Annotated in this window: 44 protein-coding genes and 1 tRNA gene; 24 read left to right on the forward strand and 21 right to left on the reverse strand. The window is 66.2% G+C overall.

The genetic code is table 11. From position 1 onward, the window contains the following. The first annotated feature begins 72 nt into the window (after positions 1-72). Positions 73-1,434 (forward strand): LLM class flavin-dependent oxidoreductase, encoded by a 1,362-nt coding sequence (locus tag VHB27_RS21875; RefSeq protein WP_325604568.1) that lies wholly within the window; start codon positions 73-75, stop codon positions 1,432-1,434. A gap of 10 nt (positions 1,435-1,444) precedes the next feature. On the opposite strand, the gene queE is transcribed toward VHB27_RS21875, so the two are convergent. From queE to VHB27_RS21910, 7 genes are all read right to left on the reverse strand, one after another. Next, positions 1,445-2,089 carry a 7-carboxy-7-deazaguanine synthase gene (queE, locus tag VHB27_RS21880; protein ID WP_325604570.1) on the reverse strand — a complete coding sequence of 215 codons (645 nt, stop codon included), beginning with the start codon at positions 2,087-2,089 and terminating at the stop codon, positions 1,445-1,447. A gap of 4 nt (positions 2,090-2,093) precedes the next feature. Continuing rightward, positions 2,094-5,183 (reverse strand): efflux RND transporter permease subunit, encoded by a 3,090-nt coding sequence (locus VHB27_RS21885; protein ID WP_325604572.1) that lies wholly within the window; start codon positions 5,181-5,183, stop codon positions 2,094-2,096. Positions 5,184-5,200: 17 nt separating this feature from the next. Continuing rightward, positions 5,201-6,310 carry an efflux RND transporter periplasmic adaptor subunit gene (locus tag VHB27_RS21890; RefSeq protein ID WP_325604574.1) on the reverse strand — a complete coding sequence of 370 codons (1,110 nt, stop codon included), beginning with the start codon at positions 6,308-6,310 and terminating at the stop codon, positions 5,201-5,203. A gap of 33 nt (positions 6,311-6,343) precedes the next feature. Further along, complete coding sequence (locus VHB27_RS21895) at positions 6,344-7,870, reverse strand: efflux transporter outer membrane subunit (protein WP_325604576.1); 1,527 nt, start codon at positions 7,868-7,870, stop codon at positions 6,344-6,346. Further along, the gene (locus tag VHB27_RS21900; RefSeq protein ID WP_325604578.1) at positions 7,867-8,559 is read right to left on the reverse strand and encodes a CerR family C-terminal domain-containing protein; all 693 of its coding nucleotides are present in this window, start codon (positions 8,557-8,559) and stop codon (positions 7,867-7,869) included. The genes VHB27_RS21895 and VHB27_RS21900 overlap by 4 nt, the downstream gene beginning before the upstream one ends. A gap of 209 nt (positions 8,560-8,768) precedes the next feature. Then, positions 8,769-8,844 (reverse strand) — tRNA-Glu (locus VHB27_RS21905). Between the two features lie 56 nt (positions 8,845-8,900). Then, positions 8,901-9,194 carry a DUF6476 family protein gene (locus VHB27_RS21910; RefSeq protein ID WP_325604580.1) on the reverse strand — a complete coding sequence of 98 codons (294 nt, stop codon included), beginning with the start codon at positions 9,192-9,194 and terminating at the stop codon, positions 8,901-8,903. Between the two features lie 58 nt (positions 9,195-9,252). Between VHB27_RS21910 and VHB27_RS21915 the strand changes: the two genes are divergently transcribed. The 3 genes from VHB27_RS21915 to VHB27_RS21925 all read left to right on the forward strand — a co-directional run bounded on the left by VHB27_RS21915 (position 9,253) and on the right by VHB27_RS21925 (position 13,016). Continuing rightward, positions 9,253-10,269, forward strand: coding sequence for an RluA family pseudouridine synthase (locus VHB27_RS21915; RefSeq protein WP_325604582.1), 1,017 nt, complete (start codon positions 9,253-9,255; stop codon positions 10,267-10,269). A gap of 268 nt (positions 10,270-10,537) precedes the next feature. Next, a complete protein-coding gene (gene rpoH / locus VHB27_RS21920; protein ID WP_408904034.1) occupies positions 10,538-11,428 on the forward strand; it encodes an RNA polymerase sigma factor RpoH in 891 nt (296 codons plus the stop codon). A 223-nt stretch (positions 11,429-11,651) separates the two neighbouring features. Continuing rightward, positions 11,652-13,016, forward strand: a complete 1,365-nt coding sequence (locus VHB27_RS21925; RefSeq protein WP_325604586.1) for a PleD family two-component system response regulator — start codon at positions 11,652-11,654, stop codon at positions 13,014-13,016. Positions 13,017-13,131: 115 nt separating this feature from the next. Here VHB27_RS21925 and VHB27_RS21930 read toward each other — a convergent pair whose 3' ends face one another. The 4 genes from VHB27_RS21930 to VHB27_RS21945 all read right to left on the reverse strand — a co-directional run bounded on the left by VHB27_RS21930 (position 13,132) and on the right by VHB27_RS21945 (position 15,873). Then, complete coding sequence (locus VHB27_RS21930; RefSeq protein WP_325604588.1) at positions 13,132-13,791, reverse strand: CoA transferase subunit B; 660 nt, start codon at positions 13,789-13,791, stop codon at positions 13,132-13,134. Between the two features lie 28 nt (positions 13,792-13,819). After that, entirely contained in the window at positions 13,820-14,530 is a 711-nt protein-coding gene (locus VHB27_RS21935; protein WP_325604591.1) for a CoA transferase subunit A, read from the reverse strand. A gap of 78 nt (positions 14,531-14,608) precedes the next feature. Further along, complete coding sequence (locus VHB27_RS21940; protein WP_325604593.1) at positions 14,609-15,511, reverse strand: SAM-dependent methyltransferase; 903 nt, start codon at positions 15,509-15,511, stop codon at positions 14,609-14,611. Then, positions 15,508-15,873 (reverse strand): DUF423 domain-containing protein, encoded by a 366-nt coding sequence (locus tag VHB27_RS21945; protein ID WP_325604595.1) that lies wholly within the window; start codon positions 15,871-15,873, stop codon positions 15,508-15,510. The genes VHB27_RS21940 and VHB27_RS21945 overlap by 4 nt, the downstream gene beginning before the upstream one ends. Positions 15,874-15,916: 43 nt before the next feature. On the opposite strand from VHB27_RS21945, the gene pip reads away from it, so the two are divergent. The 3 genes from pip (at position 15,917) to ltnD (ending at position 19,070) form a co-directional block, all read left to right on the forward strand. After that, the gene (gene pip, locus VHB27_RS21950) at positions 15,917-16,867 is read left to right on the forward strand and encodes a prolyl aminopeptidase (RefSeq protein ID WP_325604597.1); all 951 of its coding nucleotides are present in this window, start codon (positions 15,917-15,919) and stop codon (positions 16,865-16,867) included. 90 nt (positions 16,868-16,957) lie between these two features. After that, positions 16,958-18,160 carry an acyl-CoA dehydrogenase family protein gene (locus VHB27_RS21955; protein ID WP_325604599.1) on the forward strand — a complete coding sequence of 401 codons (1,203 nt, stop codon included), beginning with the start codon at positions 16,958-16,960 and terminating at the stop codon, positions 18,158-18,160. Between the two features lie 16 nt (positions 18,161-18,176). Then, positions 18,177-19,070 carry an L-threonate dehydrogenase gene (ltnD, locus tag VHB27_RS21960; RefSeq protein ID WP_325604601.1) on the forward strand — a complete coding sequence of 298 codons (894 nt, stop codon included), beginning with the start codon at positions 18,177-18,179 and terminating at the stop codon, positions 19,068-19,070. On the opposite strand, the gene VHB27_RS21965 is transcribed toward ltnD, so the two are convergent. Next, positions 19,071-19,493, reverse strand: a complete 423-nt coding sequence (locus VHB27_RS21965; protein ID WP_325604603.1) for a cupin domain-containing protein — start codon at positions 19,491-19,493, stop codon at positions 19,071-19,073. Positions 19,494-19,676: 183 nt separating this feature from the next. Between VHB27_RS21965 and VHB27_RS21970 the strand changes: the two genes are divergently transcribed. From VHB27_RS21970 to VHB27_RS21985, 4 genes are all read left to right on the forward strand, one after another. Then, positions 19,677-20,129 carry a GtrA family protein gene (locus VHB27_RS21970; RefSeq protein WP_325604605.1) on the forward strand — a complete coding sequence of 151 codons (453 nt, stop codon included), beginning with the start codon at positions 19,677-19,679 and terminating at the stop codon, positions 20,127-20,129. Between the two features lie 154 nt (positions 20,130-20,283). Then, positions 20,284-20,982 (forward strand): sugar transferase, encoded by a 699-nt coding sequence (locus VHB27_RS21975; protein ID WP_325604607.1) that lies wholly within the window; start codon positions 20,284-20,286, stop codon positions 20,980-20,982. Between the two features lie 86 nt (positions 20,983-21,068). Beyond that, positions 21,069-22,025: a glycosyltransferase family 2 protein gene (locus VHB27_RS21980; RefSeq protein WP_325604653.1), complete on the forward strand. Its 957-nt coding sequence runs from the start codon at positions 21,069-21,071 to the stop codon at positions 22,023-22,025. Further along, positions 22,022-23,047: a glycosyltransferase family 2 protein gene (locus VHB27_RS21985; protein ID WP_325604609.1), complete on the forward strand. Its 1,026-nt coding sequence runs from the start codon at positions 22,022-22,024 to the stop codon at positions 23,045-23,047. The genes VHB27_RS21980 and VHB27_RS21985 overlap by 4 nt, the downstream gene beginning before the upstream one ends. Here VHB27_RS21985 and VHB27_RS21990 read toward each other — a convergent pair. The 4 genes from VHB27_RS21990 to VHB27_RS22005 form a co-directional block, all read right to left on the reverse strand. Beyond that, positions 22,983-23,753, reverse strand: coding sequence for a WecB/TagA/CpsF family glycosyltransferase (locus tag VHB27_RS21990; protein ID WP_325604611.1), 771 nt, complete (start codon positions 23,751-23,753; stop codon positions 22,983-22,985). The genes VHB27_RS21985 and VHB27_RS21990 overlap by 65 nt on opposite strands. Continuing rightward, a complete protein-coding gene (locus VHB27_RS21995; RefSeq protein ID WP_325604613.1) occupies positions 23,753-25,042 on the reverse strand; it encodes an outer membrane beta-barrel protein in 1,290 nt (429 codons plus the stop codon). Before VHB27_RS21995 ends, VHB27_RS21990 begins: the two co-directional genes overlap by 1 nt. A gap of 110 nt (positions 25,043-25,152) precedes the next feature. Next, the gene (dctP, locus tag VHB27_RS22000) at positions 25,153-26,175 is read right to left on the reverse strand and encodes a TRAP transporter substrate-binding protein DctP (RefSeq protein WP_325604615.1); all 1,023 of its coding nucleotides are present in this window, start codon (positions 26,173-26,175) and stop codon (positions 25,153-25,155) included. Further along, on the reverse strand, positions 26,172-27,524 hold the full coding sequence (locus tag VHB27_RS22005; protein ID WP_325604617.1) for an MmgE/PrpD family protein: 1,353 nt from the start codon (positions 27,522-27,524) through the stop codon (positions 26,172-26,174). Before VHB27_RS22005 ends, dctP begins: the two co-directional genes overlap by 4 nt. A gap of 281 nt (positions 27,525-27,805) precedes the next feature. Here VHB27_RS22005 and VHB27_RS22010 point away from each other — a divergent pair, with 281 nt between their 5' ends. The 9 genes from VHB27_RS22010 (at position 27,806) to VHB27_RS22050 (ending at position 37,820) form a co-directional block, all read left to right on the forward strand. After that, on the forward strand, positions 27,806-28,762 hold the full coding sequence (locus VHB27_RS22010; RefSeq protein ID WP_325604619.1) for a branched-chain amino acid ABC transporter permease: 957 nt from the start codon (positions 27,806-27,808) through the stop codon (positions 28,760-28,762). Further along, positions 28,762-30,522: a branched-chain amino acid ABC transporter ATP-binding protein/permease gene (locus VHB27_RS22015; RefSeq protein ID WP_325604622.1), complete on the forward strand. Its 1,761-nt coding sequence runs from the start codon at positions 28,762-28,764 to the stop codon at positions 30,520-30,522. Before VHB27_RS22010 ends, VHB27_RS22015 begins: the two co-directional genes overlap by 1 nt. Beyond that, complete coding sequence (locus VHB27_RS22020; RefSeq protein ID WP_325604624.1) at positions 30,515-31,240, forward strand: ABC transporter ATP-binding protein; 726 nt, start codon at positions 30,515-30,517, stop codon at positions 31,238-31,240. The genes VHB27_RS22015 and VHB27_RS22020 overlap by 8 nt, the downstream gene beginning before the upstream one ends. A 48-nt stretch (positions 31,241-31,288) precedes the next feature. Next, entirely contained in the window at positions 31,289-32,533 is a 1,245-nt protein-coding gene (locus VHB27_RS22025; RefSeq protein ID WP_325604626.1) for an ABC transporter substrate-binding protein, read from the forward strand. Between the two features lie 131 nt (positions 32,534-32,664). Next, positions 32,665-33,357 carry an HAD-IA family hydrolase gene (locus VHB27_RS22030; RefSeq protein ID WP_325604628.1) on the forward strand — a complete coding sequence of 231 codons (693 nt, stop codon included), beginning with the start codon at positions 32,665-32,667 and terminating at the stop codon, positions 33,355-33,357. After that, positions 33,354-33,803: a protoporphyrinogen oxidase HemJ gene (gene hemJ / locus VHB27_RS22035; protein ID WP_325604630.1), complete on the forward strand. Its 450-nt coding sequence runs from the start codon at positions 33,354-33,356 to the stop codon at positions 33,801-33,803. The genes VHB27_RS22030 and hemJ overlap by 4 nt, the downstream gene beginning before the upstream one ends. Before the next feature lie 15 nt (positions 33,804-33,818). Beyond that, positions 33,819-34,988, forward strand: coding sequence for a mandelate racemase/muconate lactonizing enzyme family protein (locus VHB27_RS22040; protein WP_325604632.1), 1,170 nt, complete (start codon positions 33,819-33,821; stop codon positions 34,986-34,988). 151 nt (positions 34,989-35,139) lie between these two features. Further along, positions 35,140-36,672, forward strand: coding sequence for an ABC transporter substrate-binding protein (locus tag VHB27_RS22045; RefSeq protein ID WP_325604634.1), 1,533 nt, complete (start codon positions 35,140-35,142; stop codon positions 36,670-36,672). Continuing rightward, positions 36,669-37,820 carry a serine hydrolase domain-containing protein gene (locus VHB27_RS22050; protein WP_325604636.1) on the forward strand — a complete coding sequence of 384 codons (1,152 nt, stop codon included), beginning with the start codon at positions 36,669-36,671 and terminating at the stop codon, positions 37,818-37,820. The genes VHB27_RS22045 and VHB27_RS22050 overlap by 4 nt, the downstream gene beginning before the upstream one ends. Positions 37,821-37,964: 144 nt before the next feature. On the opposite strand, the gene cysK is transcribed toward VHB27_RS22050, so the two are convergent. After that, positions 37,965-38,942 carry a cysteine synthase A gene (gene cysK / locus VHB27_RS22055; protein WP_325604638.1) on the reverse strand — a complete coding sequence of 326 codons (978 nt, stop codon included), beginning with the start codon at positions 38,940-38,942 and terminating at the stop codon, positions 37,965-37,967. A gap of 323 nt (positions 38,943-39,265) precedes the next feature. Between cysK and VHB27_RS22060 the strand changes: the two genes are divergently transcribed. Beyond that, positions 39,266-40,519, forward strand: a complete 1,254-nt coding sequence (locus tag VHB27_RS22060; protein ID WP_325604640.1) for an MFS transporter — start codon at positions 39,266-39,268, stop codon at positions 40,517-40,519. A gap of 57 nt (positions 40,520-40,576) precedes the next feature. Here the strand turns inward: VHB27_RS22060 and VHB27_RS22065 are convergent, their stop codons facing one another. Further along, a complete protein-coding gene (locus tag VHB27_RS22065; RefSeq protein WP_325604642.1) occupies positions 40,577-41,671 on the reverse strand; it encodes a serine hydrolase domain-containing protein in 1,095 nt (364 codons plus the stop codon). A 284-nt stretch (positions 41,672-41,955) separates the two neighbouring features. On the opposite strand from VHB27_RS22065, the gene VHB27_RS22070 reads away from it, so the two are divergent. Continuing rightward, a complete protein-coding gene (locus tag VHB27_RS22070; protein ID WP_325604644.1) occupies positions 41,956-43,641 on the forward strand; it encodes a Na/Pi cotransporter family protein in 1,686 nt (561 codons plus the stop codon). A 6-nt stretch (positions 43,642-43,647) separates the two neighbouring features. Here VHB27_RS22070 and VHB27_RS22075 read toward each other — a convergent pair whose 3' ends face one another. Further along, the gene (locus VHB27_RS22075; protein ID WP_325604646.1) at positions 43,648-44,925 is read right to left on the reverse strand and encodes an MFS transporter; all 1,278 of its coding nucleotides are present in this window, start codon (positions 44,923-44,925) and stop codon (positions 43,648-43,650) included. Positions 44,926-45,037: 112 nt separating this feature from the next. On the opposite strand from VHB27_RS22075, the gene VHB27_RS22080 reads away from it, so the two are divergent. Both VHB27_RS22080 and VHB27_RS22085 read left to right on the forward strand, forming a co-directional pair. After that, positions 45,038-45,670, forward strand: coding sequence for a TetR/AcrR family transcriptional regulator (locus VHB27_RS22080; protein ID WP_325604647.1), 633 nt, complete (start codon positions 45,038-45,040; stop codon positions 45,668-45,670). Positions 45,671-45,743: 73 nt separating this feature from the next. Further along, positions 45,744-46,301, forward strand: a complete 558-nt coding sequence (locus VHB27_RS22085) for a hypothetical protein (RefSeq protein WP_325604649.1) — start codon at positions 45,744-45,746, stop codon at positions 46,299-46,301. Positions 46,302-46,339: 38 nt separating this feature from the next. On the opposite strand, the gene VHB27_RS22090 is transcribed toward VHB27_RS22085, so the two are convergent. Both VHB27_RS22090 and VHB27_RS22095 read right to left on the reverse strand, forming a co-directional pair. Next, positions 46,340-47,518 carry an MFS transporter gene (locus VHB27_RS22090; protein WP_325604651.1) on the reverse strand — a complete coding sequence of 393 codons (1,179 nt, stop codon included), beginning with the start codon at positions 47,516-47,518 and terminating at the stop codon, positions 46,340-46,342. Further along, positions 47,518-47,958 carry a SufE family protein gene (locus VHB27_RS22095; protein ID WP_325604655.1) on the reverse strand — a complete coding sequence of 147 codons (441 nt, stop codon included), beginning with the start codon at positions 47,956-47,958 and terminating at the stop codon, positions 47,518-47,520. Before VHB27_RS22095 ends, VHB27_RS22090 begins: the two co-directional genes overlap by 1 nt. Positions 47,959-48,042 lie beyond the last annotated feature (84 nt).

The raw sequence follows: 48,042 nt of genomic DNA on the forward strand, positions 1-48,042 counted from the left end.
CGGCGCCGAGGGCGACAACAGGACCGCATCCTTGCTACGGTGACCCATCAACAAGGGATCAGGCCAACCATCATGACCCGCACCATGCACCTGAACCTGTTCATACACGGCCGCGGACATCACGAGGCCGCCTGGCGCCACCCTGCCTCATCGCCGCTGCCGCTGACCGATATCCGCTATTTCACCGAGGTCGCCCGCAAGGCGGAGGCCGGCCTGTTCGACTCGATCTTCCTGGCCGACTCCCTGGGCGTGGGGGAGGACGTGGCCAACGCCCCGCGCGCCTGGCTGGAACCGGTCACCACCCTGGCGGCGCTGGCGATGGCGACCAGTCGGATCGGGCTGATCGCGACCTGCTCCACCACCTATACCGAACCGTTCAACCTCGCTCGGCAGTTCGCTTCGATCGACCATATCTCCGGCGGCCGGGTCGGGTGGAACATCGTCACGACATGGCTGGCGACGGCGTCGGGGAATTACGGCGGCGCGGGACCGCTGAGCCATGCCGAACGGTATGAGCGCGCGGAGGAGTATATGCGCGTGGTCACCGCGCTGTGGGATAGCTGGTCGGACGATGCGGTGCTGGACGATCGCGCCAGCGGGCAATACGCGCGGTTCGACGGGCTACGGATGGTCAACCACCACGGCCCTCACTACCAGGTCGCCGGCCCGCTCAACATGCCGCGCAGCCCACAGGGGCGGCCGGTTTTCGTACAGGCAGGGTCGTCGGAGACCGGCCGCCGCTTCGCCGCGCGCTACGCCGAGGCGGTGTTCACCGCACAGATGGAGAAGGCGACCGCACGGGACTTCTACACCGACCTGAAGCGCCTGGTCGTCGAGGAGGGACGGTCGCCGGAACAGGTCCTGATCCTGCCGGGGCTGAGCCCGATCATCGGCTCGACCGAGGCGGAGGCGCAGCGCCTGGCGCGCGAACTGGACGACCTGAGCGACCCCGAAGTCGGCCGCAAGCGCCTGTCGGGGCGGTTCGGCGGGCACGACTTCTCGCACCTGCCGCTGGACAAGCCGCTATCGCCGGAAGATTTCCCCGATCCGGCCTCCGTCGAGGCCGCGCGCAGCCGGACCGAGGTCATCGTCGGCCTGGTGCGCCGCGAAAAGCCGACGCTGCGCCAGTTGCTGAGCTACATGGCCGGGGCACGAGGGCATTACGTGACGACGGGTTCTCCCGAACGGATCGCCGACCTGATGGAAGATTGGTTCCGCGACGGTGCGGCCGACGGGTTCAACCTGATGCCGCCGGTGCTGCCGGCGACGCTGGACGTGTTCATCGCCGAGGTCGTGCCGTTGCTGCAACGGCGCGGCTTGTTCCGCACGGAGTACAGGGGGGACACGTTGCGCGCGCAGTATGGCTTGCCGAGGCCGGACCTTCATTTCAGCGCAGAGGCGGCGGAGCGGTTGTCGCAGGGGGCGTCGACGTAGCGCGCGCGCCTCACCGTATTCCCAGCAGCTTGTGCGTCTGCAGGCTGAGCTGCCAGCGTGGCCGCCGCAGGCAAAGCTCGACCGCCATCCTGATATTGGCCACGGCGTTCGGACCGTCCATCGGCTGGACCGAGAAGCGCGTGAAGTTCAGTTCCTCCAGCGCCTCCAGCGCCAGGTCCGGCTGGGGGACCACCAGTTTCAGCTCGTCGCCTTCCCGCAGCCGCAGCGGAGCCCCGGCCTTGGGGCTGACGCAGATCCAGTCCAGCCCCGGGGGCGGCGGCGCGATGGTGCCGTTCGTTTCGATAGCGACTTCGAAGCCACGGGCGTGCAGCGCGGCGACCAGGGGGGCATCGAGTTGCAGCAGCGGTTCGCCGCCGGTGCAGACGACGAAGGGACGTCCGCCGCGGCGGCCTGCGGCCGGCCATGCGGCGGCGACCGCATCCGCCAGCGTGGTTGCATCAGGGAAGCGTCCGCCGCCGGTTCCTTCAGTGCCCACAAAGTCGGTGTCGCAGAACCGGCAGATCGCTTCTGCACGATCCTGTTCGCGGCCGGACCAGAGGTTGCAGCCGGCGAAACGGCAGAAGACAGCGGGGCGGCCGGCCTGCGCGCCCTCGCCTTGCAGCGTGTAGAAGATCTCCTTGACCGCGTAGCTCATGACATTACCGGTCCGCCGTCACGACCGCCGGCTCCGCCAGCGCGTCGTCCTCCACCAGGTCATGGTGGTGGTCCGCGGCCAGCAGCATGTAGACGGCCGGCACCACGAATAGCGTGAACAGCGTGCCGATCGCCAGGCCCGAGGCGATCACCAACCCCATGGCAAAGCGCGAGTTGGCACCGGCACCCGTGGCGGTCAGCAGCGGCACGACGCCCAGCACCATCGCCGCCGTGGTCATCAGGATCGGCCGCAACCGGATCCCGGCCGCCTCCTCGATCGCCTGGCGCTTCGTGCGGCCTTCACGCTGCAGGCCGTTGGCGAACTCGACGATCAGGATGCCATGCTTGCTGATCAACCCCATCAGCGTGACGAGTCCGACCTCCGTATAGATATTCAGGCTGACACCTGGCAGGACCGACACGAACAGCAGCGCGCCGGCGATCGACATCGGCACCGAGACCAGGATGATCAGCGGGTCGCGGAAGCTTTCGAACAGCGCGGACAACGCCAGGAAGATGATGATCAGCGCGAAGCCGAACGTCACCAGGAAGCCGCCCGATTCCTGCTTCAACTGCCGGAACTCGCCGCCATAATCGACGCTGTAGCCGACCGGCAGCGTCTTCGCGGCCAGGTTGTCCAGGAAGGTCATGGCCGTGCCCATCGTTACGCCGGGCGCCACGACACCCTGGATGGTCGCCGAGTTGAGTTGCTGGAAGTGGTTGATCGATTCCGGTTCGGTCTGCGTCGTGAGATGCGCGATCGTCGACAACGGGACCGACGCGCCGCTGGAGGTGCGGATATAGTAGTTCATGATCTGCGACGGGTTCAGCCGGTGGCGCTGCTGCACTTGCGGCATCACCTTGTACGACCGGCCGTCGAGTCCGAAATAATTGACATAGCCCCCGCTCAGCATCGACGCGAGTGCATTGCCGACATCGCTCATGGACAAGCCCATCAGCGCGGCCTTGCTGCGATCGATGGTGATCGTCACCTGTGGATTGTCGATGCGCAGGTCGGTGTCCAGGAAGATGAACAGGCCGCTGGCCCGCGCTTTCTGAAGCATGTCCTGGGTGACGGTGTTGAGCTGGTCGAAGGGACCCGTCGTTCCGATCACGAATTGGATCGGCAGGCCTGTCGATCCCGGCAGCGGCGGCGGCTGGAACGCCACGATGCGCTGGCCGGCAATACCGCTGACGGCCTGCTGGATCAGCGGCTGCAGCACCGCGGTGGTACGTGTGCGCTCGTCCCAGGGCTTCAGCACGGCGCCGCCGATATTCTGCCCCGGCACGTCGAGCTGGAATACATGGGCGGTTTCCGGGAACGAGACGAAATCCTTGTAGACCTGGTGATCGTACATCAGCCGCTGCTGCAAGGTCGCGTCGGGCGCCGAGGTAGCGGAGGTCAGGACCACGCCCTGGTCTTCCTCGGGCGCCAGTTCCGAGGCGGCGCCGGTGTAGAAGAAGTAGATGCTGACCAGCACGATCGCCGCGAAGGTCGCGGTCACGGGCAGGTAGTTCAGGCTGCCTTTCAGCCACCGCTCATAACGCCGGTGGATGGCACCGAAGCTGCGGTCGATGAACTGGACCAAACGCGATTCCCAGTCTTTCGATCCGGCGGTGTGCGGTCGCAGCAGGCGCGATGTCATCATCGGCGACAGGGTCAGCGCGATGATGGCCGAGACGGTCACCGCCCCCACAAGGGTGAACGCGAATTCGGTGAAAAGCGCGCCGGTCAACCCGCCCTGGAACCCGATCGGCACATAGACCGCGACCAGCACCACGGTCATGGCGACGATCGGCCCCGCCAGCTCGTGCGCTGCCTGGATCGCGGCCGGTATCGGGCGCATGCCGTCTTCCAGGTGCCGGTTGACGTTCTCCACGACGATGATCGCGTCGTCCACGACAAGGCCGATCGCGAGCACGAGCGCCAGCAATGTCAGCAGGTTGATGGAGAAGCCGAAGGCCAGCATCATCATGAACGTGCCGATCAGCGACAACGGGATGGCGATGATCGGAATCAGCACGGAGCGCGGGGACCCCAGGAAGACGAAGACCACCAGGGTCACGATCAGGATCGCTTCCACAAGGGTCCGCACGACCTCGTTGATCGAGCTGGTCACGAAGTCGGTGGAGTCATAGACGATCGCGCCGTTCAGCCCTTGCGGCAACTGCGCCTGGATGCCCGGGAAGATGTCGCGCACGCCCTTGACGACGTCCAGCAGGTTGGCGCCGGGCGCCACCTGGATGCCCAGATAGACCGCCCGCTGACCGTCGAATCCCACTTGGGATTCGTAGTCGTCGTCGCCCAGCGTGACGTTGGCGACATCCTTCAACCGGACGATCGCGGTGCCGTTCTGCTTCAGGATCACGTCGCGGAACGCGTCGAGCGTATGAAGGTCCGTCGAGGCCGTCAGGTTGACCTGTACCATCTGGCCCTTGGTGGTACCGGCCCCGGAGATGAAGTTGTTGTTGGAGAGCGCCGTCCAGACATCCGCCGCCGTCAGGTTGTAGGCCGCGAGCTTCGCCGGATCCAGCCAGGCGCGCAGGGCGAAGTTCTTGCCGCCCAGCAACTCCGCCGTCTGCACGCCCGGCACCGCCTGCATCTTCGGCTGCACCACGCGTACCAGGTAGTCAGTGATCTGGTTGCTGCCCAAGACGTTGCTGTTGAAACCGATATACATCGCGTCGATGGTCTGCCCGACGCGGACCGAGATCGAGGGCTGCTGCGTGCCCGTCGGCAACTGGTTCATGACCGAGGCGATCTTCGTATTGATCTCGGTCATCGCCTTGTCCGCGTCGTAGTTCAACCGCAGATAGACGCTGATCGTACTGGTGCCCGACTGGCTGTTGGACGACATGTAGTCGATGCCGTTGACCTGCGCGATGGCGTTTTCCAGCGGCGTGGTGACGAACCCGGCGACAGTGTCCGGCGACGCGCCGTACAGCACGGTGGTCACGGTGATGATCGCGTTCTCGGTCTTCGGGTATTGCAACACCTGCAACGACGTCATCGCGCGCAGGCCCAGCACCAGGATCATCAGGCTGACCACGGTCGCCAGAACCGGACGACGGACGAAAATATCGGTGAAGCGCATGGGCTGGCTCCTGCCGCTCAGTTGTCGACGGGCGTGGGATTGGGGTTGTCGGTCGGCTGGATCTTGTTGTTGACCACCACGGGCGTGCCGTTGTGCAGCTTGATCTGCCCGGCCGAAACCACGACATCGCCAGGCTTGATTCCGGTCAGGACCGCGACCTGATCGCCGCGGGTCGCGCCCGTGGTGACGAAAGTCTGCGTCGCGACCAGCGATTTGTCGTCCTTGGGCGCATGTTTCACAAGGAAGACCGTGCTGCCGTACGAATTGTAGGTCACCGCCGTCTGCGGCAACGTCACCTGCTGATGCGGCGCGCCGGCGTCGATCATGACAGTGACGAACATGCCGGGCAGCAGGCGGCGATCCGGATTGCCCAGGCTGGCGCGTACCTGGACGTTGCGCGTGTCGGTGTCGACCAGCGGGTTGATGGCGACGATCTTGCCGGCGAATTTTTGTCCGGGATACGTATCGACCGTCGCGCTGACAGTCTGGCCGATCGCGATATGGCTCAACTCCTGCTGCGGCAGGCTGAAATCGACATAGAGCGGGTCGAGCGACTGCAGCGTCACGACAGCGGTGCCGGCATTCAGGTACTGGCCAAGATCGACCTGCCTGATACCCAGGTGCCCGGCGAACGGCGCGCGGAGCGTCTTCTTGTCCACCACCGCCTGCTGTTCGTCCACCTGCGCCTTGGCGTTGCGCAGGTTGTAGTTGTCGGTGTCGAGCGTGGCCTGGCTCACGGCCTGGGCGCGGAACTGCCGCAGGTCGCGGTCATAGTTCACCTGCGCCAGCGCGGCACTCGCCTGCAGCGATTGCAGCTTGGCGACATCGTCCTCGCTGCGAAGCTGCAGCAGGGTCTGGCCGGCCTGCACGTCCTGCCCGGAGTCGAAACCGATCTTCTCGACCACGCCGGCCACTTCCAGCGACAGCGTCGCGCCGTTCACCGCCCGCAGGCTGCCGACGGCCTGAAGCTGCGGCTGCCATTGCTGGTCGGATGCGACGACCGTGGAAACGGTCTGCGGCGGGTTGGACAGCGTCGACAGGAACTGGTGGATCATCTTCGCCTTGAAGGACTGAAAAGCGAAGTAGCCACCCAGCACGATGGCGACGGCCACCAGCATTATGATCATGCGCCGGATCATCGTCGTGTGTCTCCGTCCCCTTTAGGGCTGAAAGGCTGAAACCACCGGCACGACCAGCCGGTCGGGACCATGTGCCGCCGGGGCGACGTCGGCACGGTGCCACCATCCGCCGCCCAGCGCCTGGAACAGCGCGGCGGTGTCCGAGAAACGCAGCGCCTGCGCCTGCACCAGGTTCAAGCGCGCCTGCTGCCATGTCCGGTCGGCGTTCAGCAACGTCAGGTAGCTGATCGCGCCGGTCCTGAACTGCGTACGCGCCAGGGCATAGCTATCGGATGCGGAACGTTCCGCATCGGCCTGCTCATGCACCAGGTCGGCATCCGATTGCAGCGCACGCAGCGCATCCGCCACGTTCTGGAACGCTCGGATCACCGTGCTGCGATACTGCGCCGCCGCGGCCTCCAGCGCTGCCGCCGCGGCCCGCTTCTTGTGCTGGAGCGTACCGGCGTCGAACAGCGTCTGCGTGACGCTGCCGGCGATGGTCCAGATGCCGGTGCCGGCAGAGAACAAGTTGGAGAAACCGAGCGCCTCGGACCCGATGGAGCCGGTGATGGCGAATTGCGGCAACTGGTTGGCGATCGCCACGCCCAGGTTGGCGCTGGCTGTGTGGAACTGCGCCTCCGCGGCACGGATATCGGGGCGCTGCGCGACCAGTTGCGAGGGCAGGCTGACCGGCAGGTCCTCGGGCAGATGCAGGTCGGTCAAGGCGAACCGCGCCGCCAGCGATTCGTTGGGGAAGCCGCCCAGCAGGGCGATAAGCTGGTCGCGCTGCTGGGCCAGTTGCTTCTGCAACGGCGGCAGCGTGGCGCGCGACTGCGCCAGCGTCGCCTCCTGCTGCAACTCGTCGGCCCGCGACGCGCCGCCGACCACGAATTGCTGGCGCACCACGTTCAACTGATCGGTGTCCGCCTTGATGATGTCCTGCGTGGCGGCGATCTGCCCGCGCAGCGACGCTTCGTTGATCGCGGCCACCACGATGTTGGAGGTCAGCGTCAGATACGTCGCCTCCAACTCGAAGCGTTGGTAATCGACCTGGGCGCCGAGGGATTCGACCTGCCGGCGCGTGCCGCCCCAGACGTCGGGTGCGTATGAAACGCTCAATTGCGCCGTCACCAGGCTGAGCGTGGCGGACTCATTCGGCTGACCGAACGCGGCGCCCGAGATCTTCTGGCGCGACGGCTGGAAGGAGGCGCTGGCGGTTGGAAAGAACGCCCCCTGCCCCGCATAGAGGTTTTCCCGAGCCTGGCGGAGCGACGCCTGGGCGGCGGCAAGGTCGGGATTGGCGGCGAGGGCGCGCTTGACCAGGGCGTCCAGCGCCGGCGACCGGAACAGCGTCCACCACTCGCCCGGCAAGTCTCGTCCGGGATCGAAACGCTGTGCCGCCCCGGCGATCGTGTTTGCGGTCGACACCGGACTGACCGGGGCCTCGGGCGTGTAGCCGGCGTTCTTGGGCGCCTGCGGCGGGTGGAAATCCGGCCCGACGGCGCAGGCGCTCAGCCCGAGAAGTGTCGCCAGCCCCCACGCCGCGCGATATCCTTGATTCAGCCTCATGCCGACCCTTTCAATGCCCGGCAAATCGCGCGCGTGTGCTCGTTCACCATGGCCTGCACCGTGCGCACGCGCGCTTCGTCGATCGCCTGCCAGCCAAGGCCGCGCATGACCGCGCGGCTGCAAAAGATCTTGACCTGGCCGAGGATCATCAGCGTCCGCAGCAGGACCTTTTCATCATCCGGCGGCCGGCCCATCAGACGTCCGACGAGCTTCGCGGCCGGAAACTGGATATGCTCCCGCCAGACGTCGTGCAGGGGGTCCAGCGCCTCGGTGTCTTCGATCTCGACGCGGGAGACGAAGATGTAACGATTCTCCCGGTCCGGCAGGGTGTCGTCGAGAAACATGGCAACGATGGTATCGACCAGTTCGCAGAGATGGTTGATCACTTGGGCGCGAGGTGGTGCGTCGGACTCGAGGCAGCGCCGCGCGCGTTCGATGACCGGCGCGACGGTCTGCGCCAGATGCTCACCGATCAGGGCGATGACGGCGCGGTAGAGTCCCTCCTTGCTGCCGAAATAGTATTGGATGGCAGGCAGGTTGACGCCGGCGTGTTCGGCGATGTCGCGCGTGCTGGCACCATCGAAGCCATTCGCGGCGAACAGCGCGAGGGCGGTATCGAGGATGCGGCGCCTGGTGTCTTCGCCGCGCGGGTTGGCGGCGGGGCGGTAGCGGTTGACGGGGGGGAGCATATGGCCCGCGGGTGGTGGTTGGCGGGCTATTTATGTCTATCGTACGATATAGTCAAGCGGATGATAGGATAGGTGGTTGCAGCCGCGACCTCCGCGGTGGGCCGGCAGGGATCGGCGCTGAAGAGGGACGACGCCATAAGCAGCACGCGACGGACCTACTGGAGGTGAACCTGGACATCTACGAGCGCGGACGAAATCCACCAGCGTATTGGCGTCCCGTAGGGGATTCGAACCCCTGTTGGTGCCGTGAGAGGGCACTGTCCTGGGCCTCTAGACGAACGGGACAACGCGAGGCGGGCGTTCCTACTCCGGAACCGGCCCCGACCTCAAGCCCCTGATTGTCAGTGCGCCAATGAAATCCGTCCCGCCACCGCCCCGCTGCGGGGGTCGAGCAGCAGAATCCGGTCCGGTCCCCCGCCCTGAAGCTGCACCGCCAGCCGGTCCTGCGTGGCGGTGACGGAGACGATTCGCGTGCCCTCGGGTTCGGGCAGCGTGACCGCCACGTGCGCCGGGGCGGGTATCGGCACGGGCACCGAAGGCGCGGAACCGCGCCGCGCCAGGGCGACCAGCAAGACGATCGTGCCGCCCACGATCAGCACCCCCATCACCACCGTGGCGATTTTCAGGGCGCGCATACCGTTCCCCATCCCTATCTTCCGTCCAACCAGCATTGCGCGTAAGCGCGTGGCATCGATGACATCCCTTGAGCCTCTCCCATCCACAGACCCGCCCCACCCCGGCCGGACCAGCCTGACGGCCACGGCCGATCAGGCCGGCCAGCGCGTGGACCGGTTCATCGCGGAGGGGATCGGCACCATCTCCCGCTCCCGCGTCAAGACGCTGATCGAGGCCGGACGCCTGACCGCGGACGGAAAGCCGGTGCGGGAGCCGGCGGAACCGGTCCGAGCGGGGGTGGCCTATGTGCTGGATGTGCCGGCGCCGGCGCCGGCGAGGCCGGTCCCGCAGGCGATTCCCTTTACGATCCTCTACGAGGACGACGACCTGATCGTCCTCGACAAGCCGGCAGGCCTCGTGGTCCATCCCGCGCCTGGCAATCCGGACGGCACGCTGGTGAATGCATTGCTGGCGCATTGCGGACCAGGTTTTCAGGGCATCGGGGCGGAACGGCGTCCCGGCATCGTGCACCGACTCGACAAGGACACGTCCGGGGTCATGGTCGTCGCCAAAACCCAGCTTGCCAACGACAAGCTGACCGCGGCCTTCGCCAACCGGGACCTCGACAGAGCCTATAAGGCGTTATGCTGGGGGCGCCCCCTGCCCCCCTCCGGCGAGATCGAGGGCGCGATCGGCCGCGACAAGCGCGATCGGAAACGGATGGCGGTGGTCGGTCACGGGGGCAAGCCGGCACTGACCCGCTACACGACCCTGCGAACGTGGCATGACAGCGTGGCCCTGCTGGAATGCCGCCTGGCCACCGGCCGGACCCACCAGATCCGGGTCCATCTGGCCTCGCGCGGTCATCCGATCGTTGGAGATCCATTGTACCTCAGGCGTGTACCGGCGACCGCGAAGGCCCTGATGCCGCCCCTTCGCGGCCATCTCCTGGACTTTCCTCGACAGGCTTTACACGCCGCCCGGCTTGGTTTCGCGCACCCAAGGACCGGCGAAACACTTTGTTTTGAAACACCTTTACCGATGGATATGGCAACGTTGCTGGATCACGTGGAGGGGGTGCCGCACGGGCGATGACCGTTTGTTAACCTTGACAGGACCATTTCAGTCCTGTATACAGACCGCCTCAAAGCGGGCGGATGCCCTGCCTTGAGGGGAACGTCCGGTTATACCGCTGCCGATACGGGGTGGATCGCCGGGACGTGAAGTCCCAGCCTGCATCCTGACACTGCCCAGCCACATTTCAGACTGGGAAAACTCAAGCCGCCATTGCTTGCGCCGTCGTTGGGCAAGATATCGCGGCCTGACGAAAGGAGCCTGACCGTTGGCCTCTGCCGTCCTAAATATAGCACCCGAGGGGAATCTGTCACGGTATCTCCAGGAGATCCGCAAATTCCCGATGCTCACCCCCGAGGAGGAACTCGCTCTCGCGCATCGCTGGCGCGACACCCAGGATATGGAGGCGGCGCACAAGCTTGTCACCTCCCATTTGCGGCTCGTGGCGAAGATCGCCATGGGCTACCGCGGCTACGGCCTGCCGGTCGGTGAGCTGATCAGTGAAGGCAATGTCGGGATGATGCAAGCGGTGAAACGCTTCGACCCCGACCGCGGCTTCCGCCTGGCAACGTATGCGATGTGGTGGATTCGCGCTGCGATCCAGGAATACATTCTGCATTCCTGGTCGCTGGTGAAGATGGGCACCACCGCCGCCCAGAAGAAGCTGTTCTTCAACCTGCGCCGGCTGAAGGGCCAGATGCAGGCGATCGACGACGGCGACCTGCACCCGGATCAGGTGGCGAAGATCGCTCGCGTCCTGGACGTGCCGGAACAGGACGTGATCAGCATGAACCGCCGCCTCGCCGCGCCGGACCACAGCCTGAACGCCCCGGTCCGCCAGGACAGCGAGGGGGAGTGGCAGGATTGGCTGGTCGATGAATCGGACAGCCAGGAAGCCTCGATCGCCGATCGCGAGGAACTGAGCGGACGCAAGGCGTTGCTGAGCGGCGCCTTGAAGTCGCTGAACGAACGCGAGCGCCACATCCTGATCGAGCGGCGGTTGAAGGATAACCCGACTACGCTGGAGGACCTTTCCCAGCAGTACAACATCTCCCGCGAACGGGTCCGCCAGATCGAGGTGCGGGCCTTCGAGAAGCTGCAAAAGGCGATGAAAGCGCAGATCGCCGAACGCCGCGCGAACGCGGGACAGCGGGGCGGAGCGCAGCCCGCCGCGGTCTGATCAGACGTCTAGACTTTCCGTTGGTGGCCGGCCTTGTGCCGGCCACTGTCGTTTTTAGTTCCAATCCGAATAGAATTGGGACTGTTTTCTTATAGTTGGCCAGCGTGCCGGCCCGCCATTGTGCCGGGATCAAGGGGCAGGATCGCGTGAATTGTTGATTTAACCAAGGTGTTGGGTATCGTTGTCATCAGGGTGATGAAGAGTAAGCGAACTGAGCATCGGGATGACCGCGAAAATCCTCATAGTAGATGACGTGGCCGTCAATACCCGGCTGCTCGGCGCGAAACTGAAGGCGGAATATTACCAAGTCAAATCGGTGGAAGACGGATTCGAGGCGATCGAGGCCGCGCATGCCTGGCGGCCGGACCTGATCCTGCTGGATGTCATGATGCCGGGCATGGACGGATTTGAGTGCTGCCGGAGACTCAAGAACGACGAAAAGACCAGCCAGATACCGATCATCATGCTGACAGCGCTGAGCGAGCAGCCCGAACGCGTCAAGGGACTGGATGCGGGGGCCGACGATTTCCTGTCGAAGCCGGTAGATCACGCAACGTTACTGATACGTGTCAAAGGCCTGATCCGGCTGAAGCGCATCCTGGATGAGTGGCAAGCCAGAAGCGATACGGCCGTCACGTTCGGAATCGAGCATAAGTTCCCCGATCTGGACGTCATGCCCCATCGGCGCCTGCTGGTCATCGACGATGCGACGGAAAACAAAGCCGCCATCCAAGATTCATTGGGGATTTGTGAACTCCAGTTCGTCGTGTCTCCGGCGGATATCGATGACGTTATCTCCCAAGTCGAAGGTCCGGACCTGGTCCTGATCAACCTGTCGGTCCAGGACGTCGACGCGCTGGAGGTCGTATCGCAATTTCGCTCCGAAGCTCGGCACCAGCAATTGCCCATACTTGCGATGTCGAGCCCCTCTATCGACCGGAATCGCCTCGTCAAGGCGTTTGAGCTCGGCGTGAGCGACTGGATCGTCATTCCGCTGGACCAGAATGAACTTTTGATAAGATGCCGGAACCTGCTGAAGAAGAAACTATACCAGGAGAAGCTGCAGGAGCATGTCGACCAGGCGATCCAGCTCGTGGCAAGGGACGCCCTGACCGGTCTTTATAACCGTCGATATCTGGACAAGCATCTGAAGACCCTGCTTTCAAATTCGAACAGCAGCGAACTGTCGTTGCTGATGATCGATATCGATCATTTCAAATCCATCAACGACCGGTTTGGGCACATCTTTGGCGATTCCGTCATACGTCTGATTGCTGACGTATTGCTCGCTCATGTGCGGGCATTCGACACCTGCTGCCGCTATGGTGGGGAGGAATTCGTGATCGTGTTGCCAGGAACAAGCATCTCCGAAGCCTGTCAGGTTGCTGAGCGACTCCTGCACGAAGTGAAGTCCCTGGAGGCTAGTTTCAAACTGGTCGAGGGTCTGCATCTGAGCATCAGCGTCGGCATCATATCCAACCCGGCCTCGAACCAGTCTCCCGAGAAACTACTCGAAGCAGCCGACAAGGCCTTGTACCAGGCAAAATGCCTCGGCAGAAACCGGCTGGAGATCGGCAGCCTTTCCTAACCGCGATAGGCCCGCGGCGGGCGGCGGCCAATCCCTGATGGGACAGACCGTGACGACGGGCGGCCCGGCGGCACGGGCCGTCTTGCAGCGGATCCTGCGCGTCCAGACGTCCCCGTCAGGCCGCCGCCTTCAGCCCGGCCGCCACGGCGAACGGCGCCTCGGTCTTCTCCTTCAACTCCGCCATCGTCACGTCCGGCGCTATGTCGATCAGCACCAGCCCGCTGTTGCCCTTCGCCGACACCTCGAACACCCCCAAATCGGTGATGATCAGGTCCACCACCCCTGCCCCGGTCAGCGGCAGCGTGCAGCGGTTCAGCAGCTTGGGCTTGCCCCCGGCGGTATGCTCCATCAACACCACCACCCGCTTGACACCCGCGACGAGGTCCATCGCCCCACCCATCCCCTTCACCATCTTGCCGGGGATCATCCAGTTCGCCAGATCGCCGTTCTCGGCCACCTGCAGGGCGCCCAGGATCGAGATGTCGATATGCCCGCCCCGCACCATCGCGAACGAGGCGGCGCTGTCGAAGAACGACGTCGTCGGCAGTTCCGTCACCGTCTGCTTGCCGGCGTTGATCAGGTCGGGGTCTTCCTCACCCTCGAACGGGAACGGGCCCATGCCCAGCATCCCGTTTTCCGAATGCAGTTGAATGGACATCCCGGCCGGGACATGGTTGGCCACCAGCGTCGGAATGCCGATGCCGAGGTTGACGTAGAAACCGTCCTGCAGTTCGCGGGCTGCCCGAGCAGCCATCTGATCGCGGGTCCAGGGCATAGGGAACCTCCCTTCTAATGGGTACGGGTCAGGCGGCGCGCTTGCGGACCGTGCGCTGCTCGATCCGCTTGTCGACGTTGTCCACCTTGACGATGCGGTTGACGAAAATCCCGGCGGTGACGATGTGGTCCGGATCCAGTTGGCCGGGCTCGACCAATTCCTCGACCTGGACGACAACCTGCTCGCCCGCTGTCGCCATGATCGGATTGAAGTTCCGAGCGGTCTTTCGATAGATCAGGTTGCCTTCGGCGTCGGCCTTCCAGGCATGGATGACGGACAGGTCGGCGCGGAGCCCCCGCTCCATGACATAGAGCCTGCCGTCGAATTCCTGCTGGGGTTTGCCCTCGGCGATCTGCGTCCCGGCGCCCGTGGCCGTGAAGAACGCGGGGATGCCGGCCCCGCCCGCCCGGATGCGCTCAGCCAGCGTCCCCTGCGGATTGAATTCGATCTCCAGTTCCCCGGCCAGGAATTGCTTCGCGAAGGTGGCATTCTCACCTACGTAGCTGCTGATCATCTTCTTCACCTGACGCGTCTGCAGCAGGATGCCCAGGCCGACATCGTCGATGCCGGCGTTGTTGGAGATGATCGTCAGGTCCTTCACCCCGCTGTCACGGATCGCTTCGATCAGCGCAGACGGGATGCCGCACAGGCCGAAGCCGCCCGACATGATCGTCATGCCGTCGCGCAGCAGGTCACTCAGCGCCGCCTTCGCGTCGGGATAAACTTTATTGACCGCCATGGACCCTCTCCCTACACGCGCTGCGTGCCTACGTTGCTCGAACACGCGCGGCGTGTCCCAATCGTCGATACCGCGGGATCAGCAAGAAACCCGCAGGAATGTCAACTCATGCTTATTGTGCCACAGGTGTAGCACATGGCCGCCCGGAATGGCAGCGAATGCCTCGGCCGACTCATGGTCGGTCTCCCCCTGGAACTTGATGGTGCAGACGATGTGCCGCGCCGCTCCGGCATCGACCCAGCGGCGGACCAATGCCAGCAGCCGCTCCGGGTAGGCGATGACGTCGCTGCACAGCCAGTCCACCGGTTCGGGCACCAGGGAGAAGGCGCTGTCCAGCCGCTGCGTCACCCCCGGCATCGCGGCGACCGCGGGATCCAGCGGTGCCTTGTCCACCGCCGTCACCTTGGTTCCCAGCCCCGCCAGCACCCAGGTCCAGCCGCCCGGCGAGGCGCCGAGGTCTAAGCAGGTTTCGCCTGCCGCCGGCCACCGCCCCAATCGCGCAAGTGCCTCCCACAGCTTCAGATACGCGCGGCTCGGTGGTCCCTGGCGATCCTCGACGAAGGCGCAGACACCATTCACAAACGGGCTGGTCTTGGCTGGGCTCGCCAGCATCCGGTCGGGCGACAACAACGTCCAGCCGCCCAGATGCGATACCGGGGCCGCCTGGGGAAACGCCAGCGGCGCAGCCTTCACCGGCGGCAGCCGCTCGGCAATCAGCGCCATGCGCCGGTGATGGGCGACCGGATAGGCCGCCCAGTTGCGTTGGATCGCACGCAGTGCATCGGCGGCCTGCCTGACCGAGGCGACCGCGACCTCCCGCACGTCGGTCCAGACATCCAGCGCCCAGGCGCACGGCGCCGGCGGATCGGGCGACAGCGCCAGCCTGCCATGCCACGCCTCGATCGCCACCGACCGACGCTGCAGTTCCTCGGCCAGCGGGCGCTCGAACCCCTCTGCCGCCAGGTAGGCGGAGCGGATCATCGCGCGGGCGCGGGCCGCAGCGCTGCGACCGCCAGCAGCAGCCAGCCCAGCATCAGCACCGTCCCGCCCAACGGCGCGACCACCCCCAAGGAGGTGCCGAACAGCCCCAGGCTGTAGACGGCCGCGCAGAACATCACCATCCCGACGGCAAAAGCCGCCCCGGCGAGGTCGGTCACCCGTCCGCCCCGCGGCGCCCACAGCCCGACCCCGATCAATGCCAGCGCGTGCCAGCCTTCCATCCGCACGCCGCTTTCCACCACGCGCTGCGCCCCCGGATCGTGCACTGCATGGGCCGCGACCGCCGCCATCGCCACGGCGCCGAACCCCGCGATCGCGCCCAACACCATCCAAAGCCGCTGCATCGCGCTTGTTTCCCCTCGCGTCCTAAGGCTGTAATAACACGGCATGCCCCGCGGCGACCTTTTTCCGGAAATCGGCCCCTACGAGACCGGCTACCTGCCGTTGTCCGGCGGGCATGTGATGTATTGGGAGCAGGCGGGCAATCCGAACGGACGGCCGGTCCTGTTCCTGCATGGCGGTCCCGGCGCCGGCGCAGGCGCGGTGCATCGCCGTTTTTTCGACCCGCAATACTGGCGCATCGTCATCTTCGACCAGCGTGGCGCGGGACGGTCGCGGCCCCTCGGTGGCCTCGAACACAATTCCACGCCGCACCTGGTCGCGGATATCGAGGTGTTGCGCCAGCACTTGGCGATCGAGCGGTTCCTGCTGTTCGGCGGCTCCTGGGGATCGACCCTGGCGCTGGCCTATGCCCAGGCGCATCCGGATCGGGTCGCGGGCTGCGTGCTGCGCGGCGTCTTCCTGGGCCGCGAGCAGGAAGTGGCCTGGTTCCTCTACGGGATGCAGGCTGTCTTCCCCGAGGCGCACGCAACGTTCGCCGGCTTCCTGCCGGAGGCCGAACGCGGCGACATCCTGGCCGGCTATCTCCGCCGCCTCACCGACCCGGACCCAGCGGTCCACCTCGCTGCCGCCCGCGCCTGGTCGGTGTTCGAGGGCACCTGCTCCACCCTGCTGCCCAGTCCGGAAACGGTGAACGGGTTCTCCCAGGACCGAACGGCGCTAGGGCTGGCGCGGATCGAAGCGTTCTATTTCGCGCACAGATTGTTCCTGCCGCCGGGGGGGCTGCTGGCGCACATGGACCGCATCAGCCATATCCCGGCCGAGATCGTTCAGGGCCGCTACGACATGATCTGCCCGGCCACGACGGCGTTTGAACTGGCCGGCGCGTGGCGCAACGCGCGGATGACGGTGGTGCCGGACGCCGGGCATTCGGCGCTGGAACCTGGCATCAGGCGGGCGCTGGTCGCCGCCGTGGAACGGTTCCGTATCGGACGGTGATGACCGGCTGCTCGCATTGACAGCCTCGCCTGCGTTGCCGACCCTATGGCGCAGGAACGAAAGGGACGTCCGCATGAACGCCGCGCCCGCATGAACATCTCGACAGGGTCGCAGGTTGCCTCTGCCGACCTGACCGCCGACCCGGTCGCGCAGGCGTACGCGATCGCCCCGCTGCTGCGCGAGGAAGCCCCGAAAATCGAGGCGCTGGGCCAGTTGACCCCCACGGTGGTCGACGCGCTGCATACCCACGGCCTGTATCGCACCCTGCTGCCGCGGTCGCTGAACGGCTACGGGGCGGACTTGAAGACCTTCGTGCGGGTGATAGAGGCACTGGCTGCCGCCGATGCCTCGACCGCCTGGTGCGTGGGCCAGGCTGTCGGCTGCTCGATGGCAGCGGCCTATGTCGACGGACCGGTGGCGCGGCGTATCTGGGGTGATGATCCATGCGGCGTCCTCGCCTGGGGCTTCCAGTTGGAAGGCCGAGCGAAGGTGGTGCCGGGGGGATACGAGGTCACCGGCAAATGGGGCTTCGGCAGCGGCGGCCACCATGCGAGTTGGATGGGCGCGCATTGCCATGTCGAGCTGCCCGACGGCTCGCTGTTGAAAGACGCCAACGGCGCGCTGGTCGAGCGTACCATGCTGCTGGAGCAGTCGAAGCTGAACTGGACCCGCAACTGGGACGTGGTCGGCCTGCGCGGCACCGGCAGCGACAGCTACACGTTGGATGGCGTCTTCGTACCGGACGCTTACACGGTGCGTCGCGACCTTGGCGCCGAACGCCGGATCGACGAGCCGCTGTTCCAGTTCACCACGACCAGTGCCTATTCGTCCGGGTTCGCCGCCGTCGCCATGGGGATCGCCCGCGCGGTGATGGAGGACTTGAAGGCGCTGGCGCAGACCAAGAAGCCGTCGAGCACGACCCGGACCTTGCGCGACAGCCCGGTGATGCATCACCTGATCGCGGAGAACGAAGCCAAGCTGCGCTCCGCCCGCGCATTCGTGCTGGAGACGATCCGCGACGCCGAAGACGGCATCCGCCAGACCGGCAAGTTGCGGACCGAAGACCGGATGCTGATGCGCCTGGCGACCACCTCGGCGATCAAGCGGGCCAAGGAGGTCGCGGAGTTCGCCTATCACGAGGCCGGAGCGACCGCGATCTTCGCCGCCAACCCGTTCGAGCGCCGGATGCGCGACATTCACGCCGCCGCCCAGCAGGTGCAGGGACGCACGGGCCATATCGAGGTCTGCGGCCAGTGGTTCCTCGGCCTGACCCCGGCAGCACGGCATTTGTGAGGGAAGGAAGGTCAGCATGAAGGTCGGTGTCATCGGTCTCGGCACCATGGGCATGGGCGCGGCGCTCAACCTGCTGAACAAAGGCCACGCCGTCACCGGCTGCGAGTTGCGCGCGGAAAGCCGCGCCGCCTTCGCCGAAGCCGGCGGGACCGCCGTTGCCTCGCCTGAGGAACTGCCGCCCGACCTGGAAGCCCTGGTCGTCTTCGTCGTCAACGCCGTGCAGACCGAGGCGGTGCTGTTCGGCGACAAGGGCTGCCTCCCTCGCATGACGAAAGGCGGCGTCATCCTCTGCTGCGCCACCATCGCGCCCGAGGCCGCCAGGGCGCTGGGCAAGCGGATCGAGGAGGCCGGCTTCCTCATGCTCGACAGCCCCGTTTCCGGCGGGATGGTCGGCGCTCGGGCCGGGACGATGACGGTCATGGCCTCGGGGTCCGACGCCGCCTTCGCCAAGGCCGATCCGGTGCTGCAGGCGATCTCCACCAAGGTCTGGAAGCTGGGCGCCGAACCGGGCGTAGGCAGCACGGTGAAGATGGTGAACCAGCTCCTCGCCGGCGTCCACATCGCCACCGCCGCCGAGGCGCTCGCGCTTGGCATCCGAGCGGGGGCCGACGCTGAGACGCTGTTCAAGGTGATCTCGGAGTCCGCCGGCAGTTCCTGGATGTGGCAGAACCGCGTGCCGCATATCCTGGCCGGCGACGATACGCCGCTGTCGGCGGTGAACATCTTCGTCAAGGACCTGGGCATCGTGCTGGACCAGGCGCGGGCGCTGACCTTCCCGCTGCCCATGGCCGCGGCGGCCCATCAACTGTTCCTGGCAGCCTCGGCCCATGGCCAAGGCTACAAGGACGATGCGTTCGTCATCCGGGTGTGGGAGGCGCTGACCGGGATCCCGCTGCCGGCGAAGTCCTGATCAGCCCATCCCCGCCGGCGGGTCGCAGACGACTGTCTTCATCTCCGCCGGCACCGACACCTCCAGCAGCTCGAACTCGTCCGCCGTTCCGGTCTCGTTATGGCGCATGCCGCCCGGGATCATCAGCGAATCCCCGGCGACCATGTGGACCTTCGTTCCGTCTTCGAACTCCAGGTCCAGCCAGCCGTTCAGCATGAAGACCAGTTGGTGCTCGCAGACGTGATAGTGCCAGCCGGTCGGGCGGCCGAGGCCCTGGGTCGCGCTGGTCACCTGGGCGCGCATCTTGCCGCCCGTCGCCTCGGTGACGCCAAGCTCCCGGTATTTGAAGAATTCGCGCCGTCCGGCCTTGTAGACCGGATTGGCGGCGGGTGCGTATGCCAGCTTGCCGCTCGTCGTCGCGCCGGATCCTACCGTGTCGTTCATGGTGCCATCTCCTCCTCGGCCTTGCCGATCATGTGCCCTGCCAGTCGCGTACACGTTGTCAGGCTGGGCCGCCGGCATCTGCTACCGGACGGTAGGCCCACCGGCGCGGCGGGGCAACCGGCAACAAATGCTTGCGGTTCGCGCCGTCGAACCGTTAGGGAAAGCGCCGCATCGGACCGAGACATGTACATCCAGACGATCCTGCTCCGCCTGTTGCCGCCGTCGCTGCGGCGGTCGGCCTCGCCGGCCCGGATCGCCGTCGCCGCCGAGTTCGTCCGCTTCGGCCTGGTCGGGCTGGTCGGGCTGGTGATCGACACGGCGACCGTCTATGCGACACGCGGCACGCTGGGACTCTACGGCGCCGGCATCGTCGCGTATTTCGCCGCGGCAACGGTCAATTGGGCACTCAACCGCTCGTTCACGTTCCGTGGCCGGGGATCGGGACCGATGCATCGGCAATGGGCGATGTTCCTGACGACCAACCTGCTGGGCTTCGTACTCAATCGCAGCGTCTACGCGCTGCTGGTGACCTTCATGCCGCTGGCGGCGGCGCAGCCGGTCATCGCGACCTCGGCGGGCGCCATCGCGGGCATGTTCGTGAATTTCGGCGTCTCGCGCAGGCTGGTCTTCCGCTGAGGACATCCGCGAGCGCATGTTCGTTGTGCGTTTCACACAATTTGACGCCTGCCAACAGATTCCGTGAAACCAGGTACCATCGTACGGAGCATTAACCGCACGTTCATGTCTTGCCGCGAATTTGCGCGCCGTCATTCAAGCTCGCGGCAAACTGATGTTCGATTCACGCATTCGGAACTTCGAACCCCTCGCATATAGCGACGGCTCCGTTTCGTACGCGTTCCCACCACTTTCGACCTACGTCGTTCCAACTTCCGTCGTCCTCAAGCGGATCGAGGACGTGGTCATCGCGCTGCTGCTGCTGGCGATCCTCGGTGCCCCGATGCTGGTCGCCGCCCTGGCGATCGGGCTGACCTCCAGGGGACCGGTCCTGTTCCGGCAGGACCGCATCGGTCTGCACGGCAGACCGTTCCGCATGCTGAAATTCCGCACCATGCGCCACGCCGCGCGCGAACACGACGGCTGCCGCCAGGCGACGCGCAACGATCCGCGGGTGACGCGGCTGGGCGCCGTGCTCCGCCGCACGTCGTTCGACGAGTTGCCGCAACTGTTGAACGTCCTGGCTGGAACGATGTCGATCGTCGGCCCCCGCCCTCACGCCCCCGGCACCTGCGCCGCCGGACGCCCGTTCGAGACCATCACCCATCGCTACGCCGCCCGCCACTGCGTCAAGCCCGGCATGACCGGCCTTGCCCAGGTACGTGGCTGGCGCGGGGAAACCGATACCGAGGAAAAACTCCTGCGCCGGGTCGATAGCGACCTGGAATACATCGCCACGTGGAGCCTCACGGGCGACCTCAAGATCGTCTGCCGCACCGTCGCCGCGGTCCTGTGCATGAGGAATGCCTGGTGAGCCACTTACGCGCCCCCACACTGCCGCTGGACCAGGGCCTCCATGAGGCATCCAGCGTGCGCGAGGAACCCCGGCCGAATCGTTCTATCGCGGAACGGTTCAACTTACTGCGCGCACCGGCGCGGGTCGCGGTATTGATCCCCTGCCACAACGAAGCGACAACGATCGCCAAGGTCGTGCTGGATTTCCAGGCCGCGCTGCCGCACGCGACGGTCTATGTCTACGACAACAATTCGACGGACGGAACGATTGCCGAAGCCGAAGCAGCCGGCGCCGTGGTTCGCCATGAACGGCTGCAAGGCAAAGGCCACGTCGTGCGCCGCATGTTCGCCGACATCGAAGCCGACGCCTATATCCTGGTCGATGGCGACGACACCTATGATGCCGCCTCGGCCCCGTCCATGCTGCGCCTCCTCCTCGAACGCCAGGCCGACATGGTCAGTGCCGCTCGGCACTGCAACGATCGCGACGCCTATCGCCGGGGTCACCGCCTGGGCAACGTGGCGCTGACACGGATCGTATCCTGGATCTTCGGCGACGGGATCAGCGACCTCCTGTCCGGCTACCGTGTGTTCAGCCGCCGCTTCGTCAAGTCGTTCCCCGCCTTGTCCTCGGGCTTCGAGACCGAAACGGAATTCACGGTCCACGCCCTGGCCCTGCACATGCCGATGCAGGAAGTGCAGGCGCCCTATCGCTCCCGCCCCCATGGCAGCCGGTCGAAGCTGAACACCTTCGTCGATGGGATGCGGATCATCAGGGCGATCGTGACGCTGGTGCAGCAGGAGCGTCCGCTGCAGGTATTCTCGATCGCCGGATTGGTCCTGCTGTGTCTTGGTGTCGTGCTGGGCACGCCGGTGGTGGTCGCGTTCCTGGAGACCGGCCTGGTGCCGCGGCTGCCGACCGCGCTGCTGTCCACCGGGCTGGTGCTTCTGGCTTGCCTGTCGCAGACTTGCGGCCTGATCCTTGACGCGGTGGCGCGCGGCCGGAAGGAGATGAAACGCCTCGCCTACCTGACCTTCGCACCGCTGGAATGGCCGCGATGACGCCGCCCCCCTCGGGTCGCCTGCTCGCGGGCGAACCACCGCCGATACAACCGGTTGCGGCCGATATCATCATCCTGGCGCTGGACCGGGCGGACGAGACGATCGCCGCGATTCTTTCGGCTCGAGCGCAGACTGGTGTCGATACGCATGTCTATGTCCTGGATCAGGGCTCGACACCGGAAAATCTGGATCGCCTGGTGACCGCGATCGGTCCGCACTGTAGCCTGTTCGTCACCGACGCCAACCTGGGCGTCGCCGGCGGCCGCAATTTTTTATCGCGGGTGGGAACCGGCCGCACCATCGTCGCACTGGACAACGACGCCGAATTCGCGACCACCGACACGGTCGCGCGCCTGGTCGCCGCTCTGGACGCGGAGCCGGCGCTGGCAGCGATCGGCTGCCGGATCGTCTCCGACCGAACCGGGCGCGACGACCTCTCGTCCTGGGGCTATCCGCGCGGCCTGCTGCCGGCCGCCGGCGAATCATTCGACGCCGTCACCTTCGTCGGCGCCGGCCATGCCATCCGCCGTTCGGCCTGGCTGAACGCCGGCGGCTACGACGACGCTCTGTTCTTCTGCTGGGAGGAATTCGATTTCGCCCTGCGCGCCATCGCCCAAGGCTGGCGCATCCGCTATCGCGGCGACATCGTCATCCGGCACAAGGTGGCCGGCGAGCATCGCGTCACCTGGAGCGGACGGCGGTGGTTTTATTTCGTCCGAAACCGTCTCTATATCGAACGCAAGCACGCCCGCTCGGCGTGGCCCCGCGCGGCAGGCTATCTGGTCAAGGGCACGATCAACGGCAGGCCCATCGCAACGCTGCGCGCGATCATGGCCGCATGGCGCATGCCGGCCGAACCGGCGGACCGCGCCCTGGGTGCTCAGGCCCTGGGTGCTCAGGCCCTGGCATATCTCCGGCGCAACGACCAGGCCCACCGCGGCGGCTTGGTCCGGCGGCTCATGCGCGAAGTATTCGCCGCGATCGGGCAGCCATCCGGCGCTGCCGCCACAGCAGGCCGATGACCTTGGGGCTTTCGATCAGGTAGCGCCGTGCCATACGCCGAGGCTCCAGCGCCAGCCGCCAGGCCCATTCCAGGCTGCATCGGCTGAGGAATTTCGGCGCGCGGGTCCGGGCGCCACAGAGGAACTCCAGCGACGCACCGATGCACAACCCCGTGCCGGTCAGCCCGGTTTCCCGACTCAGGACATCGGCCAGGATCTCCTGGCGCGGCGACCCGGTCGCCAGGAAGATCAGCCGCGCCGGATTGGCCTTGATGAAGGCGACGACCTCGGCCAGCACGGCGGGATCGCGATCGAAGCCCATCGGCGGGTCGTAATGGGCTGGGGCCGCCAGTCGGTAACGCGCCACCAGCGCCGGCAGCCAGACGGGCGACAGGCCGATGATCACCACTCGCTCATTCGGCGCGATATGGCGGCTGACCAAGTGTTCGGTCAGGTCGCTGCCGGTAACGACCGGCGGAGCTTTCAGGCGAAGCAGCCGGCAAAGCAGTGCCACGACGCGCGAATCCAGCAGGCAGATGGCAGCACGCTGGTAAATGCCCAGCAGGACACGACCGTCCTTGTCCCGTCCTTGTCCCGACAGCCGGACCAAGTGATCGGCGTTTGGCGTCACGACGTAGGCGAAGGGCGCGTCGGGCGGCCGAGCAGCAATGGCCTCGGCGACTTGGTGGAGGGAAAGGACGGTGAAGTCGAGATCCAGGAAGCGCATCACAAGCCCAGCTTGACGGTCATCAGCCCGAGGCCGCGGCTGTATCCGGGGGCAATGCCGGCGACCGGAGCGGAGCCGTGCATGTCGACCTGGTCGAATGTCAGGACCAGACGGGTCATCCGATTGACGACCCAAGTCACGCCGACGCCGAACCGCGTGCCAGCCTGGTATCCGCCCTGGAAATCGTCCTGCCGCTGCCAGCCGACCCAGCCGTTCAGCAGCACGTCGCGGCGCAACTCATGATCGATCGCCAGCCGAGCGGTGGTGTAGGTGGCGCCCGAAACGCCTTCCTGCGCGGCTGCGTCGGTCTCGCGGCTGATAGTGCCTGAGACCGTGGTCATCCCGCTTGGCGACCAGCTCACGCCGGCCTCGGCGATCGCGGTGTTGTGCGCGCGATAGGCGGCGGCGTTGAAGCGGCGGATCTCGCCGCCCACCAGCATCCGCCAGTGCCAGACCGGGTCGGCGCTGTCGGAGATCCCGGCCAGCACCTGGTAGCCGCGCGAGCCGGGATTGATTTGGCCGGCGGGCGTATGTGTGTAGTCCTGCCCCAGGCCGCGCACCACGAACACGAGGTCACGCAGCGGCACCAGCGCATAGCGCAGCGTGACGCCGGCCTGCACCACGACACGGTCCCGATAGGATTGGTCCACCGGCAAGCCGCCGATCGTCGTGGGATCGTATCGCCACTCGGTCGCTTCCACCTCCGGCGTCAGGCTCCACGGTGCCCGGTTGAACGTGTACGCCAGGCGGACGTCGTCGACGTGGAAGGCGACGGGGCGGTCGCTGGGCAAGGTGTCGAGGGCGCCCCTGTCCTCGTGCCGCTCGATATGCGCGACAGCAGCGGTGATTTCATCCTGGCCGGCCGAGAACCGGCCGCCGGCCGAGACGGTCCCGTCGGTCCGGCTCTGGTCGGGGTACGCCAGCACGCGCCGGTCCTCCAGCGAGAAAATCGCGCCCAGGGTGGTACGGGCGGTTTCCGAGGAGAGACCAAGGGTCGCGTCGGTTCCGACCTCCCAGCTTCCGCCTTTGGTCGGTCCGGACAGTTCGTTGCTGTCATAGCCGATGCTTTCGGCCAGTTTCGGGGCGATGACGACGGGCCCCTCGCGCAGCCCGAGGGGCATCTGTTCGGGGTGCAGCCGGGTTTCGACCGTGACTCCGGGGCCGTCATCATAGCCTGGGACGCCGTCGGGCAGCAGGGCAGTAAGAATCTCGGCGGTCGCCCGCCCGATCACGCAGATGGAGCCGACGAGCGCCAGGAACATCCAGAACAGAGGGTACCGCCGCCACATACCGGCGTAGTGTCGGGCGGAGTCGTTAAGGATCGATTAACGCCCGGTGGGTGGGGTACCGACGCCTCAGCCGTCATGGTGACCAAGGGGCCACCATGACGGAAGGGATGCTAATTCGTCGCCGCCACTGCCTCGTTGATCCGAGCGACGAAGTCCGGCGACATTTTCATCTCCCGCGCGACGGCGTCCTGTTGTTCCATCATCCGCTGCCGTTCGATCGCCAGTTGCTCCTTGGGCACATCGACGATCTTGACGCCATGGTCCTTCAGCGCCTTCTCGGCCTTGTCCTGCGCCGCCAGCAGGCTGGTGCGGTACCCACCGATGTTCGCCGACCACAGGTCGGTGATCAGGGTCCGCATTTCAGGGCTCAGGCCGCCCCAGAACGTGGCCGAGATCATCGGAATGTAGTCGCCCATGTTCTGGTGGTCGATCAGCCCGAAGCGCAGGCCGGCGTCCCACAGCTTGGCGCTGGCGCAGCTTTCATTGGTACTCTGCAACGCGTCGAACGTGCCTTGCGACAAGGCCAGTGGCACGTCCGGCCATGCGGTCATGTTCGGCACGCCGCCGAAGAATTTGGCCCGCCAGGGCTGGGCGAACCCGCCGGAGTTGCGGATCGTCAGGCCCTTCAGGTCCTCCAGCGTGTTCAGCGGCTTGTGTGTCGAATACCAGTTCGTGAAACCAAGGTCGATCCAGCGGCCGGGAATCGCCACGCGCAGCTTCTTGGTGACCTGCTGGTTGACCAGGTCGCCGGGAATGCCATCGATGGCGCGATGCGTCGCCTCGACCGGCTGGCCATAGAATACGGGAAGCTGGGCGAGATCGGCCTCCGGCACATAGGCCGAGACCAGCCAGGTGCCGGGTGCGGCCATCTCCACCTGGCCCAGCACCAGAGCCTTGATCACGTCGCGGTCGGCGAAGAGCTGGCCGCTGTCGAACAACTGGGTCTTGATCTGGCCCTGAGACGCGGCCTCCAGCTTCTTCAGGAAATCCGCGATGGCGATGGTCCGGCCATGGCTGGGCGTGGTGTCAACCGAGACCCGCAGCTTCACCGGTTCGGCGCGGGCGGTGCGGATGAACGGCGCGGCCAGCGCCGTTCCGATGACGAGGCGGCGCCGAACCGGATGCGGTATCACGCGTGGCCAGCCGGAGCGGTCAGCGCGCGTGCGCCGATGGACTGGATCGTCGATAGGCGTCGATACAGGACCTCGGCCGGGATCGGCGACTGGCCGGCATCGAGGCAGTCGGCGAACTTGTCGTACAACTGCTGGTCCGAGAGCGGCCGCGTCGGATGGCCGGTCGCCCGCTTCACAGGCTCGCCCTCGATCGTCCGGCCGTCGGTCAGGCGGACGCTGACCTTGTCCGCCGGCGCGGCGCCAGGCAACTCGGAATCGTATTCGGTGCTCGTGACGATCTCCACCTTGCGCATCAGCGCCTGGATGTCGGGACGGCGGACGAAGTCGTCGGTCAGTTCCCTCAGCCCGACGCGGCCGGCGACGATGCCGGATGCCATGCAGAACTCCATGCTGAACTTGGCGGCCAGGCCGGTATCCGGCTGGTGGTTGCGCAGCACGGTGGCGAAGTAATCGCTGATGTTGACGGTGATCTTGTCGACCTGATCGGCCTTGATCGGGCTGCCGGCCACCAGGTCCAGCATGCCGTCGATGGCGCGATGCGTGCAGTAGCAGGTCGGGTATTTCTTGATACCCAGCCCCTGCTTCAGGATCGCCCATTCCACGCCGGCCTTGCAGTCCGATGTCCGGTCCTCTTCGCCCGAGGGCGAGATCGCATGCAGGAAACCCTGCGGATGTTCCAGCGCGTCGGTATTGGCGGTGAACCCGGCTTCGGCCAGGCGGGCGGCCATGATGCCCGCATGAGCGGATTTGCCGGCATGGAACGGCTTGGTCATGGTACCGAAGTTCGACATCAGCCCAGCCGCCTGGGACGCGCCGAGGGCGATGGCGATCGCCGCTTTCTCCGCATCCAGCTTGCGCAGCTTGGCGCAGGCCGCCGCCGCGCCGACGGCACCGTAGAGGCCCGTCGGATGCCAGCCTTTCTGGTGCAGCAGCCCGCTGTCGCGGCGGAAGCACTCGGCCCAGGCTTCGTAGCCGGCGACATAGGCGGTGATCATGTCTGCGCCTGAGGCGTTCAGGTGTTCCGCTTCGGCGAGGATCGCCGGCACCAGCACCGTGCTGGGATGGCCGCGCAGGGCGACGTCGTCATAGTCCAAAGCATGCGCTGCGGTGCCGTTGATCCAGGCGGCCTCCGGCGCCGGGGCCTTGCGGTCCCCGAAGGTCAGCGTGGCTGGGCCGTCGCCGGGGGCCAGCGTCTCGGTCATGATCCGCACGCTATCTTCCTGCCGCCCGGCAATCATGGTGCCGATGCAGTCGATGAAGCCCATGCGGGCAATGCGGGCGGCGTCTTCGGGGAGGCGGTTCGGCGACAGGTCGGCGACGAACTGGCCGAGGGCTTTGGTCAGGGTCATGGGACGGAACCTCCGGGACGGTTTTCTGGCCGGCGCGGAGGATTGTCCGAGGGGGCACCCGCGTCAACCGGCCGGCGGGAACCCGCCTGTGTCGGCCAGTCCATGCCAGGGCGGCGAGTGGCAGGTCGGACGGCGGCGCGGCGGATGCATCGCCTGCCCTCGATCCGCCGCTGCCGTGCAATCGTACACTTCCGCTTGACCACCCGATCAATCCCGGCAAGAACCCTTCGCAACGAACGACGCGACGAAATGCGAACGACACGGGAGGAAGCGGGACGCCAGTGGATCTGGAAATCCTGATCGAGAATGTGGCGAATGCCGTCGCCGCGGGCATCACCATCGGTTGTATCTACGGCCTGATGTGCATCGGCCTTGGACTGATCTTCGGTGTCATGCGCATCGTCAATTTCGCCCAGGGCGAGTTGTTGATGCTGGGCATGTTCGCCAGCCTCTACCTCGTCACCGGAGGTGGCGTTCTGGCCTTCCTAGGACCTTACATCGGCCCTTTCGTCGGCGCCTTGCTGGCGGGACCGATCGTCTTCGCGGGCGGCGCGCTGATGCACCGGTTCCTGGTCGCGCGCGTGTCCGGCTTGCGCACCTCGGGCACGCTGGATGAGGGGCATTTCGGCCAGTTGATCGTCACGCTGGGCATCTCCCTGATCCTGCAGAATGGCGGGCTGATCCTGTTCGGCTCCACACCGGTGACGGTGCGCACCCCGCTGTCGTCGCGCGCGTTCGAGATCACCGGCTTCTATGGCGATGCCACGATCTTCCTGAACAAGGCGCGGCTGATCGCCTGCGCGGTGGCCATCGTGACGGCGGTCGCGTTGTACCTGCTGCTGGAATACACGAGATTGGGCAAGGCCCTGCGCGCGGCGGCGGACAATCCGACGGCGGCGACCTACATGGGCATCGACGTCGACAAGGCTTACCGCATGGCGTTCGCCCTGGGCAGCGGCATCACCGCGATCGCCGGCGGCCTGATGGCGACCTATCTGTCTTTCGGGCCGTTCGTCGGCCTGGATTACGTGATCATCATGTATTCCGGCGTGGTGCTGGGCGGCATGGGCAGCATCCTCGGCGCCTTCTGGGGCGGGCTGACGGTTGGCTTCGTTCAGCAATGTTCTGCACTGATCCTGCCGCCGCAATTGCAGAACGCGGCGATCTTCGTGGTGTTCCTGCTGATCGTCCTGCTGCGGCCCCAGGGCCTGTTCGGCCGTTCGGCGGAGCGCGCCTGATGCGACACGGGGCCGCCTCCCGCCTGCGCCGCGACCTGATCGCCCTGGCCGTCATTGCGGCCGTCTATCTCGCCGCCACGACACTGGTCACCAACAGCTATTACCAGTTGATCATGACGCTGGTGCCGATCTGGGCGGTGTTCGGCGTGTCGTGGAACATCCTGTCCGGCTATGGCGGTCAGTTGTCGTTCGGCCACGCCTCGTTCTTCGGTATCGGCGCCTATGTGGTCACCCTGGCGCTGGTCTACTGGAACCTCACGCCCTGGCTGGGCATTCCGCTGGGCATGGGCGTCGCCGCCGTCGCCGCGGTGCTGATCGGCCTGCCGACCTTCCGTTTGCGCGGCCATTACTTCGCGCTGTCGATGCTCGCCTACCCACTGGCGATCCTCTATTTCCTGCAATACCTGGGCTTCCAGGAAATGTCGCTGCCGATGCACAAGGAGCATCCGGTGGCGTTCCTGGAATTCACCGAACCGCGCTGGTACACCCTCGTCGGCATGGCCTTGCTCGCCGCCAGCCTGGTCGTGGCGGCAATCGTCGAGAATTCCCGGTTCGGCCTCGCCCTTCTGGCCATCCGCCAGAACGAGCTTGCCGCCGAGGCCGCGGGCATCAACGCTCGGCTGTGGAAGATGCGGGCGCTGGTCGTGTCGGGGATGATCGCCGCCGCCGCGGGCGGGTTCTATGCCTGCGTGCTGCTGGTGGTGACGCCGGATTCGGTGTTCGGCATGCTGGTCTCGGCACAGGCAGTGGTGGTCACGCTGTTCGGCGGCGTCGCGTCCATCTGGGGACCGGTGATCGGCGCGGCCATCCTGGTCCCGCTGGCGGAATCGCTGAACGCGGAACTGGGGAACTACCTGCCCGGCATCCAGGGCGTCGTGTACGGCGTGGCGATCATTGCCATCATCCTGGCGGCGCCCGACGGGCTGTTCTGGACCGTCCGCGACCGGCTGTTCAAACCGCGCCTGGCCACCCCCCTGCCCGAACGCCTGCCGCCGCCGGCAGCGATCCCGCACGCGGCGGCGGGCACGCCGCTGCTGAAGGTCGAAGGCCTGTCGCGCAGCTTCGGTGGGTTGCGCGCCGTCGCCGACGTGACGTTCGAGGTCCGGTCGGGCGAGATCCTGGGCATCATCGGCCCCAACGGCGCCGGCAAGACGACGCTGTTCAACCTGCTGAACGGCGTGCTGCCGCCGAACGGCGGCGTCGCCACGCTGGATGGGCAGGTGATGTCCGGCCGCAAGGTCCATCAGGTCTGCCGCATGGGTGTCGGCCGCACCTTCCAGGTAGTGCGCAGCTTCCCCCGCCTGCCGTTGCTGGATAACGTCATCGTCGGCGCCTACGGCGCGGGGATGAACGACGCCGAGGCGATCGCCGCCGCCGCCCATGCGCTGCGCCGCGTCGGCATGGAGGACCTCGCCGGCGTCGCGGCCGGCCAGTTGACCAACAAGCAACTCCGGCTGATGGAGTTGGCGCGCGCGCTCGCCGGCAATCCCCGCCTGCTGCTGCTGGACGAAACGCTGGCCGGGCTTGGCCGCGAGGAATGCGACGACGTGCTGAACGTGCTGGAACGCCTGCGCGGCGAAGGCATGACCGTCGTCATCATCGAACACACGATGCACGCCATGATGCGGATCGCCGACCGGTTCGTCGTGTTGGACCACGGCCGCGTGCTGGCCACCGGCCTGCCGCGGGCGGTGGTCGAGGACCGCACCGTGATCGAGGCGTATCTCGGCAAGAAATGGCTGGCGAAACAGGATGCTTGAGGTTTCCAACCTGTCGGTCGCCTATGGCGGGCTGCGCGCGCTGACCGATGTCTCGCTGACGGTGAAGGAGGGCCAGTTCGTCACCGTCGTCGGCCCCAACGGCGCCGGGAAGTCGACGCTGTTCAAGACGATCTCCGGCATCGTGCGGCCGGCGGGCGGGACTGTCCGTTTCATGGGAAAGGACCTTGCGGCGCTGGCGCCGTCGGAGCGGGCGCATATGGGCATAGCGCACGTGCCGGAAGGGCGGCAGGTGTTCAAGACATTGACGGTGCGCGAGAACCTGGAAATGGGCGCCTATCCCAAGGCCGGACGGGAGGCGTGGCACCACACGCTGGACCGCATCCACACACTGTTTCCGATCCTGCACGAACGCGCCGGGCAGTTGGCCGGCACGCTGTCGGGCGGTGAGCAGCAGATGGTGGCGATCGGCCGGGGCCTGGCCTGCGCGCCCCGGCTCTTGATGCTGGACGAGCCGTCGATGGGCCTGGCGCCGGCGGTGGCGGAAACGATCTTCGAACGCGTGTCGCAGATCCATCGCGAGGACGGCATGACCATCCTGCTGGTGGAACAGCGTGTCGCGGAAGCGCTGGAGCTCTCTGACCACGGCTATGTGCTGGAGACCGGGCACATGGTGCTGGACGGGCCATATGAGACGCTGCTGAAGGACGATCGGGTACGGCGGTCCTACCTTGGACTGACGGACGAAGAGCCGCCGTGACCCGACGACGGTTTGATCGCTAACGAAATCAATAAGAGGACGCCCGAGATGACCCGCACTCCGCCCCTGCTGACCCGCCGCAACGCCCTGCTGACGGGCGCTGCCGCATCCGCGCTGCCGCTGCGCCGCGCCCGAGCGCAGACCCCGAAGGAGGTCAAGATCGCGATGCTGGTGCCGCTGTCGGGCCCCTGGGCGCGACAGGGCATCCTGGAGCAGATGGGCGCGCGCATGGCGATCGACGACGTCAACAACGCCGGCGGCATCAAGTCGATGGGTGGCGCCAAGCTGAAGCTGGTGGAATACGACACCCAGGACAGCGCGGAAAAAGCCAAGGACGCGGCCCAGCGCATGATCGCGCAGGAACCCGACCTGGTCGGCGGTTTCGGCTGCTGGCTGTCGACCTTCACCCTGGCGGCGACCGAGGTCACCGAACGCGCCGAACTGCCCTGGCTGACGCTGTCTTACTCCGACCTGATCACCGGACGCGGCTACAAATACGTCTTCCAGTCCTCACCCACCGCCGAGGAGCAGGCGCGCGAGCTGCTGCCCATGGTCATAGAGCTGGCGCAGAAGGCATCCGGCAAGAAGCCGACCAAATTCGCCTATATCGGCGACAACACGGCGTCCTCGGTCAGCTTCATGAAGACGATCCGCAGCAAGGCGACTGCCGATCTCGGCCTGACACTGGTCGCCGACGAGGTCTATACGCCGCCGCTGACGGACGCCACGACGATGGTCCAGCATATCCGGGCGGCGAGGCCGGATTTCTGCGGGTTCCAGTCGACGAACGTGCCGGATGACAAGCTGCTGGCCGACAAGTTCGCCGAGTTCAACCTGAAGTCCGACCGGCTGCCGAAGATCGGCGGCGGCGGGCACTGGGCGGTGCCGGAGTTGCTGAAGGTGACCGGCGCGGACAACCTGGAAGGCATCATGGTCGGCCTGGCGAACTGGCCCGGCAAGCGCCAGGCCGACCTGTCCAAGCGCTTCATGGAGCGGACCAAGGAACCGTGGTTCGGTCACGACTCGATCTTCGCCTATGTCCACGTGATGATCCTGAAAGAGGCGCTGGAACGCTGCGGCGTTGCCGATCGCCGCAAGGTCGGCGCGGCGATCCATGCGCTGGACATGACCGACGGCCCTGCCCTGTTCTTCCCCGACGGCCGGTTGAAATACGATGCCAACGGCCGGCGCGTCGGCGCCAAGCTGTGCATCGTGCAGTGGCGCAGCGGCCGGCCGGAACCGGTCTACCCGGCGGAAATCGCGACGACGGACGCGCTCTGGCCAAAGGTATAGGGGGCATTTCCTGACCGGCCCAAGGCCGGTCAGGGGCACAAACGCCAACGGCCCGTCTGGACGCGGCCCCGTCCGACGCGGTAGCCAACGGCGCCGCCGGGGACTGGTCTCGGCAGCCGGAAGGAGCGCGTATGCCCCCTCGCCTGATCATCTTCGACTGCGACGGCGTGCTGATCGACAGCGAGGCCCTGTGCGATCGCGTCGTCGCCGCCGAACTCACAGCCCAGGGCTGGGCCCTGTCCCCGGCCGACTGCCACAGGCTGTTCCTGGGCCTGACCTTCCCCGACATCCAGCACGCGGCCGAGACGCACCTGGGCCGACGCCTCAACGCCGGCTGGGTCGACTCGGTGGTGGCGCGCGTCGCGGCGACAATGGCCACCGAAGTCGAACCCATTCCCGGCGCCCGCGAAGCCCTGCTGGGCGTCGCGGCGCTCGGTTTGCCGTACCGGATCGCCTCGAATTCATCGCATGCCGAGATGGCGGCGAAATTCGCGCGCACCGGGCTGGCCCCGCTGGTCGAGGGCCGTATCCACAGCGCCTATGACCTGATCGCCCGCGGCAAGCGCGGCAAGCCGGCCCCCGACCTGTTCCTGGAAGCCGCGGCGGCCGGCGGGACGGACCCGGCGAGTTGCCTGGTCATCGAGGACTCCCTGGCCGGTGCCCAGGCCGCCGCCGCGGCAGGCATGACCTGCTGGGGCTTCAGCCCCGAGGGCGACGCGGCGCATCTGCGTTCGGTCGGCGCGATCCCTTTCGCCTCGATGTCCGCATTGCCGGAGATGATCCGGTCCTGTCTGTCCGCCGTCCATCAGGTTGTCGTTCCATGACCGTTCCGTTCTTCGCCGCGCTCTATCCGTGGACCAAGGCGTTCCACATCATCGCGATGGTCGCCTGGATGGCGGGGATGTTCTATCTGCCCCGGCTTTATGTGTATCACACGGAGCTGCAGCCCGGATCGGCCGAGAGCGAACGGTTCAAGGTCATGGAGTACCGGCTGCTGAAGCAGATCATCAACCCGGCGATGATCGCCACCTTCGTCTTCGGCATCATCCTGGCGCTGACACCGGGCCTGATCGACTGGAGCGCCTGGTGGTGGCATGTGAAACTTCTATGCGTACTGCTGATGACCGGTTTCCACGGCGCCTTGTCGCGCTGGCGGAAGGACTTCCTGAACGACGCCAACCGCCGACCGACAAAATTTTATCGGATCGCCAACGAAGTCCCGACCGTGCTGCTGATCGTCATCGTCATCATGATCGTCGTCCGCCCCTGAAGGAGAGGTGCCACCATGCCCGTCCGCATCGTCGATGTTCGCGAAGTCACCAGGCCGATCTCCTCGCCGATCCGCAACGCTTATATCGACTTCAGCAAGATGACCTCCAGCCTGGTCGCGGTCGTCACCAATGTCGAACGCAACGGCAAACCCGTCATCGGCTATGGTTTCAATTCCAACGGCCGCTACGGCCAGGGCGGCCTGATCCGGGAGCGGTTCGCGCCGCGCATCATGGAGGCGGATCCGAAGTCGCTGCTGGACGCGACGGGTGAGAACCTCGATCCCGATGCGATCTGGAATACGATGATGCGCAACGAGAAACCGGGCGGGCATGGCGACCGGTCGGTGGCGGTGGGCACGCTGGACATGGCGGTATGGGACGCGGTCGCCAAGATCGCCGGCAAGCCGCTGTTCCGGCTGCTGGCCGAACGCCATGGACTGACGCCGAACCCCGACATCTTCGTCTATGCCGCCGGTGGATACTACTATCCGGGCAAGGACGACGACGCGCTGTGCGCCGAGATGCGGAGCTATCTGGAGCGTGGCTACACGGTCGTGAAGATGAAGATCGGTGGCGAAACGATCGCCGAGGACGCGCGCCGGATCGAGGCGGTGCTGAAAGCGATCGGACCGAAGAACCGCCTGGCGGTGGATGCGAACGGCCGATTCGACCTGGAAACGGCGATCGCCTATGCAAAGATGCTGCGGGAATACCCGCTGTTCTGGTATGAGGAAGCCGGCGATCCGCTGGACTACCAGCTTCAGGCGGCGCTGGCGGAATTCTATCCGGCGCCGATGGCGACCGGGGAAAACCTGTTCAGCCAGCAGGACGCGCGCAACCTGATCCGCTATGGCGGGATGCGCCCCGACCGCGACTGGCTGCAGTTCGACTGCGCGCTGTCCTATGGCCTGTGCGAGTACCAGCGCACGCTGGCGATGCTGAAAGACCAAGGCTGGTCCTGGAAGCGCTGCATCCCGCATGGCGGGCACCAGATGTCCCTGGCGATCGCCGCCGGGCTGGGGCTGGGCGGGAATGAAAGCTACCCGGACGTGTTCCAGCCCTATGGCGGCTTCCCGGACGGCACCGCGGTGAAGGACGGCATCGTCACGCTGCCGGACCTTCCGGGGATCGGGTTCGAAGGGAAATCCGACCTGTTCTCGGAAATGCGGGCGCTGGCAGCCTAGGGACGAGCCGCCGTCACCATCATGACCAGACTTCAATCTCGACGTGCCCGAGCGGGATCTCGCGGCGCGGCGAGAAACTTTATCAAGTGAAAAAGGAACGGCAGTGACGACAAGACGAGCCTTTCTTGCCGGTATGGCTTCGGCGTTGAGCATGCCCTCTCTCGCGCGGGCGGGCGATGCGTCGGTGCTCAGGTTTGTCCCGCAGGCCGATGTCGCCATCCTTGATCCGATCATGAGCGTGTCTTACGTCACGCGGAATCATGCGCTCATGATCTTCGACACGCTGTACGGCGCCGACATACACAACCGCCCTCATCCGCAGATGGTAGAGGGACACGTTGTCGAGCAGGACGGACGCCAGTGGACGCTCACGCTGCGTGAGGGGCTCCGGTTCCATGACGGCACGCCCGTCCTGGCGCGCGATGTGGTTGCAAGCCTGAAGCGCTGGTGGCAGCGCGACAATGTCGGGCAGGTCCTCGCGGCAACGACCGACGAACTGGCGGCGATCTCGGACCGCCAGGTACGATTCCGGCTGAAGGATCCGTTCGTGATGCTGCCGGACGCCCTGGGCAAATTTGGCACCAACACCGCCGTGATCATGCCGGAGCGCCTGGCGCAAACGTCGCCACACGAGCAGGTCACGGAGATGGTGGGCAGCGGACCTTATCAGTTTGTGCCAGGCGAACGGGTGGCCGGCAGCCAATTGGTGTATAAGAAATTCGCGGACTACGTGCCGAGACCGGACGGGCAGACGAGCGCGCTCGCAGGGCCGAAGGTGGCGCATTTTGACCGGGTCGAGTGGCATGTCTTGCCGGACGTAGGCACGGCAGCCTCGGCGCTTCAGACGGGCGAAGTCGACTGGTGGGAGAATCCGTCGTCCGACTATTGGGATTTGCTGAGTGCCGGCAAGGACACCAGGCTCGACCAGATCGATCCGTTCGGATCGGCCGGCGTGATCCGCTTCAATTTTCTGCAGCCGCCAACGAACAACAAGCTCGTGCGCCAGGCCGCGCTCGCCGCCATCAGCCAGCGTGACGTCATGATGGCCGTCATCGGCGAAGATCCCAAGCGTTGGAAGGACCATGTCGGCTACTTCCTGCCCGGCACGCCGATGGCGAGCGACACCGGGCTCGAAGCGCTGAAGGAGCCGCCCGACCGAGCCGCCGCACGGCGGATGTTGCAGGAGGCAGGCTATAAGGGAGAGCCGCTTGTCTTCCTCGTGCCGGGCGACTTCGCCACGATCAAGGCGCAAGGCGACGTCGTGACCGATGCATTGAAGAAGGCGGGCTTCAATATCGACATGCAGGTCATGGACTGGGGCACCGTGCTGTCGCGCGCCAACAACCGTCAGGCGCCTGACAAGGGCGGCTGGCATCTCGTCGGAACCTTCACGTCCGGCGTCGGCCTGCTCGACCCGTCGAGCAATAACTTCCTGCGCGGCAGCGGAACGTCTGCCATCTTCGGCTGGTCAGACATCCCGAAGCTCGAGGAGCTACGCATGGCTTGGTTCCGGGCGCCCGACGAGAAGGCGCAAGCTGCCATCTGCAGCGAGATCCAGCGCGTCGCCTTCGAAACCGTGCCGTATGCGCCAACCGGCCTTTATTTCCAGAAGACAGCCTATCGCAGCAACCTCGCCGACGTGCAAAAGGGTCTGCCGCTGTTCTACGGGGTACGCAGGACATGACGTCGCCGATCGCGCAGCCGCGCCTTCACGTCCCCCGTGGCGAGGAGTTCCTGCTGCTCTCGCCCACCTGGCAAGCTTACGCCTACCGCAATGTCCATCGGATGTTCTCCACCCGTGCGATCAAGCGGGGCGAGCGCGTGTTTCCCTTCCGCCGCGGCTTGGAGATCGCACCGGAATACGAAACCGGCGGCAAGCGTCGCGGCTTGGAACACTATATCGAGCGAGCCAACGTCGCCGGGCTGCTGGTGCTGCAGGGCGACACCATCCGCCTCGAACGCTATGCGCTCGGGCTCGAGGAGAACGTGCGCTGGTCGTCGATGTCGATGATCAAGTCGCTCACCGCCACACTCGTCGGTGCCGCCCTCAAGGACGGCGCAATCGCCAACCTGGATGACACGGTCTCGAAATATCTGCCGGTATTGCGTGGAAGCGCCTACGACAATGTCAGCATCCGTCATCTGATGACGATGTCGTCAGGCGTCGCCTGGAACGAAGACTATACGGATCGCCACTCGCACGTGAACCGCTACAGCAAATCGCTGGGCGACAAAGTGTCAGGAGGCGTACTGGCGCTGATGCGCAGCGTGGTCGGGCAGCATGCGCCGGGCTCGCACTTCAACTACAATACAGGAGATACCTATGTCCTCGGCGCGCTGCTTTCGGCAGCCACCGGGCAAGCGCTGGCCGACTACATGTCGCGCAAGGTCTGGGCGCCGTTCGGTATGGAGTTCGATGCCTTCTACACGCTCGAATCCGAGGGTGGGCAGGAGATCGGCGGCAGCCGTGCCGGCATGACGCTGCGGGATTTCGGCCGTTTTGGCGTTTTCCTGCTCCAGGGCGGCCAAATCGACGACACCCCCGTGCTGCCCGCGGGTTGGCTCGACGAAGCGGCCTCACGGGCCTTCACGCTCGACCCGGCCACGAACAGTTATGGAGCCAATGGTTATGGCTACAGTTGGTGGATCGATCCGGATGGCGCCATGGTCGCGGTCGGGTTCGCTGGCCAGACACTCTACATCAATCGGCGGGCCGGCATCGTCATCGTGACATTGTCGTGTCATCCGCAACCACCGTTTGCAGCTTCGTATGGCATCGACGTCAAAGCGGAACGGGCCGCCTTCAAAGACGCCGTCCTCGCCTCGATTTAGCTGGGTAGCGGTCGCGTCAATCAGAGATCGGACGGAAAACGTTTTCACGCAGCTTCATTGACCGGGCCATGCCGTTCCTCGGGCGAAGGAGATGGCCCGGCCAAGCCGGGCCGGGACGGAATGATGCGTCCGCGTCGCCGCCGCTTACAATCCCTCGAACAGCGCCGTCGTGATGTAGCGCTCCGCGAAAGACGGGATGATCGTCACGATCCGCTTGCCCGCCATCTCCGGCCGCTTCGCCAGTTTCAGCGTGGCCGCCAGCGCCGCGCCAGACGAAATCCCCGCCGGGATCCCCTCGGTCCTGGCAAGGCGGCGCGCGGTGGAAAAGGCTTCTTCGTTCTCGACGGTAATGACCTCGTCCATCAGGCTGCGGTCGAAGTTGTCCGGGATGAACCCCGCCCCGATCCCCTGGATCGGCTGGGGCCCGGGCTTGCCGCCGGAGATGACGGGGCTGGCGGCCGGTTCGACCGCGACCATCTTCAGGCCGGGCCGGCGCGGCTTCAAGGTACGGGCGCAACCGGTGAAAGTGCCGCCGGTGCCGATGCCGGAGACGATCGCGTCGACTTCGCCCGCGGTGTCGTACCAGATCTCCTCGGCCGTGGTCTTGTCGTGGATCGCGGGGTTGGACGGGTTGCTGAACTGGTCCGGGATCACCGACCCGGGGATCTCCGCCAGCAGTTCCTTCGCGCGGGCGATGGCGCCGTTCATGCCCTTCTCCCGCGGCGTCAGGTCCAGTTGCGCGCCCAGATAGGCCAGCATCTTGCGCCGCTCGATCGACATCGACTCAGGCATGGTCAGGATCAGCTTGTAGCCGCGCGCCGCGGCGGCGAAGGCGAGGCCGATGCCGGTGTTGCCCGAGGTCGGCTCGATGATCGTGCCGCCCGGCTTCAGCTTGCCGGAGGCTTCCAGCGCCAGGATCATGTTGACGCCGATGCGGTCCTTCACGCTGGAGAGCGGATTGAAGAACTCCAGCTTCAGGCAGATATCGGCCTTGATGCCGTCCTCGGCGACGATGTGCGGGATGCGCACCAGCGGCGTATTGCCGATCGTCTCGGTGATGCTGTCATAGATGCGCCCGCGCAGCGGGCGATCGAAGACGAGTGGCTTTTGGTCCGTTCCCATGGATATCTCCCCAAATGGCCGGGCCGCTTCCGGCCGTCTCGCGGGATAGAAGACAAGATTGCCGGGCCGCCGCAAGGTGGGGGGCGGTGAAAGCAAGGACCCTCTCCGGGACTGCCGTGTGGTGAAAATTTCTTCTCGGATGACAGGCTGCCTCACATCCAGCCCTCCTTTCCGGCGGCGTCCACCCCATTTGAGGCGACGGGTTCGCCGCCACACGGCACGGCCCACCGTTAATCCGGCCGCCAGCCTTGACAACTGCGGCCTTAACCGTACGGGGTCCGCATGCACCTGAACAATCATCCTGGCTGGCAGAGCCGCACGCCATGACGTTTGTCTCCGCGGTCCGCCATGCGTCCGTGCGCTTCATCCTCCTCACCCTCGTCATCGACGCACTCGGCTTTGGGCTGGTAGTGCCGATCATCCCGCCGCTGGTGGTGAAGCTGTCAGGATTGACGGTGGCCTCGGCCTCTCTCTGGCTGGGCGCGCTGTTGGCGATGTTCGCGCTGATGCAGTTCTTTTGCTCGCCAATCCTGGGGGGCCTGAGCGACCGCTTCGGGCGTCGGCCGGTGCTGTTGCTGTCGCTCAGCGGCATCTGCGCCAATTACCTGCTGCTGGCCTGGGCGCCGTCACTGCCATGGCTGTTCCTGGGGCGACTGATCGCCGGGGCGACCGCCGCCAACGCCTCCACCGCCAACGCCTATATCGCCGACATCACGCCGCCGCAGTTGCGCGCGGCCCGGTTCGGGCTGGTGGGGGCGGCTTTTGGCATCGGCTTCGTCGTCGGACCGGCGCTGGGCGGCGTGCTGGGTGCCTACGACCTGCGCCTGCCGTTCCTGGTCGCGGCGGCGCTGGCGGCCTGCAACCTGCTCTACGGCGCGTTCGTGCTGCCTGAGAGCCTGCCGCCCGAGCGGCGGCGGAAACTGGACTGGAGCCGTGCGAACCCGTGGGGGTCGGCGCACATGGTGTTCATGGACCGGACGCTGCGGCGGCTGGCGCTGAATTGGTGCTGCGTCTGGTTCGCCCTTGGCGCCCTGCCGACCAGTTTCGTGCTGGCCAACACGCTGCGTTTCGGTTGGGACAGCCAGTTGAACGGGATCGCGCTGGGTGTGGCGGGCTTGGGTTCGGCGGTCGTGCAGGGCTTGCTGGTCCGTCGCATCATACCTGCTCTGGGGGAGCGTCGCGCGGCAATCACCGGCGCGCTGGTCACGATGACGGGGTATTTCTGCCAGGGCATCGCGCCGTTCCCGGAATTCGTGTTCGCCGGCATCGCGCTGCAGGCCCTGGGATCGTTCGGCGGCGCGGCCGTGCAGGCCATGATGTCGGCCTCGGCTGGGCCTGACCGGCAGGGCGAGACGATGGGCGCGCTGTCCTCCCTGCAAGGGCTGACGGCGATCCTGTCGCCGGTGGTGGCGACCACATTGTTTTCCACCTTTACCCACCAGGGCTCGCCGCTGATGTTTCCGGGTGCGCCGTTCCTGGGCTCCGCGGTCGCGTGCCTGGTCGCGGCCTGGGCGGTGGCGGGTGTGCGCGTGTCCGTCGCCCCCAGTCCCCAGGCGATCCCCGTCGAGGCGGAGTAGATCCTTACTGTCGGGCTGACCCCCGCGTTCCTGGCGACGACGTCGCCGCGATATGCTTCACGGGATGCTTCCGAGCACCACGTCCCGCAGCACCCGCGTGGGCGGCATCCATTGATCGGCCTGCCCATAATTTCCTGCCGTCATGGCGACGACAAGTTGCAGCGCCGGTATGACGAATAACCTCTGACCGCCCTCCCCCTGCGCCGCCCACATGCGTTCCAACCGTCCAGGTGCCCAACCCTTCGGTTTTCCAAAGGCGATATCGAGCACGAACCATTGGTAGCCGTACCGCCGCGTTTCGTCGGCGCCCACGCGAGGTGCGACGCACCGCGCAATCCAGTCGGCCGGGACCACGGGTCGCTCCCCAACTTTGCCATCATGCAGCATCATCGCGCCGAGCCGCGCGAGATCGCGAACCGACATGCGCGCGCCGGACGCCGCGATGGGTTCTCCATCAGGTGCTGTGGCCCATTCGGATGGGCCAATGCCAAGCGGATCGAACAGGTTTTCGCGGGCAAACGCATGCAGCGCCTGGCCTGAGCCCTTCGCGACGATTCGGGCCAGCAAGGCGGTCGCGCCACCGCAATAGGTCCAGTGCGCGCCGGGTGGATCGACAACGGGACGCTCCAGAACGTATCGGTAGCGATCGGCGGCGTTGTCCATCGCGGTCTCGCTGTTTCGCCGATCGGTGTAAACGACGCTGGTCTCGTCCCAGTCAGTTCCCATCGTCATCGTCAGTACGTGCTCGATGGTGATGCCATCACGGCCGCCTTGTTGCGCAAGATCGGCGTATTCGGGAAAGGCGGAGAACAGTTTCGCCTCGGGCGGCGGTACTTTCCCCTGTTTCAGGGCAATGCCGTAGAGAAGGGCCACGATGCTTTTCGAGCACGAACGCAGGTCATGCATCGTGTCGGGTGAAAATGTTACGGAACCGATCGTACCAACGCCCCTCGCACGATCCTCGCCTTCGAAATAGCGCTCCAGGACGAGGCGATCGTTTCGCAAGACGACAAGGCCGTGGAGGTTCCAGATGTGCTTGTCCGTGATCGCCTTGTCGAGGCGTGCCTCGATATCGGCTGCGAATCCGACTCTTTCAGGAAGGATTGGCTCCCATGTCGTCATCCTGGGGAACGCCCGTGGCGCCTGGGTCATGAAGCCTCCCGCGGTGAAAATCTCAGTGAAGCGCGGACGCCTTCCCCGTCTCGGCGGACACCGGGCCGCACCGAACGGAGGGATGATGTCGCTTCAGATCGGTATCGTAACCCTGACCAAAAATGTTGGCAGGAAACGGGACATTGAACGCAGGCAACGCGGATGAATACAGATGTGACGGAAAAGCGCGGCGGGCACAAGACGCCACACTAGAACAACCCCAACCAAAAGGTGTAAACGGGCCGTTTCGTCGTTGGCGGTCCATCATGCGAGGAGGGCTGGGCATGGACTTTTCGTTCACGCTGATTGATCTGGCCGGCACCGTCGCACTGCTGCTGTGGGGCGTGCACATGGTGCAGACGGGCGTGCAGCGCGCGTTCGGGCCGCGACTTCGGCAGTTCCTCGGAACGACGTTGCGCAATCGCTTCGCCGCCTGCCTCGCGGGGCTTGGCGTGACGGCGGTCTTGCAGAGCAGCACCGCGACCGGACTGATGACCGCCGGATTCGCCGCCGGCGGCATGGTCGATCTCGTGCCCGCCTTGGCCGTGATGCTGGGGGCGAATATCGGCACCACCTTGATCGTGCAGCTTCTCTCCTTCGATGTGGCCGGCCTGTCGCCCGCGCTGTTCCTGGTGGGCGTCATGATGTTCCGCCGCGGCACGGTAGCGCGCACCCGGGACCTCGGCCGGGCCGCCATTGGCCTCGGCCTGATCCTCATGGCCCTGCACCAGCTATTGGAGTTGGTTTCGCCGTACGAAGACGTCCCCAGCTTGCGCCTGCTGCTGGGCGCCGTGTCCACCGAACCGGTACTGGACGTGCTGCTGGGCGCGATCGTGACTTGGGCGGCGCATTCCAGCGTGGCGGTGGTGCTGCTGATCATGTCGCTGGCGGCGAAGGGGGCGGTCCCGCCCTATGCTGCGTTCGCGCTCGTCCTCGGCGCCAATCTCGGCACCGCGCTGAACCCGGTGCTGGAAGGCACCCGCGGCGACGATCCGGTCGCCAAGCGCCTGCCTTACGGCAACCTGTTGAACCGAGCGGCGGGATGCCTGGCGGCCCTCGCACTGCTGCCTGCGCTGAGCCGCCTGATGGTGGAGATCGATCCCAACGTCGCCCGTTCGGTCGCGAACTTCCACACGCTCTTCAATATCGCCCTCGCGGCGATCTTCTTCCCGCTGCTCGACCCCTTCGCCAAGCTGCTGAAGCGGATGTTCCCGCCGCGGATGAACCCGCCCGATCCGGGGCGCCCGCTCTATCTCAATCCCAACGCCCAGGAGGTGCCCGCCCTGGCGGTCGGCGCGGCGGCGCGGGAGGCCTTGCGCCTGGCCGACGTGCTGGAAGCGATGCTGGTCGGGGTGCGGGACGCCTTCTCCACCAACGATCGCCGCCGGATCAACGAGGCGCGGCGGATGGACAGCATCCTCGACCGGCTGAACACGGCGATCAAAGCCTATCTCGGATCGCTCGACTCCGGCTCGCTGGACGAGGCCGAACATCAGCGGATCGAGGAGATCCTGATCTTCGCGCACAACCTGGAACACGCCGGCGATATCATCGACCAGAACGTGATGGGGGCGGCGGCGAAGCGGCTCAAGCGCGGTGTGTCGTTGTCGGAGGCGGAGATGACGCAGATAACCGGCCTACTCGATCGGCTGGTCGCGAACGTTCACGCCGCCGCCTCGGTCTTCATGACGGACGACGTTCGTGCCGCCCGGCAGTTGGCGTTGGAGAAAGAGGCGTTCCGCGACATCGAAGAAACCGCGACCCAGGCGCATTTCAACCAGCTCCGGACGGGCGGGACGGACGTCGCCACTGCGCCCAGCGCGCTGCACCTGGACGTGCTGCGCGACCTCAAGCAGGTGAACGCGCACCTGGTGGCGGCGGCGGCCTACCCGGTCCTCAAAAGCCGCGGCGATTTGCTGTCGAGCCGCCTGCGCTCGGACGACGAGGCTGGGGAGGAAGCCGAGCTGTAATCGCCCTTACACCGCGGCGGCGAGGCTCCTTGGCCGGCGGGCGATGCGCAGTACCAGGAGCGACGCCAACAGGCAGGCGATACCGGAGGCCAGGAAGGCGGGAACATAGCTGCCGGAGAGGTACCGCGCCTCCCCCGCGCCGAAGGCCGCCAGGGCGCCGCCGATCTGGTGCCCGGCCACGATCCAGGACACCATCACCGGCGCGTCCTTCTTGCCGAACACCTCGTTCGTCAGCGTCACCGTCGGCGGGACGGTCGCCACCCAGTCCAACCCGTAGAACACCGAGAAGATTGCCAACGCAACGACATCGAAGTCGGTGAACGGCAGGATCGCCAGCGATAGGCCACGCAGGCCGTAATACCAGAACAGCAGGATCCGCGAGTTGAAACGATCGGTCAGGTAACCCGACAGCGTGGTGCCGATCAGGTCGAAGATCCCCATCGCCGCCAGCAGACTGGCGGCATGAACCTCCGAGATCCCGTGGTCGACGCAGAACGGGATCAGATGGGTGCCGACCAGGCCGTTGGTGGACAGGCCGCAGATGGCGAAGCTGGTGAACAACAGCCAGAAATCCACCGACTTCGCGCCGCGCACCAGCCCGTTGATCGCGATCATGAACGGGTTGCCCGCCGGGGGTGCCAGCGGCGTCACCTCGGTCGTGCCGAGCGCGCCCAAGCCGATATGGGCGGGGCTTTCCGGCAGCAGCAGCATCACCACCGGCATCAGCGCCAGAATGGTCAGCGATACGACGATCGGCGCGGCGGTCCAGCCATGCCCGACCACCAGATTCGCCAGCAGGGGCAGGAACACCAACTGTCCGCTGGCATTGCTGGCGGTCAGGAGCCCGACCACGAGGCCGCGATGCTTCACGAACCAGCGGTTGGCGATGGCGGTGGCAAGCCCGACCATGCCCGCGCCCGACCCCAGCCCGACCAGCACGCCCCAGGTCAGGTAAAGCTGCCAGATCTGCGTGACCAGGCTGCTGAGCCCGGCGCCGAGCACCAGCAGGGTCATCGAAAGCAGGATCGTCCGCCGCAAGCCGATGGTCTGGATCATGCCGGCAGCGAACGGACCCACCAGCCCGAACAGCAGGATGTTCACCGACACCGCACCCGAGATCACCGCCGCGTTCCAGCCGAACGCCTGTTGCAGCGGTACGATCAGCACGCCGGGCGTGGCGCGGACACCGACCGAGGCCAGGATGACGACGAACATCACCGCAACGACGATCCAGGCATAGTGAATCCGTCCGGCGGCCAGTCGTGCGAACAGCGTCGGGCCCATGCCGTGCTCCATGAAATAAGGGTTGCCGAAAAATGACGACCGTCATAGGAAAGTCAAGGCCAAATATGACGACCGTCCTACAGGACTTGCATCAGGACCCTGAGCGAAACGCATGACCGAGGTGACGACAGAACAGACGGGCAAGCCGGATCGGCGCGCGGCAACCCATCAGCGCATCCTCGAAGCGGCCGGCCGGCTGTTCCGCGCGCACGGCATCGACGGCGTCGGCGTCGATGCCGTGATGAAGGAGGCGGGGCTGACACATGGCGGCTTCTACGCCCACTTCGCCTCGAAGGAGGCGCTCGCCGCCGAGGTGGCGCAGACCCTGCTGCGACAGTCCGCCGAACGCTGGGACAGGATCAGCCGGACCGAGGACCGCGAGATCGCGCTGGAGCGGATCGTACGCGGCTACCTGGAGCCGGATCGGGTGGTGGCGGGCAAGTGCTGTCCGCTTACGACGCTGGGGCCCGACGTGGCGCGACGCGACACCTCCCGCACCGCCATCCGCGCCGCGCTGGGCGGCATGATCGACGCCCTTGCCCGTTGCCTTCCCGGTCTCGCGGCGCGGCGTCGACAAAGGGCGTTGGAGGCGTTGTCGACGATGGTCGGCGCGGTCGTACTGGCACGGATGACCGATGACGACGCCCTGGCACGGGACGTGCTGGACGCGGCGGCGACCTCGGTCCTAGGCCGGCCCATTGAGCCTGATCCGGAACAATCGGCGACGGTTTCTCCTCCGAAGTGACTGGCAACCGTGCGGCGCCATCCCACATGCAGGCCCGGTGTCCCTGCCAGACCCGACTGAAAGATCGCCACAGATGCGTGCCGCCCGTCTCGCCTTGCTGTTGTTCCTGCCCCTGGCCGCCTGCGCCACGCTGCCCGGGACAGCGAGCACGCCATACCTGCCGGCCAGCGTGTTCGGCATCTACGAGGACAACGATATCGGCGCGATCAACTACGCCGCCTGGGCATTCGCGTCTCCGGCCAACACGCGCGGCAACCCGCTCGCAGCGATGCGGGCAGTGATCGCGCTGGAATACCTGCCGGGCGAGCTGACCGAAAGTCCGCGCTGGATCGGCATGGACGGCTCGATCAAGCTGCGGCTGGCACAGGCCCGTGACGAGGTGCGGCAGATTCTGGGCATCCAGCCGAACGTTCCGCCGCAGGTGGTGGTGAACGCGCTGCTCTGGGCATCCAACGCCCTGCAGGCGGGGGATCAGCCCGCGGCACTGCATGCGCTGGCGGCACCGGGCTTCACGCTGCCGCCACCGGTCATGCTGGAGCGGCTGAGCAACCTGCCCTATGTGCAGGATGCCAACCTGGCGACGTCACGTGCCCAGGCCCAGTCGTTCCCACCCACCGACAACACCCCCTGACGCGCTGGCCCGCGCAACGCCCTCGACCAGTCCTCGGGTCAGCCCGGTGATCGCCCGGCCGGTGCCGGTTCCGCTCGCCCGGCGATCCGCCACAGGGCCGGAACCAGCAGCAGCGCCGACCCGCCGACAGCCGCCATCACCAGGAAAACCAGGCCGCCATACCGCGCGTAAAGCCAGCCGGACAGCAACGACATCAGCCCCGTCGGCGCCCCGTAACCCAGTGCCGCATGCACCGCCTGCGCCGTTGCCGCCCGCTCGGACGGGACGAAGCGGCTGAGCAGCATCATCGCCGAGAGGTGCTGCATCGCGAAGGTCGCCGCGTGCAATGGCTGGATCAGCGCCATCACCGGCAGCGGCAGGACGAACGCCATCAGCCCCCAACGCAGGATCGAGGCCACCGCCGCGCAGGCCGTCAGTCCAGGTGGCCCAAGCCGAGCGATCAGGCGGCGGCCGCGTGCGAACAGCAGGATCTCGGCGACGATACACTCGGCCAACAACAGTCCGATCGCCGTGTCGCCGATGCCCTGGGACCGCCAGTACAGTGCCGCGAAGCCATAGAACGCCGCATGCGCGCCTTGGATCAGGGCAGTGCAGGCCAGCGCGATGCGAAACCCCGGATTGCGGAACAGCGCCAAGGCCGATGCCAGGTTCGGCGCGGAACGGCGAGCCGAGACCTCGGGCAGGCGCAGGCTCAGCAGCGCGGCCATCCCGTAGCCCGCCGCCTGCAGCCAGGGCACCAGCCATGACCCGGCCCGCCCCAGGAGCCAGCCGGCCGTGGCAGTGGTGACCATGAACGTGGCAGAGCCGACAGAGCGGACCGGGCCGTATTCGATCACCCCTTCGCGCGCCAAGGCCAGCGCGAGGGAATCGGTCAACGGATTGATCGCGCTCGCCGTCAGGCCCTGGAACGCACCGATGAGCAGGATCGGGAGGAAATCCGATGCGAGGACGAAGGCCAATCCCAGCCCCGCAGCAGCCGAGGCGGCGAACAGCAGCACCGGCCGCCTGCGGCCGACCCAATCGGCGACCGATCCCCAGCCGGGGCCGGCCAAGACGCGCAACAGCGCTGTCGCGGCCAGCACCTGACCGATCTGCGCGGCGCTGAGGCCCCTGTCGGCGAACCACAGCGGCATATACGCATTGACTGCATTGGCGGCGAAATAGGCACCGAAGAAGGCGCCGACCCGGACCGCCGGAGAAGCTGCCAGCGCGGCCATCAGGCCTGCGTGGCCGCGACCTCGCGTACCTTGCGCGCCATGGAGGCGATGCCGTTGCCGCGATTGGTCGACAGCGCCTCCAGAAGGCCCATCTCCTTCAGGAAGACCGGATCTGTATCGAGGATTTCTTGCGGCGAGCGGCCGGAATAGACACGCAGCAGCAGTGCAACCAAGCCCGACACGATGGCCGCGTCCGACGAGCCGGCGAAATAGAGCTTGCCGTCACGCCGGGTCGCTTCCATCCAGACCCGGCTCTGGCAGCCGGGCACGCGGTGCGCGTCATCGGCCCAGCCGCCCGGGAAGGGCGGCAGTTTGCGGCCCATGTCGATGATGAACTGGTAACGGTCCATCCAGTCGTCGAAGAGCTCCAGCTCCTCGGTGATGGCGGCGATCGCCTCGGCGGCGGTGGCCTCCTCGGGCTGGACGAAAGGGTCGGTCATGCCGCGGATGTGCGGGGGGATGGACAGTCCGTCAAGATCGGTCAGGGCGGGCCGGCACTGTTCTCCCTTCGTGGCCGGTGCAGG

The organism is Rhodopila sp., from assembly GCF_035548235.1.
Lineage (GTDB): Bacteria > Pseudomonadota > Alphaproteobacteria > Acetobacterales > Acetobacteraceae > Rhodopila.

Coding starts and splice junctions, on each gene's coding strand:
- VHB27_RS21875 (WP_325604568.1), top strand. CDS start 73: ATGACCCGCACCATGCACCTGAACCTGTTCATACACGGCCGCGGACAT.
- queE (WP_325604570.1), bottom strand. CDS start 2,089: ATGAGCTACGCGGTCAAGGAGATCTTCTACACGCTGCAAGGCGAGGGC.
- VHB27_RS21885 (WP_325604572.1), bottom strand. CDS start 5,183: ATGCGCTTCACCGATATTTTCGTCCGTCGTCCGGTTCTGGCGACCGTG.
- VHB27_RS21890 (WP_325604574.1), bottom strand. CDS start 6,310: ATGATCATAATGCTGGTGGCCGTCGCCATCGTGCTGGGTGGCTACTTC.
- VHB27_RS21895 (WP_325604576.1), bottom strand. CDS start 7,870: ATGAGGCTGAATCAAGGATATCGCGCGGCGTGGGGGCTGGCGACACTT.
- VHB27_RS21900 (WP_325604578.1), bottom strand. CDS start 8,559: ATGCTCCCCCCCGTCAACCGCTACCGCCCCGCCGCCAACCCGCGCGGC.
- VHB27_RS21910 (WP_325604580.1), bottom strand. CDS start 9,194: ATGCGCGCCCTGAAAATCGCCACGGTGGTGATGGGGGTGCTGATCGTG.
- VHB27_RS21915 (WP_325604582.1), top strand. CDS start 9,253: ATGACATCCCTTGAGCCTCTCCCATCCACAGACCCGCCCCACCCCGGC.
- VHB27_RS21925 (WP_325604586.1), top strand. CDS start 11,652: ATGACCGCGAAAATCCTCATAGTAGATGACGTGGCCGTCAATACCCGG.
- VHB27_RS21930 (WP_325604588.1), bottom strand. CDS start 13,791: ATGCCCTGGACCCGCGATCAGATGGCTGCTCGGGCAGCCCGCGAACTG.
- VHB27_RS21935 (WP_325604591.1), bottom strand. CDS start 14,530: ATGGCGGTCAATAAAGTTTATCCCGACGCGAAGGCGGCGCTGAGTGAC.
- VHB27_RS21940 (WP_325604593.1), bottom strand. CDS start 15,511: ATGATCCGCTCCGCCTACCTGGCGGCAGAGGGGTTCGAGCGCCCGCTG.
- VHB27_RS21945 (WP_325604595.1), bottom strand. CDS start 15,873: ATGCAGCGGCTTTGGATGGTGTTGGGCGCGATCGCGGGGTTCGGCGCC.
- pip (WP_325604597.1), top strand. CDS start 15,917: ATGCCCCGCGGCGACCTTTTTCCGGAAATCGGCCCCTACGAGACCGGC.
- VHB27_RS21955 (WP_325604599.1), top strand. CDS start 16,958: ATGAACATCTCGACAGGGTCGCAGGTTGCCTCTGCCGACCTGACCGCC.
- ltnD (WP_325604601.1), top strand. CDS start 18,177: ATGAAGGTCGGTGTCATCGGTCTCGGCACCATGGGCATGGGCGCGGCG.
- VHB27_RS21965 (WP_325604603.1), bottom strand. CDS start 19,493: ATGAACGACACGGTAGGATCCGGCGCGACGACGAGCGGCAAGCTGGCA.
- VHB27_RS21970 (WP_325604605.1), top strand. CDS start 19,677: ATGTACATCCAGACGATCCTGCTCCGCCTGTTGCCGCCGTCGCTGCGG.
- VHB27_RS21975 (WP_325604607.1), top strand. CDS start 20,284: ATGTTCGATTCACGCATTCGGAACTTCGAACCCCTCGCATATAGCGAC.
- VHB27_RS21985 (WP_325604609.1), top strand. CDS start 22,022: ATGACGCCGCCCCCCTCGGGTCGCCTGCTCGCGGGCGAACCACCGCCG.
- VHB27_RS21990 (WP_325604611.1), bottom strand. CDS start 23,753: ATGCGCTTCCTGGATCTCGACTTCACCGTCCTTTCCCTCCACCAAGTC.
- VHB27_RS21995 (WP_325604613.1), bottom strand. CDS start 25,042: ATGTGGCGGCGGTACCCTCTGTTCTGGATGTTCCTGGCGCTCGTCGGC.
- VHB27_RS22005 (WP_325604617.1), bottom strand. CDS start 27,524: ATGACCCTGACCAAAGCCCTCGGCCAGTTCGTCGCCGACCTGTCGCCG.
- VHB27_RS22015 (WP_325604622.1), top strand. CDS start 28,762: ATGCGACACGGGGCCGCCTCCCGCCTGCGCCGCGACCTGATCGCCCTG.
- VHB27_RS22020 (WP_325604624.1), top strand. CDS start 30,515: ATGCTTGAGGTTTCCAACCTGTCGGTCGCCTATGGCGGGCTGCGCGCG.
- VHB27_RS22025 (WP_325604626.1), top strand. CDS start 31,289: ATGACCCGCACTCCGCCCCTGCTGACCCGCCGCAACGCCCTGCTGACG.
- VHB27_RS22030 (WP_325604628.1), top strand. CDS start 32,665: ATGCCCCCTCGCCTGATCATCTTCGACTGCGACGGCGTGCTGATCGAC.
- hemJ (WP_325604630.1), top strand. CDS start 33,354: ATGACCGTTCCGTTCTTCGCCGCGCTCTATCCGTGGACCAAGGCGTTC.
- VHB27_RS22040 (WP_325604632.1), top strand. CDS start 33,819: ATGCCCGTCCGCATCGTCGATGTTCGCGAAGTCACCAGGCCGATCTCC.
- VHB27_RS22045 (WP_325604634.1), top strand. CDS start 35,140: ATGCCCTCTCTCGCGCGGGCGGGCGATGCGTCGGTGCTCAGGTTTGTC.
- VHB27_RS22050 (WP_325604636.1), top strand. CDS start 36,669: ATGACGTCGCCGATCGCGCAGCCGCGCCTTCACGTCCCCCGTGGCGAG.
- cysK (WP_325604638.1), bottom strand. CDS start 38,942: ATGGGAACGGACCAAAAGCCACTCGTCTTCGATCGCCCGCTGCGCGGG.
- VHB27_RS22060 (WP_325604640.1), top strand. CDS start 39,266: ATGACGTTTGTCTCCGCGGTCCGCCATGCGTCCGTGCGCTTCATCCTC.
- VHB27_RS22065 (WP_325604642.1), bottom strand. CDS start 41,671: ATGACCCAGGCGCCACGGGCGTTCCCCAGGATGACGACATGGGAGCCA.
- VHB27_RS22070 (WP_325604644.1), top strand. CDS start 41,956: ATGGACTTTTCGTTCACGCTGATTGATCTGGCCGGCACCGTCGCACTG.
- VHB27_RS22075 (WP_325604646.1), bottom strand. CDS start 44,925: ATGGGCCCGACGCTGTTCGCACGACTGGCCGCCGGACGGATTCACTAT.
- VHB27_RS22080 (WP_325604647.1), top strand. CDS start 45,038: ATGACCGAGGTGACGACAGAACAGACGGGCAAGCCGGATCGGCGCGCG.
- VHB27_RS22085 (WP_325604649.1), top strand. CDS start 45,744: ATGCGTGCCGCCCGTCTCGCCTTGCTGTTGTTCCTGCCCCTGGCCGCC.
- VHB27_RS22090 (WP_325604651.1), bottom strand. CDS start 47,518: ATGGCCGCGCTGGCAGCTTCTCCGGCGGTCCGGGTCGGCGCCTTCTTC.
- VHB27_RS22095 (WP_325604655.1), bottom strand. CDS start 47,958: ATGACCGACCCTTTCGTCCAGCCCGAGGAGGCCACCGCCGCCGAGGCG.